The following is a 57,671-nucleotide window of genomic DNA, read 5'->3' as shown; positions in this document are numbered from 1 at the left end:
ATTTGATCACAATTTTCTTCCTTTAAATAATTTAATGCTGCTTCATCTTCGACTCCTTCAGCAATTACATTTAAACCAAGATTATGAGCTAAGTTAATAATCGAAGATACAATGGCACGGTCACCGCGATTTTTAGGTAACTCATTCACAAATGTTTGATCTATTTTTAAAGTTGAAATAGGAAAGTTTTTTAAATAACTTAAAGATGAATAACCCGTACCAAAGTCGTCAATGGCAATGCCACTGCCTAAGTTTTGTATATTTGTCAAAGTATTAATCGTGTCTTCTGTATGATCCAATAAACTGTTTTCTGTAATTTCAAGGTCGATCGAATGAGGGGATACAGAAGTTTCCGTTAATATTTGAGTTAAATCAGTAATAAAATATGGATGTTGAAATTGTTTAGTTGCGATATTAACACTAACCCTTAAATGAGGAAAGCCTTGCTGCTGCCATTTTTTCAACTGAGAACAAGCTTCTTTTAACACCCATTTCCCTAATGATACAATTAAACCTTTATCTTCAGCTACTTGAATAAACTCTATAGGGGAAATAAACCCTTTTTCAGGGTGTATCCAACGAATGAGTGCCTCTACTCCGACAATTTGGTTTGTTTTAAGGTCTACTTGTGGTTGATAATGAAGTTGTAATTCTCCCTCAGTGTTCAATGCTTTTCGAAGGTCATTTTCAATTTGCAACTTTTTAACTAACGAAGCGTTCATATCATGATTGTAAAATAAATATTTATTTCTACCTTTATTTTTTGCTTCAAACATAGCGATGTCTGCGCTTTTCACTAACTCTTCTGGCGTTTCCCCGCTTAATGGAAAAAGGCTAACTCCTATACTTATTTTCAAATGGATATCAGCTTGTTTATATAAAAACGGACTTTCAAATAAAGTGAATAAATAATCACAAACTTCTTGAGATCTTAATTCGTCAATATCATAGAAAACATAGACGAATTCATCGCCTCCTAGGTGGTATAACATATACTCGCTACTATAGCTTTTCAAATCGGCCCTTTGTAGACGATGTGCAGCCATAATTAAAATGTAATCGCCGACTGAGTGCCCTAAAGCATCGTTAATTAATTTAAAATGATCTAAATCAATAAATACTGTAGCGACATTTTTATTTGATTGTTTGGCGTCAACTATAAGCTCTGTTAAATCAATATCTAATTTTCTTCGGTTAGGTAAATCAGTCAACGAGTCGTGATAAGCCATGTGCTCCACAATTTTTTCTGACTTTTTCAACTCAGTAACATCACTAACCGAGCCTACAACTTCTTTCACCTCACCGTTACGATAAAACGGCGACAAAGTAATAAATAAATCCATTTTATAAAACTTAAGTTCAAATTTACTTGTTACCCCTGTAAAAGTTTTCTCAACAGGCTTAAGAAGTTTTTGCAATGTATTATTTGGAATGATTTCGTGAACAGATTTATGTAAATGCTCTTGTTCTAGTAAACCTATTTCTTTAGCTAGCTTTCCAGCAATTAATGTAAAAATAAAGTCATTTTCATCATTTCTTTTTAATTTAAAAACGAAATTATCTAGGTTTTTCATAACTTGAGCAAAGTCATTTTTTAATAACTGTCTAACTTGTTCCTCATAATGTTTCCCTTCTGTAATATCCGTTCGAATCGAAATAAATTTGTATGGTCGCTTTTTAGTATCTAAAATCGGAAAGATGACGGTCTTTACCCAGTAATAACTTCCGTCTTTTGCTCTGTTTTTCACTTCACCTTCCCAAACGTTGCCACTCATAATCGTCTTCCACATCTCAAGATAAAATTCAGGTGGGTGATGCCCAGACTTTAATAGATTATGATTTTTCCCAATCAACTCATCTTTACGGTATTTAGATATTTCACAAAATTTATCATTAACACTTAAGATCGTACCTCTTCTATCTGTTACAGCAACTATTGTTGATTGATCGAGGGCATAACTTAAATCTTTTAATTCATTTAAAATCTCCTCAATTTGTGGAGTAACTATTTCTTGGTTAGATAACTCCCTATTTAAGAGAGAAACTAAGTTTGTAGGTGTTGTATCTTTATATAGGTTTAAATCTTCTTTCATAAACTTCCCCCTCAAGGAGAAACTTCCTCCCCACTTTAATATTTTTATTTTACAACTAATTTGAGAATTCAGCAATTGTCTAAACCCGCTTTATACATACAAAACCTTCATGACGATATATCTTCACCTATCATCACCAGCTAAGATGCAAAATAATGCTCGGTCGCTTTTCTTGAGTAAGCCTCTAAAATCCGTTAGAAGTTTAAAGCGAAGCGAAAGAAAAGCGACCGACATTTCCCATTCTAGATGGTGAAATGTTACTGTCATGAATTTTTTTTATGAAAAAAGGTGGATACTTTCGTGAACGAGCGTCTGAGATTCAAAAGAAGGTCAAGGCGAAGTGAGGGAAAATGTCCACCTTTTCATATTAGCTGGTGACGAGTAAATAGTCATGAAGGTTTTGTATGGATAAAAATTGGAATTTTGATTCATACTTAATATATATGTGCACATTTTAACGGATAAAGATTGAAGGTGAATTTATGAAAAAATATATAATTTTATTAATGATGATGTTTTTTACAGTGGGTACTCATTCGGTATATAGTGATAGTGCTGAAACACTTCAAAACAAATATTTACCGCTGTTTGAGGAGATTGAACAAAAAGCAGTAAACGAACTCAATTTCTTAATCGATGAAGCTTATATTGAGTATGAACGCAAAAAAGAAAAGGGTGAACTTACGGTTCCCATTTTATTTGCTTATATTGAAAAAGGAAAACAATTAGAAGAGGAAATTGATAAAGATTTTCAGACCATTTTAGCGCATATGAAACGAGAGATTACCGAAAAAGGACTACCCGAAACGTTAGCAGCGCCTTTCGAAAAGCAATATTTAAAATCAAAACGAAAAAATAAGTTGCACATTTTAAAAAATATCACGTTGGAAGGGCATACGATCAGTTTTGAACGGTAACAAATAAAACTTGATAATTACACTTCGATAGCAAAAGCGCTGCAATACATGCAGCGCTTTTGCTTTACTTCATTGTCATTGTTTATTCATTGTCGTCTTCTGGAACATCACCAATTGTTACTGTTCCGAATGTATGTTGTCTCATATCTTGAACACCGTTAGCACTCATTGCCTTGTAAGGCATTGCTTCATCAATATCCCAATTTGTATCATGACACTGATGACAAGATTGGTCTGTTCCATTTCTTTCTAAGTCTGCACTAATTAAAGCTTCCCAGCTTCCGCCTTTTAACGTACTAGGGTCATGTAAGTCATGACAAGTTGAGCATGTGAAGTCTAAATTCATTTTCATTACATTAGCTTCTAATTCGTTGTACTGCATACGATGGCTTCTTGCAGAACCGTCAGCCCAGAAACGTTGGTCTCCGTCTGTGTCCCAATAGCCTTCAACATTACCATCTTCATCGTAACGTACAAAAACATTTTCAGCTCTAGCAATACTAGTCACATATTTGTGATCGTAAAGGTCGTCGCCCCATTTATAGAAAATAGAATCTTGGTGATTCATAGGCTCGCCAGTTGCCGGATCAATCTGTCCAGTGTTTCTTGCGTGACATGTACCACAGAAATCTAACTCTTGTTGAGCTGTAAGGTTAGCTGGATTTAAAATTGTATCTGCGCTAGGGCTGCTAACGTGCTCACTAGCTGGTCCGTGACATGCTTCACAACCGACACCTAACTCTCCAACAAAGTCTTCGAAATAGTAGTCGTCATCGCCACGACGATCTTGATTCGCTAACATCTCTTCGTAATCAAATCCTGTCGTGTGACAACCTAAACATCTGTCTTCGTACTGTTGTCCACCACCATAGCTATTTAACCTTGCTGGAGTTACTTCACCATCAGCTGCCACCCATTCTGGGTTTGCTTGGAACTGTACAAAGTTAAAGCCGTGTTCTGTTCTAATAAGACCTCTTTGTTTCCATTCTCCACCGACTACATAAACAAGCTCATCAAAAGAAGTTAAACGCTTGCCTTCATTGTCGCCACCAATTGTCGTGAATTCACTATTTTCCCAATCAGCAAGTTCCGCTTCCATCAACTCTCTTGTGTAATCTTTAATTGCATCAGGATTTTTCTCAACATTTTGAACCATTAATGGATGCGCTGTTTCAGACCAACCACTATGTTGAGCGTTGTGACAGCCTGCACAGCTATCTGATCCAACATACTCTGCATTACTAATATCAACTTGCTCAGGCTCTGGAGTCTCGTCTGAATCATCAGTGCCTTCTGAGTCAGTATCCGTAGTGTCTTCTGGCGTTGTTTCTACTGGATCTGTTTCATCCGTCGTTGCTTCTTCATTCGAACAGCCAACGATTGCAAATGCAGCAATCAGTAGCATCGCCATAAGCACTAGTAAATGTTTCTTACTCATTTTTTCCACCCCTTCATCTAATTTGAATTTCTTTCCCTGTGATCTTTATCACATCTTTATTTTCCCATGTTTTTTCATATTTTCGTATCAGTGTTAGCCTTAAATCTATTTCTTTTTATGTACATAATCCCCCTTACTTTTTGTCAGGATTTACCCTTACACCCCCTAAATAAATAGGGATATTTTATGAATACTCTATATTTTTTCACAAAATAGCAAACAAAAAAAGATTGATATTAAATATCAACCTTTTTTACAATTCAAGAAAAAAACATATAAAATATATTAAATTGTGTAATCTCAAATCAATTATTCATTAATCGAGATAAGACCTTGACTAACAGCATAGCGGACGAGCTCAGATCTTTTTTTCATATTTAATTTATCTGAAATTCTCGCTTTATGGGTTTCTACCGTCTTCACACTCACAAACAGTTCGTCCGCGATTTCTTGGTACGTAAACCCTAATGCGACATATTTTAAAACTTCCTTTTCTCTTGCACTTAACGGACATTCGTCTTTATCTTTCTTTTCTTCGGTAAAGCCTTTAAATAGAAAACTTGACATCGTTGGATATATATAAGTTTCACCTTGTAATACCGTTCTAACTGCAGAAATTAACTCTGTGTCTACAGCCTTTTTCAACACATACCCTGAGGCACCTGCTTTTAATGCTTTTTTTAAATAGTCTTCTTCTGAAAACATTGTTAACATTAGAATTTTAATGTGAGGAAACTTTTCTTTTATTTGCCTTGTCGCTTCAATGCCACCAATTCCCGGCATTGATATATCCATTAAAATTAGATCAGGATCCCATAAAGATGCATTTTCTACCGCTTCTTCACCACTAGAAACAATGCCGACAATCTCCCATTCATCTACTTTAGATAGTAATAGTTGAATACCAGAAAGGAGCACTCCGTGATCATCAGCTAACATTATTTTCGGTTTATCCATTCGTTTCATCTCCAATCACGATATCTTTGACATAAATGGTCGTCCCGATTCCTTCGTTCGATTCAATAATTAAGTTTCCACCTATTGATTCGATCCTTTCTTGCATTCCTTTTAAACCGAGATGGTCTTTCGTTAACTTCCCATTTAACACTTTTTTCGCATTAAAACCAACACCATCATCTTCAATAATGACAGAAACTATACCATTTACATGTTTTAATATAATACTTATATTTTCAGCTTTGGCATGCCGCGCTGCATTTGTTAATGCTTCTTGGATGACTCGGTAAATGGTTACTTCAATTATTGATAGTAGCCTTAATTGATGAAAACCTATCACTTGAATATCTACATCGATATCATATTTTTTCATATATTCTATGACATATTTTTTAATCGCTGGTAGGAGGCCAAGATCATCTAATACACTCGGACGTAATGACCAAGAAATATAGTGGATCTCATCTAACGTTTTTTGGGATACTTCCTTTATATCTACAATGTCTTGGGTCATTTTTTCAGAAACTGATTGTTCCTCTAATAAAGTTAGACCGACTATAATGGATGTAATTGATTGACTTGTCTCATCGTGAAGTTCTCTAGCAATACGCTTTCGTTCTTCTTCTTGAGCGGTAATCACTCTTTCTAGAAGCTTTATTCGTAATTCTTCTTTATACTTTACTTCTTTCCATAGTCTAGCATTTTCTGCAATAACGGAAAGCTGACGTGAGAAAGAATGAATAAACTTTTTCGTCGTCTCATCCGGTTTATTACCGAAACAAACGTTTATTTGACCGATTTCTGTTTTTGCCTTGATCGGCACGTAAAGTTGTTTATCATGAAGTACATTATTCTCTCGGAAAAACAAGCAGTTTTCACAAGCTTTGTTATCTCCAACTGCACAATTACTTCTTCCCTTAAATGTAGAAATTCTTTCATCAGCTAAATTCAACTCGATAAAACAACTGTTTAAATTCAGCTCTTCCATTAAGCGTATAGCCGTACTCTCGATGTGTTTATTGAAATTATGAAGGTCCACGGAACTAACAGCAAGCTGGTGCAACAAAGAAAGCTCACTATTTCGTAATTTTAAAACGTTAAGATATTTATTGTTTTCTTCGTTTTTATATTTTAATCTTTTAATCATCGTATCGAATTCACTAGCAAGCAATCCGATTTCATCTTTAGAATTAATTTCTACTTTACATTGTAAATCACCTGCACCGACTTTTTTCGTTACATTGATTAAATGGTTTAAATCTCGATACATTACTTTCGTTAAAAGAAAAGAAATCATGAAGCCGATGAATCCCACACTAATAGTAGATATAATAATGATGAACGTTATTTCATCAATGGTTTTATAAATTTGTTTTTCGTTTAACCCAACCCGCACAAAACCTACTTCACCTTCTAACATAGGCGAAATAACGTCATGGATCGTTCCTGCTTCAGATTGAAAAGTGACGAGTTGGTGAGAATATTTCTCAGGATTTCCATCTAATAAGTTTATGTTTATTAGCTTTTCAGAAACTTTAAAGTCTGACCCAAACGTATGAATCACGATGTTAAAATTTTCATCGGCAATAAAAATATATTCAATATCAGGATTATTGCTCATTGTATCTTGTATTAAATTATTGAGGCTAACGATATCTTTTAATAATGTATAGTCAGTTCCTCGGGCACTTAAATCACTAGCTATTGAAACAGCGCGACGATCTAAGTCCTCACTTAACTTTACAACAAGAATTTCACGTAAAATAATCGTGGATGTCAGTGCCATTAAAATAACAAGGCCAATCGTTATACCCAATACCTTCGTTTTCACACTTTTATTTTTTAAACTTGTAACGAACCACTTTATAAAACTCTTCATTTCGTTTCTCCTAGCTCAACTAACATTTCATTAATTGGTTCATATAAGTTAGGGGCAGGTTTTATAAAGTGATCAACATTTAATTTCTTAAGTGCTCTGTTACCGTAGTTACTCTCGTGCATAGACAACACTACATCGACGAGTCTTTCTTTTATTTCCTCATCCATATCTGGTCTAACGACCAAAGGAGAATTCCCTACATCAGGCCCTTTCCCGATGATTTTAATTTCATCTATTATCGGATCGTTTTCTTGTTTTAGTTGTTTATATACATCACTATGGGTAGAGCCACCGTCAACTAGACCATTAGCAACCGCTACTATCGTGTTATCATGGCTATACGTAAAATATGTTTTTTCAAAAAAGTTACCGACATCATACCCTGATTTTCTCAATTCATAATTCGGAAACAAAAACCCTGAATACGAGAGTGGATCAGAAAAAGCAAAGCTTTTATCTTTAAGGTCTAATAATGATTGGTAATCAGCATCTTTTTTTACGATTATATAAGATTTAAAGACTTCATCATCGTTACGTATAGGCTTTGCAACACTTTCAAAAATCCCTGCATCATTGCCGAGTACCGCTAAATAAGCACAGACGATACCTGCATCCACTTCTCCTCGTTCAAAAGCTCGCTTAATCTCTGAATATGTTTGCTTTTGAACAATTTCAACTGGCATACCGAGCTCTCTTTCGATATAGTTCAAAAATTTATTATACGTTCTGTGTGTTTCTCTTATCGATAAAATGGAAGCAATGGCTATTTTAAAAGTTTCTTCATCATCATCAATTAATAAAAGTTCTTCGGTATTAGTCGCAGCCGCAGCCACTTCCTTCGCTAGCGGAATACCACTTTTTTCTGTATCGGAACATGCCGTTGCTGTCAAAAGTAACATCATAGCAATAAATAGTATTTTCATATTACGAAAACGCATAGATAGCCCCCCTAATCTATATCTACTTCAAGTATATAGGAGTCATTAGGGGTTTCCCTGACAAAAATGCAACAGTTTTATGAAATATGAAAAAAGGGACTGTCCAAAAGAAAGTGTCAGACACCGTTGGGCACCAAATATAGACGGTTAATAAATTTGTACGTCTATATTTAATTAGCTCTACATGGTGTCTGACACTTATGGGACAGTCCTTTTTCTATATTATTTTCTTGTTGTGATTTCTTCTTTAATATTGAAGATAAACGATTCAAGACCCACTGCTTCTGATTTTTGTTCCCCATATTTACGAACATTCACAGAATTGTCCTCTTGCTCTTTATCACCTAACACGAGAATATATGGTGTTTTTTGCATTTGTGCCTCGCGAATTTTATAGCCCATTTTTTCGTTTCGAGTGTCAATATGAACACGAACATCCGCTTCTTGAAGCTTTGCTTTTACTTGCTTAGCATACTCAAGGTGGACGTCATTTACTGGGATAATCTCTACTTGTACAGGAGCTAACCAAGTTGGAAATGCTCCAGCAAAGTGCTCAACTAAAATTCCGAAGAAACGATCAATCGAGCCGTAAATCGCACGATGAATAACAACCGGTGGAACTTTATTGTTGTTTTCGTCAACGTATGTTAAATCGAACTTCTCAGGCATTTGGAAATCTACTTGGATCGTTGCACATTGATGACTACGCTTTAAGGCATCTTTAATGTGGAAGTCGATTTTCGGTCCGTAAAACGCGCCATCACCTTCATTTAATTGATAATCTAAATCAAGATCTACGAGTACGTTGCGCAGTGCTGTTTCTGCTTGATCCCAAAGCTTATCATCACCCATTGATTTTTCAGGACGCGTCGATAATTCAACAGAGTATTCGAAGCCGAATGTTGTATAAATCTTATCAATTAAGTGGAAAACTTCTTTAATTTCACTTTCAATTTGCTCCGGTGTCGCAAAGATGTGAGCATCATCCTGTGTAAACGTACGAACACGGATCATACCGTTTAAGGCACCACTTAATTCGTGACGGTGAACTTGTCCAAATTCAGCCATGCGTATTGGAAGGTCACGATAAGAATGTAGCTCATTTTTGAAAATCATCATATGACCTGGGCAGTTCATCGGTTTCATTGCAAATTTCGTATTATCTACTTCTGAGAAGTACATATTTTCGTGGTAATGATCCCAGTGACCTGATTGCTCCCAAAGACGTTGGTTCATCATAAACGGTGTACGAACTTCATCATAACCAGCTTTTCGTTGCAATTCTCTTGAGAAGTCTTCTAACTCGGTACGAACAATTTGCCCTTTCGGTAAGTAAAACGGCATCCCTGGTGATTCTTCAGAGAACATAAACAGTTGCAACTCTTTACCTAATTTGCGGTGGTCACGCTTTTGTGCTTCTTCGATAAAGTGTAAGTATTCATCTAGTTCCCCTTGTTTCGGGAAAGCTGTCCCATAGATTCTTTGCAACATTTGGTTATCGCTATCACCGCGCCAATATGCACCTGCAATGCTCATCAGTTTATATGCTTTAATTTTACTAGTTGACGGAAGATGTGGTCCACGGCAAAGATCAAAAAACTCACCTTGCTCGTAAATTGAAATTTCTTCACCTTCTGGAAGCTCACGAATTAATTCAATTTTTAAATGATCGCCAAGTTCTTCGTAAATACGTAATGCTTCTTCACGAACAACGACTTTGCGTTCGATTTTAAAATTTTCATTAATGATTTTTTTCATTTCTTTTTCAATCGCCGGTAAATCTTCTGGTGTTAAATTGTGCTCCATATCAATATCATAGTAGAAGCCATTTTCAATGACTGGTCCAATCCCTAGTTTCACATCAGGGTATAGTCGTTTAATCGCTTGTGCCATTAAGTGGGCAGTACTATGACGATAAACTTCTAACCCTTCTTTTGAATCAAGTGTAACAATTTCAACAGCTGAATCTTCTGTAATTGGTAAAAGTAGGTCAACAACTTTATCATCTACTTTACCTGCTACCGCTTTTTTCTTTAACCCTGGGCTAATTGAAGCAGCTATATCTTCAGTTGTAACTCCTTTATCGTACTCCCGTATCGCTCCATCTGGGAACGTAATTTTAATTTGTTCCATGTTTTAACACTCCTCTTTCTAAATTTGATTTCACTCATTGTGACCTACCTCATCACCATTTAAGGAAGATGGCGGACACTTTCCGACTTTCGACTTATTACCTACCAACAAACCACTAACCAATTAACAGCGAACACAAAAAAACACCCATCCCTACAAAGGGACGAGTGTGTGCTCGTGGTTCCACCCTCATTTCTACTATGGGTGTTCAAAAAATGCGGTAACGATAGACAGCGGTCTCTTCGTCAGCTTGCTACTCCGCTACTCACGTATTACTAAAATACGCTCCGTTGCTCGGAAAAGAAAAAACTTTTCCTTCGTGCGGTGCATATGCTTACGGAGTGCAAGCTTATGCTCGTAGCTACGCTTCCTCGACCTTCTCGCCTCTCGTTATCCTCTTTTTGAACTTCTATCCTAGTAGCTCATGAGAAATAACGGTTGTAGCCGTCAGTAGATACTATTAGTTCCCTACTGAAGTTCAGAGGTGGTAAGAATTATTTTCGTGTTAGGAAGCTCTCAGCACTACTTCCCTCTCTTTGAACCGTAAAATAAAACTCGTGTCCTCATCAAAACTTTTGTTGGATTTAATTATCATATGTACGTATTATATGAATTTCTTAACAGAAAATCAAGTGTATATTAAACCCAACATTTAAAATTTTATTTTACAGCTGTTTTATGGAAAGAATCTTTACTATAAAATTTGACTTTTTCCTGAAAAATATTTTGAATGGATTGAATGACTCCGTGATCGATTTCATCACTATATAAGTGTATCTCTTTAGGAGCAATACTAACAAGAGGGCTTATCACCATTTCTTGTATTGGGATACCCTTTTCAAAAACAATTTCCCTGTCTAAATAGCCCTCAAGCTTCTCATCGGTAATGAGGTGGAAATATTCATCATAAAAAGTAAAACGTTTATCGATGACGAGATGAACGCAATTTAGTTTAGGCGGGCGCTTTTTTATATAATAACGAAAGCTTTCAACTAAATTTTGATACTCTTGTTCAAGTTGATATTCATCAATGGACATTTCAACACAATCTATTAGTTTGTCTAAATAACTTTTTAAGCGAAACGTTAAAAATGACTCGTAACAGAACTTGCAGTCTCGCGATAAAAATTCCGAAAAAGCACCATAAATAATTTTTTCCGTTGCAAAGACTTTTGAAACATTAGGAAGATCTAACCGCTCACCAGCAAGAATCGATTTTGCTATCGCTAATATTTGTTCTTGCTCTTCCTGGTCATCATAAAAAAAGATGTTACTAACAATATCTAAAAGCCAGATTTTCTCCTTCGTTTCTATGACATGCCTTTTCAAAATTTCCGAAATCACGGGCTTTATCGTCTCTTCGAAATCAAAGTTTTCTTCTACTTTTATGATCAATCTGTCACTTGCTAACGAAAGTTCAACTACACCATTTTTAATAAAGGCATGTAGCCCCGACTTAAAATCTTTAAATAAATTATACCGATCGAGCTTATTTTGCAAATATATCTCTATCAATAGAAGCCCCTCCCACAACAATCTACGAACTAGTGTCCATTTTTCTTTACATGTATATGGGAGCTTATCTTAAAAAATGATTAAATGTTTGAAATTAAAGAAAAGTAAGTGAACCAGTATTGCGTAAGCATAAAAAAGAGTTGTGCAAAATGTGTTAGACACTTACTGCACAACTCTTCATATATATATTAATTTTGCATAACAAAATCTTTATCTGTCTTTTCCTCTTCATCAAAGACATGTAGAGTATTATACTTTGTATCGCGCTGTGCCGGAACTTTTCCTGCTTCGCGAATAAGGCGTAAAATTAAATTCGTGTTTACTTTATGAGTCGCACCTGCAGCAGAAACAACATTTTCTTCCATCATTGTACTTCCAAAGTCGTTACATCCGTATGAAAGTGATTTCTTACCAATTTCAGGTCCCATCGTTACCCATGAAGATTGGAAATTAGGGATGTTGTCTAAAAACAGTCTTGAGATCGCTAAATTCTTTAAATATTCTTCTGGAGTTACTTTTTCAGCTTTTAAGTTCGTGTTATCTGGCTGGAACGTCCATGGAATAAATGCTAAAAAGCAATTCGCATCATCTTGAGCATCACGAATTCGTTGAAGATGTAATGCACGCTCTTCATACGACTCGCCAAAGCCAATTACCATCGTTGCCGTCCCATGCATGCCTACTTTTTTCACCATCTTCATACATTCGATCCACTTTTCCCACGAGCCTTTTTGTTTACTTATTTTTTGCCTTGTGCGGTCATCTAAGATTTCAGCCCCGCCACCAGGAATTGAATCAAGTCCTGCTTCTTTTAATTGCAGTAACACTTCTTTTAAACTTAATCCTGAAACCTCAACTATTTTCCAAACTTCTGCAGGAGAAAAAGAGTGCATCGTTATATTTGGAAAACGCTCTTTAATTTTTCGTAATAAATTGGTGTAATAGCTAAGTGGAAGATCTGGATGAGTACCACCTTGCATTAAAATTTCCGTGCCGTTTACATCTTCAGTTTCTTGGATCTTCTCTAAAATCATTTCATCATCTAATACATATGAGCCTTCACTTCCTGGTGCTCTATAAAAAGCACAAAAGCGACAATACGTATCACAAACATTTGTGTAATTCACATTACGGCCAATGACAAAAGTAGTCACCGGTTCCGGATGCCACTTTTTCATAATTTGATTTGCAGCAGCACCAATTTTTTCAACTTCGTCGCTTTCATATAAGAATATAGCATCTTCAATCGTTAGGCGCTCACCGTTTAGCGCACGCTCAAGAATTCGATCAATTGTCATCGTATAACCCCCATCTCTCTTTTATAAAAAACATTATGACGGATTATCGTCACCACATGCTAGTTGCGATTTTATTATTTGCATTATAGTTTAATGAATTTCATAATTCATTATTTTCGCCACAAAGATCAATATACAGTTGCGTCAAAACCATTCGCAAACTATATATTGTGTGATGTGGCTTGATTTTGGTAATTATGAAATTCACTCAGTTCTATTAAAAATAAATATTCTACTACACAATTCTATTATTATCCTAACATATTTCGAAGATGAATGTATAATTTACAATTCAATTTAAAATTCACAATTTCACCATTCTTCTCCTACTCTTCGAATAAGTTAAAGTTAAATTATAAATAATTTTTAGTTAAGGATTCCTTGTTTATAAGTAACGATTCTTAATACTCATTTTTAATTTTACATTTTAAATTTTCATTTTACATCGAACCTCGTCGGTTTTCTCCTTCAATATAAACAGGTTCAGCGAAATGTCGGATGCGCTCCATAATCCGCTTCGATTTTAACTGCTCAACGCCACCTTTTTGTGAATAAGCTAAGTGCTCTTCTAACAGCTCAAAATCGTAGTTTGAAGTGTATAACGTCGGAAGTTTTTCTAGCATTCTATGTTGCAAAATAACTCCTAATATATCATCTCTTATCCAACTAGACATCGTTTCTGCACCGAGGTCGTCTAAAATTAGTACAGGTGCGTTTTTGACGATTTCAAGTTTTTCAATGTAAGAGCCATCGTGAATGCCACTTTTTAGTTCACGGAAAAAGTCAGGCGTATAAACTAGCATTGAGGCGATGTTCCGGTCAGCCAATAAATTAGCTACCGCGCCCATAATGTACGTCTTCCCTACCCCAAATTGTCCATGAAAATAAAGACCGTTTCCTGTTTCTCCAGGATTTGCTGTTGAGGCAAACTCAAAAGCTTTGGCGATCGCCGTAATTCTTGAACGATTATCTTTATGAAGAGTTTCAAACGATGCCGAAAGGATTTCTTTCGGGACATAAAGACTTTTAATAAGTTCAATCTGACGGCTTCGTTCATCATTTGCCGTTTTTTTGTGACATTTATTATAACGAATTAGAATTTTATTTCGTTCCGTGTATAACTGGGGCTCGTACCCTTTCATTAGATTCGGACATGACTGTAAGCTTGTACAACGTATACAATTGTTTCGTTCGTTGCGAAATTCAAATAAACGAGAAATGTTACGATCGAGCTCTGCATCTTCAATAGCTGGATTAGCTTGAATAAATTGTTGGATGGTTTTATCAGTAAGAACTTCCTCTTTAATTTTTTCGAATTGATTTAAAATATTATTAGAAGTTGGCATTCTTTTTAACGCTTCTTGAATAGATTCCACTGTTTAAACCTCCTTTTGTGATTTAAATTGCTTCATTTTTCCTTCAAGCTCTTCTTTAAGTTTAGACAGGTCATCATCTTGTTCGCCTTTTGTATCCTTTTTCTCCTCAGTTAACCATTTCGGTAGACGATCTTTTTTTACATACCGATTTGAAGATTGGCGCTTCACGGAATTCCCTTTTGCTTGTGCAGAATCTGATTTTTGATTCCATTGACTCCGATCTTTAAATTCTGCCTTCGCTAATTCCATTGCCTCTTTAACGTTTTTTACATTTTTACGCGCCCATTGCCCTGCGATTTTTTCTACTAACGGTTTAGGCAGCTTCATATTGCTCATTTTAAGGACAAAGTCAATCAAGACATTGGCTACGCCAGGGAGAAGCTTATAATCTAAAAGTAACGTTTCAACAATTTTCACGTCAGCTACCGGAACTTTTGCACCATCAGAACGACTTTCCAAAAGCGTTAAAGGAGAGGCAGTTTCGTAATGTAAAACCATTTCCTCTTCTTCATTTGTTGGAGCTCGTCCAACAATCGTGCGCAGATGTTCTGGGTGCGTTCTTAACCCTAACGCTGGTGGCTCACTAGTATGCGTAAACCGATACCAGTTTTTAACCTTTTCTCGTAATACATCTATATCAACAGTATCATCTTGTAACAACGAATCTTGAATTACTTTACTCATTTCAAGTGGATCCATTCGATAAACAAAGGCTAACCGAATGATGGTATCACGTACGTTATCTGTTAATAACTTTCTTGGGTTAATCATGCTTGATAAGTGAGCAGTTAACATTGAAAAATCAAAAGTTTCTTCAAATATTTTATAAGAATGGTCTTTATGAGTGACTATTTCTTGTCCTTCTTCAATTGCTAGGGTCGATGATAATTCTCCTTGATGAGACGAAATTTCAGAATGGTGTAAAGAAGTAAAAACGTCACTAAAAGAAACAGTAGTATCATCGAAGTTGTCTTTATTAAATTTATCTAATGTAAAACGATCTCTTAGTTGTAAATAACGATGTTTGCCGACACGGTTGTATAAGTAAACACTTAAAACGTCGTCCTTAAAAAATTCAAGAGGAGAAAATGGTTTTTGTATCTCGTATAAATAGGTGACCGTATCTTCTTCTTTCTTTTTATAAACCTTTAGAAGACCAATAGCTTCTAACTTTTTTCGCTCCTCGTAAATTTTATCTAAAGGAATTCCCATCATCGTCATTAACGTTTTGTGGGTCGTTTCTTCACATGTATATTGATCTCGCTCTAACTCACTAGCTAACGCAAAATAAAGGCTATGAGCGATTGCTCCTATTAAAGGCTGATATAATAATGTAATGAGTTTCCGATCAAATTCGTTAATCTCTGTACTCGTTCGAACGATGTATCGATCAACGGGTAACAAATGCATCCAATGTAAAGCCATTTTTTTCATCACCTATTTTAAAAATTTATTCATCTATTTTAACATTTTTTTTGATAATAATAGATAAAACAAACGGAATTTTTACAACCATAACTGTTTAATTTCGGTAGGAGTTTTGGTTTTAATTTTAGTTTTGAGTTTTGAGTTTTGAGTTTTGAGTTGCTTGCGAGTAGAGCTTCGAAGTATCTATTAAAATATTGTTACCTTTGCTTTTAAAGTGAATTCAATAAAGCTGAACTTTTATAAAAGAATAGGGAAATAACTCTTCAAACAAATAAAATAAGATGAAACCAATTACTTCGAAGCAAAACTTTCACCAACTCAAAACTCAACACTCTTCACTCTTCACTCTTCACTCTTCACTCTTCACTAAAATAAAAAAGAGCCAAAGAACAAGGTCTTAAGCTCGGTTTTATTTTACTTCTTCTTTTTGTAATAGATCTTTTAATTCGTCGATGAAAACGCTAATGTCTTTAAATTGACGATAGACAGATGCAAAGCGTACGTATGCAACATCATCACACGATGCTAAATATTGCATGACAGCCTCACCAACCTCTTCGCTTTTCACTTCAGCTGTTCCGACATTCCTTAAATCTCTCTCTACTTTATCTACAATTTCTTCAAGTTTTTGCAAAGGAACAGGCCGTTTTTCACAGGCACGAATGAGACCACGAAGAGTTTTATCCTTACTGAATTCTTCTCGATTTCCGTTTTTCTTTACTACAATTAGTGGTATTTCCTCTACAGTTTCAAAAGTAGTAAAGCGATAATTGCAAGATTCACATTCTCTTCTTCGCCTAATTGAACGCCCTTCATGACTCGGTCGTGAATCAAGAACTTTAGTGCCGTTATGATCACATGTTGGACAACGCATATCGTTTCATCTCCATCGTTTTGCTACTGTTTTAGTAACAACTATTTTAAGCCAAATTAAACTTGTCCTTTTAATGATATAAAAAATTTCTTTGATATACAAGAGTAAATACTAACTTAGTTGGTCCCCTAATCCAGAACCGACATATTCAAGATTTTTACCTATCTTTTGATAAAGTTCTTTTATGACTTTAGAGCTGTATCCAAAATCAGTTGGAAGTACCGTTTCAGTTGTTACTGAAAAATCAATGGCTGTTCTATTCGGAGAAACCATGATGACAGTAGCAACAATAAATAGTTTTTTCCTTCCCTTCCCATCAACAATAATTTCTCCTCGGTCAACAGAACTCGATTTGACATCGTAATTTTCACTTTGATGAAAGATCGTTAATAGTTCATTAAATGTCTTATCCTTCATCGCTTTATAATAATGTGTTTTCAAACCTCCATCGGAATGGTTCTCTCTTGTTTCTGTATGGTTGGAAATAAATTTATTTAATGTATCTTTGAAGCCCACAAAATTCACCCTTTAACTTTTTTATTTATGTACAGTATAGTAAAAGTACAAAAAAAAAGCTAATAAAGAATCTAAGAGGGTGGGACAAAAGTGTCTGACACCACGCGCATCCTACTAAATATAGACGTAAAGATTTATCATATGTCTATATTCGGTGTCTAGCGGTGTCTGACACTTTGTTTTGTCCCACCCTCTTTTTGTTTATATTCTACTATGATACACCAATACCAGCATGCTTTTTTATTTCAGTTGCAACGTAATTTACTAAGTCAACGACACGGCACGAATATCCCCATTCATTATCATACCACGCTAAAACTTTAATTTGTTTGTCGCTAATGACCATTGTCGATAAACCATCAATGACGGTTGAATTTTCATTACCATTAAAGTCAATTGAAACTAAAGGTTCAGTTGTATATCCTAAAATACCTTTTAGTGAACCATCTGCTGCTTCTTTAAAAGCTTTATTTATTTCTTCGACGGTTACTTCTTTTTCTACATTTACTACTAAATCTACTAACGAAACATTTGGTGTTGGAACTCGCAATGCTAATCCATTCATTTTACCTTCTAACTGAGGAAGCACTTTAGATAATGCTTTTGCTGCTCCTGTTGTTGTAGGAATAATCGATTGACCACATGCTCTCGCACGACGTAAATCTTTATGCGGATTATCGATATTTTTTTGGTCGTTCGTATATGAATGAACGGTTGTCATTAAACCAGATTCAATTTTAAAATTTTCATCAATGACTTTTGCAACTGGTGCTAAACAATTTGTTGTACAAGATGCATTGGAAAGAACGTGATGGTTCTCATGATCATAAGTTTCTTCGTTCACTCCGATCACAATTGTCGCATCTTCATTTTTTCCTGGAGCAGTAATAACTACTTTTTTTGCGCCTGCTTCTATATGGTATGATGCTGTTTCTTTAGATTTAAACTTTCCTGTAGCTTCCACAACGATGTCTACTTTTAGCTCTTTCCAAGGAAGTAACTTCGGATCACGTTCGCTAATTAATTGAATTATTTTGCCGTTTACAGATAAAGTGTTATCCCCTTCTACTTTTACTTCTCCCATAAATTGACCGTGAATACTATCATACTTAATCAAATGAGCGAGTGTTTCAGCAGGATAACTCGCATTCACTGCAACAACTTCTAATTTATTATCAAGAATCGCTTTTCTAAAAACCATTCTTCCTATTCTTCCAAACCCATTAATCGCAACTTTCACCTTCATAAATGACTCCCTCCACAACTAATATGTCATACTAAATAACCTTTTCTTAAAAATAGTATAACATATAATCTGGATTATTGAAGCTTAATTTTCATATTTTCGTAAAAAAGTTGCAAATTTAGGCGTATTAAATAGAGTGTAAGTTTCCTAAAAAATATCATGACGATAAACGTCACCATCTAGAATGAAAATTGGAGGTGGATTTTCTTTCACTTCACTGTAAACTTCTATCGAATTTTAGAGGCTCGTTCAGGAATTTACTCGTTCTTTTTTCATACAAAATACTCATGTCGGATATTCCGCCACCATTTAATATGGAACAGGCGACTGATTTCCTTCACTTCGCTTTGACCTTCTTGCGAATCTCAGAGGCTCGTTCACGAAATCAGTCGCCTTTTTTCATACAAAAATAAGCGCTAGGTAATTACTTAAGCGCTTATTTTGCTTATAATTTTTTCAAACATACGAGAGTTCAATTTTTATATTTTCCCTAGTTGAGTGAATTTCATAATTACCTAAAATGAGCCATATCAAACTATATGTAGTTACGAGTGGTTTAACGCAACTACATAGTTTGATATGGCGATAATAATAAATTATGAAATTCATTAATTTAAAGACAATTCCATTTATTTAATATCTTCAGTAATTGTTGTTTTGTTTCTTCTTTTAACCCATGGTTATGAATGACTTCATCGGCAAGTTCAATTTTTTCAACAAGAGGCATTTGTGAAGCAATGCGAGCTTTTGCTTCTTCGTCTGAAAACTGATCTCTTTTTATTAGCCGTTCTTTTTGTATCTCTTGATCAACGTAGACGAGAATGATTTTATCTACCATGTACGTTAATTTACTTTCAAACAAAAGTGGAATATCTAAAACCACTATCTTGTTGCCAACTTGCTTATATTGTTTAATTTCTGTTAACATTTTTTTACGAATAGCAGGATGAACAATCCCATTTAAAGAAAGTCGCTTTTCTTCATTGTTAAAAACGATTGCGCCTAGCTTGGGACGGTCTATGGATTCATCGTCGCTTAAAATTTCTGTTCCGAAATGATCAACAATTTTTTCGTATGCTTCCTCACCTTTTTGAACAACTTCTCTTGCAATAATATCTGCATCTACGACAGGTATTCCTACTTCTTTGATCATATTAGATACAGTACTTTTACCACTAGCAATTCCACCAGTTAATCCAATAATCATCATAGACTCCTTACATTTTTCCATCAATTTTGTTATGTATGGGGGAGTCTTGTAAGTGTCTGACACTTTGTTTTTGGGACAGCCCCCGTTCATAAACTTTCACGTTACTAAACACTTCTACAGTCGCCACACTCCTAAAATGATGAGAAGTAAGCCAGGGATAAATGAAAATTTCTGTAATACTCTAGAATCTGAAAAAACATAACCACTTCTCATTCCTAGAGTTACACATAACGCACACATGATCGCAACACTGATCGCCATCAATAATGGGGAAAAGCCAATTAACGCTGCTCCAATCCCTGCACCAAATGCGTCAAGTGAAAGAGCAATCCCGAGGAAAAATGCTTCTCTTCCTGTAATCGTCCCTGAATTATCAAAATCAGCAACCATAGGCTTTCGTAAAATTTTAATAACAACACCTAAAATTTTAATTTCAAAATTTAATATTACTGCATCTTCTTTATTTTTCACATCTCTCTTAGCAGGGCGGTAAATTTGATAAAGTGCCCAAGCACCGATCATAATTAATATTACACCACCAATTGACTCCGCAACTGAAGGGGATAAATAACTTACAATCCAATTGCCTATGGTCATGGCGATGAGTATTGAAACAGCTGAACACGAAGCAATAAATAATAAAGATTTAAGTGGTAGCTTCATTTTTCTTAAGCCATATGTTAACCCTACACCAAAGCTATCAAGACTTACTGCTAATGCTAATAAAAGTAAGGAAAGAATTTCAACCATTTTCAAAAGCTCCTTCCAACCACTGATACGATAGTATATGGTCAGAGCCCATCCAACGTACTTACTTTTTTTAGTTTTGAATTTTGAGTTTTGAGTTTTGAGTGAAGAGTGTTGAGTTGTTTCAGCAATGCTTCGAAGCGCTACCCAGACCTAACTCAAAACTCAACATTCAACACTCAAAACTTCTTCTGGCAATTCGGGCAGTAATGAGTTCCTCTTCCTCCTACCACTGTTTTTTCAATCGGTGTGCTACAAGTTTTACATGGTTCTCCTTTTCGACCATACACAAAGAGCTGTTGCTGGAACATCCCCATTTCACCTTGACCGTTAACGTAGGATTTAACAGAACTTCCTCCCAAATCAATCGCTTCTTTTAAGGTCGCTTTAATTTCACGATGAAGAGTTAATATCTCTTGTTCAGTTAAATCTTTACCAATTCTTTCAGGGTAAATATTGGCACGGAATAAGGCTTCGTCTACATATATATTGCCTAACCCAACTAGCTTAGACTGATCTAATAAGGTAACTTTCACTTTTCGATTCGTTCCTTGAAATAAACGTTTTAATTCTTTAGGACTAAACTGTTCATCAAAAGGTTCAATTCCTAGTTGAGCTAATGGAAGGTGCGCATCTTCTTCTCCCTTTAAAAAAAGGTGCATCGTTCCAAATTTCCTTACGTCCCGGTACCTCAATTCCGTTCCGTCGGTAAAAGAAAAAATTACGTGAGTATGTTTATCAATATCTTCACCTACTTCATACAAACCGTAACGACCTTCCATCCGTAAATGTGAAACGAGAACATAATCATTTAAAATAATTTTTAAAAATTTAGCTCTCCTTTCAACGTTTGTAACGGTTTGACCGATTAACAGATGACAAAACTCGAGGGTATCATCAGGACGCTTAATTATTTTTGCCCAATGAACTTTAACTTCCTTGATCGTTTTACCGACAACAAGCTGCTGTAACGTTCGTTTCACTGTCTCTACTTCCGGTAACTCAGGCATTTCTTTCACCCCTTTTCAGTTTTGAGTTTTGAGTTTTGAATGTTGAGTTTTGATTTGGTGTTGGCTTTGCTTCGTAGCAATGCTCTCAATAACTCAAAATTCTTCACTCAAAACTATAACTCTACACTCTTCACTCAACACTCAAAACTATAAACTATTTCGCATCGTACCATGAACTTCCGTATGAAAAATCGACTTTTAATGGTACTTTTAGTTCGATTGCCTCTTCCATGACTTCTGGAACGATTTGCTTTAATTTGTCTAGTTCTTCTTTAGGAGCCTCAAAAATGAGTTCATCGTGGACTTGCAGTAGAAGCTTCGCTTGCATGCCTTCTTTTTCAATTCTTTCACTCATATTCACCATTGCTTTTTTAATAATATCGGCGGCGGTCCCTTGAATTGGGGTATTCATCGCTGTACGTTCTGCGAAACTTCGTAAATTAAAGTTTCTACTCGTAATTTCCGGTAGGAAGCGACGACGGTTAAGTAACGTTGTCACATAGCCTTTTTCGCGTGCTTCCTGGACGATTTGATCCATATAGTCTTTGACTCCTGGGAAGCTCTCTAAATAGCGATCAATAAAGTTCCCTGCTTCTTTCCGAGTAATTCCTAAGTTTTGCGAAAGACCGTAGTCACTAATACCGTATACAATTCCGAAATTGACGGCTTTTGCACTGCGTCTCATCGTATCCGTCACTTCTTCTTTTTCAACGTGGAAAACGTCCATCGCTGTTTTCGTATGAACATCCATGTCTTTATTAAAAGCCTCAATTAAATTATCATCATTGGCGATGTGCGCAAGTACTCGTAACTCAATTTGTGAGTAGTCTGCAGCAAACATGATCCAATCTGGATTGGACGGTACGAAAGCTTTCCGTATTTTTCGCCCTTCTTCTAAGCGAATCGGAATGTTTTGTAAGTTCGGCTCTGTCGAACTTAAACGACCGGTTTGCGTTAACGCTTGATGAAAGATTGTATGAATTTTATTCGTATCGTCATGAACAACTTTTAGTAACCCTTCGATATAGGTTGAGCTGAGCTTTCCTAATTGACGATAATGTAAAATGCTCGGAATGATCTCGTGCTTATCTGCTAATTTTTCTAAAACGTCTGCAGAAGTTGACGCACCTGTTTTCGTCTTTTTAATCACTGGTAAGCCTAATTTTTCAAAAAGGACTTCTCCTAGTTGTTTTGGAGAATTAATATTAAACTTCATCCCGGCAAGTTCATGGATTTCTTGTTCTAATTTTGTTAGCTGAGCAGTTAGCTCATCACCCATCGCCTTCAGTTGTTTGACATCAACTTTAACTCCAGTCATCTCCATTTTTCCTAAAATAATTGAAAGTGGCATTTCTAAGTGATAAAAAAGCTCTGTTAGGTGGTTTTTTTCTAATTCATCGTTTATTTCTTCTCTTAAGGTGTACACCGTATTTGCTTTATTAACGAGATGTTCAGCTAACACTTCTTCGTTTGGCACTGCGCGTTTAGCACCTTTGCCGTAAATCGTTTCATCATTTGCGACAGTACGTTTTCCTTTTCGGTTGGCAATATCAGCAACTTCATGTGAAGAAGCAGAAGGGTCTATAATGTAAGAAGCAATCGAAAGGTCAAAATGGATTCCTTCTAATTCCATCCCCTTCCACCCTAAGGCCACAACTGCTCTTTTCGCATCAAAAATCGCCTTTTTCGCGTCTTTATCTTTTGCCCACTCCTTAAAAGCATCGCTCGATAACGCTACATCTGTTGGAATGAAAAAGCGTCCGTTTTTATTAACAATAGCAAGTCCAATAATATCTGCTTGATGATAGTTTTCTTCTAAAACCTCAACAACAATCGCCGACTCATTTGTGAGCATTTCATCGGTTACTTTTGTAGCAATCGTAAATTCTAGTTCTTCAATCTCTTCTTCTTCGACTTCACCAGCATCAAAGCGTTCAAGTAATGATTGAAATTCTAATTCTTTAAAAAGGGAAACCACTTTTTGCTCATCGTATTCACCAAAGATAAGTTCTTGTATCGTTATATCCACCGGAGCTTCACATAGAATAGTTGCAAGATCTTTACTCATTAACGCTTGCTCTTTATTTTCTGTTAGTTTTTCTTTTAACTTCTTTCCTGATACTTCATCGATACTGTTTAAAACTTTTTCAACGGTACCAAATTGTTTTAATAACTTAATTGCTGTTTTCTCACCGACTCCTGGAACTCCTGGTATATTATCTGAAGGGTCTCCCATCAACCCTTTCATATCGATAATTTGCTCAGGGGTTAGACCATACTTTTCATTCACAACAGTCTCATTATATGTATCAACATTTGTAATTCCTTTTCGAGTTAAAGCAACTGTCACATTTGGAGATACAAGTTGCAGTAAGTCTTTATCACCAGAATATACTTTTACTTCCCAGTCATCTTTGGCTGCTTGTTTCGCAAGTGTACCGATAATGTCATCAGCTTCGTAATTTTCTTTCTCATACCTTTTAATTTGAAAGGCATCTAAAAGGTCACGTATAAGTGGAAACTGTTCCGATAATTCTGGAGGAGTTTTTTGTCTTCCTCCTTTATATTCTTGATATGTGTTATGTCTGAACGTTGTTTTTCCTGCATCAAAAGCGACTAATAAATGTGTTGGCCTTTCTTCCTCAATCACTTTTAATAGCATCGTTGTAAACCCGTAAACGGCGTTTGTATAAACCCCTTTATCGTTATTTAGTAACGGCAATGCGAAAAAAGCTCGATAAGCAATACTGTTGCCGTCAATCATTACTAATTTATTTTTCAAAATGCAACACCTCAATCAGATCTATTTATTTTCTATATTTTATCATGTTTCATTATCATTAGAAAATGTAGGCTCCTAACTTTACTAGCAGACGCAAGCATACCTCCTTCTAAGTTGGAAAAGGCGGAGGATACTAATAAATAAACCGGAAGAAAAATATTCTTCCGGCTCATTTCTTCATTATTCAGTATATCCCATTAAAATACGAGCATATGGCGCATCAGCAGGGAGAACGATAACTGTTTGATCATCAATTGTTTTTTCATAGCTTTGTAGAGTTCTGTATAAGTTATAAAACTCTACATCTTTACCAAATGATTCATTGTACAGTTGCGCTGCTCCTGCTTCACCTTCACCGATGATTTCATTTGCATCAGCATTGGCCCTAGCAACGATTTCCTGAAATTCACGATCGGTGTTAGCACGGATACGATTTGCTTCTGCATCCCCTTGAGAAAGGTAATCAGCAGCTATAGAGTTACGCTCTGAAATCATCCGACGATAAACGGCTTGTTCGTTTTCTTCAGGTAAATCCGTTCGCTTCATTCTTACGTCAGTGACTGAAATTCCGTAATTATCGCGTGCTAACAATTCGTTCACTCGATTTAACACACGGTCATTAAAACTACCACGAGAAGATTTTTCATCATTAATAATTTCATCGTAATCTAGCTGACCTAATTCGGCACGAATTACAGAATAAATAAAATTCATCATAATCGCTTCAGCACGATCGATCGTTTGCGCATTAGAAATCATCTGCTGTGGACTATCAATCTTCCATACAGCGTAGTTATCAACGAGAATTCTCTTTTTATCACGTGTATTAATTTCCGTTGGATCAACATCTAAAATCATCTGCTTTTTCGTTAACGATGTCACACTTTGGATAAATGGAATTTTGTAATTTAAACCTGGCTCATCTATTACTCTAACAACTTCACCAAATTGCCTTACAACTTTGTATTCACCTTGTTGGACAATAAATAAATTATTTATCGTAAAAACAACTAACCCGATCAGAATGACAATAACGATTCCTAGCTTTGAGTATTGTTTCCATTCATCAGATGGCTTACGGTCACTGAAGTCGATAATTTTTTCATCACTCATTAATTTTCGCCCCCTTGTCTAGGTAACGTAGAAGTAGACGTAGTTGTGTTGCTACCACTTGTTGATCCTTCTAACGAACGAATCGGTAAATATTTCACAGTATCACTACCACTGTCCATAATATAAATTTCTGTATTTGGTAGTACTCGCTCTAAAGTTTCAATCACTAAACGACTTCTCGTTACATCTGGATTAATTAAATATTCATTGTAAAGGGCATTAAACCTCGCTACATCCCCACGAGCTCGCTCTAGGCGCTCAGCTCTTGTTCCTGCAGCACGAGAAATAATCGCATCTTGCTCCCCTTGAGCTTCGTTAATTTTTTGATTTCGATATTTGTTCGCTTCATTAATTTTTGTTAGGCGTTCCTCACGAGCATCCGTTACTTGCATAAATGCATGACGAACGTCTTCATTTGGTAATTCAACATCTTGAAGTTTTACGTCCATAACCGAAATTCCAATATCATATTTTTCAATCAATGCCACTAAATAATCCCATACTTGTGCTTCAATTTCTGGACGTTGATCCGTTAAGGCATCATCAATTCTTGAGCTTCCAATGACCCCACGAAGTGCTGCTGAAGTGGCACTAAATAAAATTTGCTCTGGATCATTAGAATTGAATAAAAACATTTCAGGGTTTGTGATCCTCCATTGGACAACTAAGTCCGCAAGTAAGATGTTTTCATCTCCAGTAATCATTTTCGCTTCATCTCGGTATTCAACAACTTCTCCGTCTCTTTCATCGTAGCCAACAGTCGTTGTAAACGTACCACGTGGTAAAATTTCTACACGTTGAATTGGCCAAGGTAATTTGAATTTCAACCCTGGTTCTGTCACATGTTCATCGACTTTACCGAACGTAATTAGTGCTGCTTGCTCACTCTCATCAACAATATACCAACCTGTCGTTAAAAATAGCGCTAATATCGAAATAACAATTAGCGAAACGAAGCCGAGGATAATCTGTTTTATTGTGACCATCATTGTTTCCCCACTTTCCTTTTGTAGTTTTCTATCATGTTAACAATTATACTACGTTTGAACTAAAATAAAAGTTTCATAACTTTCCAGATTTATTTTTCACATATAAATTGTCACCATCTAAGATGGAAAATTCGGGTGCTTTCCCTCACTTCACCTTGACCTTCTTAAGAATCTCAGACGTTCGTTCGCAAAACCACCCGAATTTTTTCATCCAAACTAGTTGTAGTTTTATCATTTTAATGTAAAAAACGTGTATCTTCCTTTCAAACTGACTGACCAACCAACTAACTAAACAACTAAGATATTATCCACTTACAATTGAGCCTTTTTGTTGAAACAAATTGCAAACAAAGTACCTTTTCCTACTTCACTATCAACAATAATTTCTCCCTGATGTGCTTCTACTATATGTTTTACAATTGCTAAACCTAGTCCCGTTCCACCTGAATTTCTACTTCTGGCACGGTCAACTCGGTAAAAACGTTCAAATACACGTGAAACTTCTTGTTTACTAATTCCAATACCAGTATCTTTCACTCCGAAAATGACTTTTTCATTTGTTTCAGTCACATTAATATTGATTCGGCCACCTTGAGGGGTGTACATAATCGCATTATTGATAAGGTTAATCATTACTTGTTTTATCCTTAGTGGATCACCTTCAATCGTGCTAGATCCTTCGGTTACTTTTGTTAATGAAATATCTTTTTGCTTAGCTTTACCTTTAAGCATGACAATTACATCATCTGTTAACATGCTTAAGTCCACTCGTTGCCAGTTTAGTTGAAATTCACTGTGTTCGATTTTTGAAAGATCTAATAAATCTTGAATTAAGTTTTGGAGTCGTTCAGACTCATCCCAAATGATGTTTAAAAATTGCTTTCTTAAAGCTTCATCCTCGGCAGCACCATCCAACAATGTTTCTGTAAAACCTTTGACTGAAGTGATCGGTGTTTTTAGTTCATGGGAAACGTTTGCTACAAAATCTTTACGCATTTGTTCCAACTTTTTCAGTTCTGTAATATCGTGAAAAACGAGAACAATTCCTTTTAAGCTCTCTTTTCCACCACTACTAATGATAGGTGCGCCATAAACATCAAAATGTCGCATCTCTAGCTGAATAGGTAATATAATGTGCTTCTTTTGTCCTTTTTCACTTAAAAATATTTCTTGAACAATTTTTATAATTTGTTTATGAGGAATCACTTTATGATAAACCTTCGTTAACCAGTGATCGATATCTTCATGAAATATCTTTTTACACGACTTATTAATAAGGCTAACTTCGCCTTTGTTATTAATTAAAATCAAGCCACTTCCCATATTTTCAATTAAGGTCTCAAGCCGCTCTTGTTGTGCTTCATACGTTCGTGTAATTTCTTCTAAATTTTGTGCAAGTATGTTAAGAGATCTACTTAATTGTCCTGTTTCATCATTTTTGACTTCAGATGCTCTTGCTTTAAAGTTACCTTTGGCGAGTTGGTTAGCAACTGCTGTAACCTTTTCAATAGGTCTTGTCATTTCATTTGTAATACGAAAGCTTAAAACGATAATCAAAAGAAACGCAGCTGTAATACTAACTAATAGTACAACCCAAATTTTCTTATTTACCTCATTTAACATGTGTATTGTTATTCCTAAACGAACATAACCAATGATTTGACGGTCATCGATTAAAGGAACAGCATAATAAAGAAGTTCTGCGCCTAAAGTTTCACTATAACGTATCGCCTGTCCTTCTCCTTCTTCCCTTACTTGGATTAACTCTGGTCTATGCAGGTGATTTTCCATTTCATTAAGCGGAGCTTCTGTTTCTGCGATCACCTCACCTGTATGTAAAATAACAGTAACTCTTGTTGCTAACTGCTCACCAACATCGTTAACAATTTTCGAAAGATCTTCATCGTGTAGTCCTGCTTCAAGAACACTTATCGCAACAATACGAGCCTCTTTAGATAGACGTTCACTTACATGATCAAAATAAAAGTCTTTAAAAATTTGTCCTAGTGATATGCCTAACCCTGCTAACACAAAAAAAACTGCGATTAATAAAGAAATCGTAAGCTTGTTTCGATATTTATACATTTAGTTGTGGCTCCTCGAGCTTATAGCCAAGCCCTCGAATCGTCTTTATGTAAATTGGTTTTTTCGTATTCGGTTCTATTTTCTCTCTTAAGTGACTAATATGAACATCAACGATCCTTGTATCACCTACAAACTCATAGTTCCAAACTGCATTAAGCAACTGATCTCTCGATAACACTCTTCCTTTGTGACTAGCTAAATATAGTAATAATTCAAATTCCTTAGGGGTTAGTTCTAATTTACTCCCTTTACAATATACTTCATAATTTTCAGGATAGACCTCAACTTCGCCAAACTTTATAATCGAGTCACTTTTTTCTATGTTATCCGCAGCAACTTCAGCTGATTTGTTAACTCGACGAAGAATTGCACGTATTCGAGCAACAACTTCTCTAGGGCTAAACGGTTTAGTCATGTAATCGTCCGCACCAAGTTCTAACCCTAATATTTTATCAAATTCATCGTCTTTCGCTGTTAACATAAGGATTGGTGTACTGTTCTTACTTTGTCTTAATTGTTTACAAACTTCTAACCCATCCATTTCCGGTAGCATTAGATCTAAAATAATGAGATCAAAGCTTTGTTCTTTTGCCAATTCAAACGCTGTTTTTCCATCCATCGCTGTAATGATCTCATATCCTGATTTTTCTAAGTTGAATTGTAACAAAGTAACAATTGATTCTTCGTCGTCTACAACTAATAGTCTTTGTCCCATCTAATATCCTCCTTAAAAACAGGCCTGTATAAATGTATATTATATACTAATCTTCAGTTTATATCTTACTAATATGGAAAAGGCGGATGATCTCCTTCTCTTCGCTTTGACCTTCTAACGAATCTCAAAGGCTCTTTCACGAAATCATCCGCCTTTTTTCATACAAAACTCTCATTGCCGCATGCCAGCCACCATCTAATATGAAAAGTCACCCGGGGTCCTAACCAACTAATCACTAACCAACAAACCAACTTTCACACAAAAAAGCTGACTTGTTAGTAACGTGTTTGCCTCTAGCTAAATTGAGCAATGTTATACACATGCTTCTAATTATAGCATTGATTAAGAGGGAAAGAGATACTATTAAGTCAGCCTCATTTTATGATATCAACTTTTTTAATGATTAAAAATTTTCGAATGTACCTGTTTTATATGCAATTGGCTTAAGCTCATGTGGTGGACAAATTCCAATTGTCCCTTCAACAACAACGTTATCAAATTCATCGGTCCCTTCAACCTTTAATTCTATATAATGTTTAGCTTCGTCAACAATTAACGTTTCCAAAAGTAATTTAATCGATCCGTAATGATATAGTGGCTTAGGGAATTGTAAATTTTGATTAACAATTGAACTTCCGGGTCCTGGTAAGTACTTTGAAATTGCTCCAGTAATAAAACCTGTAATCATAATATGAGGGACAATTGGCTTTTTAAACGGAGTTTGCGATGCATAATCATGTTGTATAAAAAGTGGATTAGCATCATCAGTGAGCCCTAAATATAATAAAATATCCTTATCTTCAACCTTCTTAGTTAACTCTAATTTTTCTCCTACTTTAATAGCATTAATATTTCTACCTAAACGTCGCTTTTTGTTTAGCATTTTAACCCCTCTTTCCTCATCTTGTGATGTATTAGTTTAGAAGTATGAGTTACTGAATTGCTGCTTTTTAAATAATAGAAAGCCTTTTACATATTAAACACTTTATACAACTTTATTAACTCATAACCCTAAACATTTTAAAGCGCTTACATTTTAGACTAAAAAACATTGCAGAACGCATTTTCAAGCTAAACTTTTATTAATTATAAATGTAAAACCCACTACTTATATTATAAGTAGAAATCCGGTTATTATGAAAACCGGATTTCTACTTTTTTATAAGTACTTTTTATTAAATCTAGTGACGACGTTATACTTTAATTATTGTAAAACTGTCATAACATTTTTTACGGAATCAACAGACTTTTGTAGAGATGCTTTCTCGTCATCTGTTAAGTCTAACTCAATCACTTTTTCAATTCCATCTCCACCGATGATGGTTGGAACACCTAAGTATAGGTTCTCAAAACCGTATTCCCCTTCTAAATAGGCGATTGTCGGGATAATACGCTTTTTATCTTTTAAGATCGCTTCTACCATCTGAACAATAGATGCTGCCGGAGCATAATACGCACTTCCGTTACCTAATAGATTTACGATTTCTCCGCCACCTTTACGAGTACGCTCAACAATTTGCTCTAAACGCTCAGCAGGAATAAGCTTCTCTAATGGAATTCCACCCGCGTATGAGTATCGTACTAGAGGGACCATATCATCACCGTGTCCACCTAATACGAAGCCTGTTACATCTTCCACAGATACGTTTAACTCTTGTGATACGAATGTACGGAAGCGAGCAGTATCTAAAACCCCTGATTGACCGATAACACGGTTTTTAGGGAAACCAGATTCTTTAAACACTGTATAAGTCATCGCATCTACAGGGTTTGTAAGTACAACAATATAACAATCTGGAGAATGTTTCACAATTTCTTTTGTAACAGCCTTCATAATTCCAGCGTTCGTATTAACTAAGTCATCACGACTCATACCAGGTTTTCTAGCAATACCAGCCGTAATAACAACGATATCAGAACCAGCTGTATCTTCATAATTTGAAGTACCTACTATGTTAGAGTCGAACCCTTGTACTGGACTAGCTTCTAACATATCTAAGGCTTTCCCTTTTGTCGGATTTTCCATTTGCGGAATATCTACTAATACAACATCACCTAATTCTTTTTGAGCTACCATAAGCGCAGTCGTTGCTCCAGTAAACCCGCCACCAATAACCGAAACCTTTCTTCGTTTAATTGCCATTTTACTCGCTCCCTATCGTAAATTTTAGTTTCATAAATGAATGTATATTTACGTTTTATAAACCAGTTACTTTTAAGTATAAAAGATAAGGGTGACTCAATAAGGGAAAGACTCGCCATATCTAATAATGACAGAGTCTATACCCTATTTGAATCAGCCTATATTATTTTAGATTTCAATTAAGTTTTTAGTCCATGTTTTTAATTAATGCATCACCAAAACCTGAACATTTAACTTCTGTCGCCCCATCCATTAAACGTGCAAAGTCATAAGTTACTACTTTACTTCCGATTGTTTTGTCCATAGAACTCATAATTAAGTCAGCTGCTTCATTCCAACCTAAATGACGAAGCATTAACTCACCTGAAAGTAATACAGATGAAGGGTTAACTTTATCTAGTCCAGCGTATTTCGGAGCAGTACCATGTGTAGCTTCGAAAATTGCGTGTCCCGTCTCATAGTTGATGTTTGCTCCAGGAGCAATTCCAATTCCTCCAACTTGTGCAGCTAACGCATCTGATGCATAGTCACCATTTAAGTTCATTGTTGCAACTACATCAAAGTCTTTTGGACGTGTAAGAATTTGTTGTAAGAAGATATCTGCAATAACATCTTTAACAATAATCTTACCAGCTGCTTCTGCATCTGCTTGCGCTTTATTAGCAGCATCTTTTCCATCTTTTTCAACAATCTCATCATACTGAGCCCAAGTAAATACTTTATCACCAAATTCTTTTTCTGCTAATTCATAGCCCCAGTTTTTGAACGCTCCTTCAGTAAATTTCATAATATTACCTTTATGAACAAGCGTTACACTTTTACGTCCTTCTTTAATTGCATACTCAATGGCAGCACGAACTAAACGAGAAGTTCCTTCTTGTGATACAGGCTTAATACCAATACCAGAAGTTTCTGGGAAACGAATTTTTGTAGCACCCATTTCATCACGTAAGAACGCAATCAACTTTTTAACTTCAGGAGTTCCTTCTTCATACTCAATACCTGCATAAATATCTTCAGAGTTTTCACGGAAAATTACCGTGTCAGTATCTTCAGGTCTTTTAACCGGTGATGGTACACCAGTGAAGTAGCGAACTGGACGTAAGCAAGTATATAAATCTAGCTCTTGACGTAATGCTACGTTAAGAGAACGGAACCCACCACCGATTGGAGTAGTTAATGGACCTTTAATTGCAATAATATACTCACGCACTGCTTCTAATGTTTCTTCTGGAAGCCATTGTCCTGTTTGATCAAACGCCTTTTCACCTGCTAATATTTCTTTCCACTCAATTTTCTTTTCACCATTATATGCTTTTTCTACTGCAGCATCAATTACACGAGAAGCAGCAGCCCAAATGTCTGGTCCAATACCATCACCCTCGATGAAAGGGATCACCGGATTGTTCGGTACGTTTAAAACTCCACCTTGAACAGTAATTTTTTCGCCATTTGCCATTACTATTACCTCCTAAAAAATTCTTTTTTTCTTGTTTTAATTTATATATGTAATGGGAGAAGTGAAAAACAAGCATGATCTTTGGCGGCTTAATATTTTTATCTACAAGCTCCCCCTCCAACATCTATATGCTTTTCACTCCATATAATCTTTTAGTAGATTAATCTCCCCAACACATGTGATTAACGCTGGTCCATTGGTACATAAACTTGTTTATCAGGTCCGATATATTCCGCACGCGGCCTAATTAATCGGTTGTTACTAAATTGCTCTAAAATATGTGCAATCCATCCTGACATTCTACTAATTGCAAATATTGGTGTAAACAAGTCATGCTTAATTCCTAAACTATGATAAACACTAGCAGAATAGAAATCTACGTTAGGTAGTAAACCTTTTTCACGAGTTACAATATCATCAATTTTTATAGACATTTCATACCATTTTGTTTCACCAGTAATAGATGTCAATTGTTTCGACATTTCTCTTAAGTGCTTAGCACGAGGATCTCCGTCTTTATATACACGGTGACCGAAGCCCATGATTTTCACTTTATTATTTAATGCATTTGTAATATAAGGCTCAACATTATCAACTTCTCCAATTTCCATTAACATCGCCATAACTCTTTCGTTAGCTCCACCGTGTAGAGGACCTTTTAAGGCGCCAATTGCAGCAGTAACACCAGAATACATATCAGATAAAGTTGCGACACAAACACGAGCTGTAAATGTCGACGCATTTAATTCGTGGTCAGCGTGTAAAACTAACGCTTTATTAAAAGCATTTACTGAAATATCATCTGGCTCTTCTCCATTAAGCATGTAAAGGAAATTTGCAGCAAAACCTAAATCTTTACGAGGTGCAACTGGTTCTTTTCCTTCGCGAATTCGTGAAAACGCTGTCACTATTGTTTGTACTTGAGCTTGCAATTTAAGAGCTTTGCGCTTATTCGCTTCTTCAGATTGATCATCAGCCTCAGAGTCGTATAATCCTAAGTTTGAGATAGCTGTGCGTAGAGCAGCCATTGGGTGAACCTTCTCAATATCATACATCTTCATCTGGTCGATGACACCTTGAGGAACTTCCGCATAACTTGCTAAATCTTCAGTTAACTGATTTAATTCAGCCTCATTAGGAAGACGACCGTTCCATAAAAGGAAAATTACTTCCTCAAAGCTTGCATGATCTGCTAAATCATCAATGTTAAAACCATGATAAGTTAACACACCATCGATAATTGAACTTACGCTCGACGTTGTTGCAACAACACCTTCAAGACCACGAGTAGTACTCATTTTTCAACCTCTCCTTTACAAATAGAATGATTTTTAAAACAAACTTGTCATGCTTGAACGAAGAAGACAGTTCAAAAAGTCCTTACAGTAGTTGGTTGCCGACGACGAAAGTTAAATCTATTAATCTTTAACCCAATAGTACGGATTATAACTATAGTAAAATATTTATTTGTTCCCATTTGAACATAATTGTTCGGAATCGTCAGCAATATTTAGTAGTAATCTTTAGGCCTTTTTGAACCTACTCTTTTTTCATAAAACTTTTATGATGTTTAAAGAGTTTTCTAACTAATTTCAATTATAAACATTTTTCACAGTTTTGTGAACTTTAAATTTAAAAATAAATTCCGACTATTTTAATTCTTATGAAAACTTTCACTAGAATTATACTTAAGAGCCTAATGTGCTAAAAAACTCAACTAGCTTCATCGCCATATAAGCAATACCAGCTCCAATCAATGGACCAACTGCTACACCATTAAAAATAGCTACAGCTAAAATCGTCCCAAAAACTAGTGCTGCGGTAATATGCGGATCAGATTGTAATAACTCTACCCCATTTGCTGCAACAATAGCAACAAATATACCCGCACCTAACGCAATCCAAGCATATGTAGATTTCATCGCTTCAGTTAATTCTTTAAAGCCAATCTGTCCGGTGACTATTGGTACTAATACTGCAATTGTAATGATTGTAACTCCAATATTTATTCCTTTTTGTTGAATTATAGGAAATGCCTTTTCTCCTAATCCAATCCATTTAATAGCTAGAAGAGCTACTACTGCTACAACTAAAGATTGATTTTTGGCAATGATACCAATTAAAAGCAAAATTAGCATAAATGCAGTTGCTTGCGTAATCAAAAGGGATGCATCCTTCCTTGGTAGGCCGTACCATTTTTATATTATCATATAATTTGTAATTTATCCAACTTTCAATATATAATCTTGTCATTTTTTTGAAAGAATAATTATTCTTTTCGAATGTAACACAACGATAACAGGTCTAAAAAATGGATACAAGCCATAACTATTTAATAGAGTTAATAAAGTAAAACCTACTCGACTGGACATTTTCATACAAACCATCATGACGTCCTACTCGTCACCATCTAACATGGAAAAGTCGGGCGATTTTCTTCACTTCGCTGTGACCTTCTAACGAATCTCAGAGGCTCGTTCAGGGAAATCGCCCTCCTTTTTACATACAAAACGCTCATGACGGTAACCGTCACCAACTAATATGGAAAAGAACGAGCAATTTCCTTCTCTTCGCTGTAAACTTCTAACGAATTTTAGAGGCTCGTTCACGAAATTACTCGTTCTTTTTTCATACAAAATTCATGACACAATCGACACGAGGTAACATGTAAAAACGAGTTGTACCTTTCCAACTTTCAGCTTTCCAACTAACCAACTAGCTACTAACCAACAAATATATCGAAAGGAGAAAAATATGTCTTCTAATTACTTTCAGATATTAATGAGACTCCTTATCGTTTTATTGATATTCACTTCTGTTATTTTAATAGTTTTTCTTTTATTTAAGACTGCCTATCCATTTGCCATTGGTCTAGCGATAGCATTTTTAATAAATCCTTTCGTGAATTTCTTGCAAGAAAGACTCAATATAGTACGGTGGCTTGCTGTATCACTTATTTTACTTCTTTTAATTGCTTTAATTATCGGTACAATTACAATTATTATTTCAGAAATCATCATGGGAACAAATTATTTATCACAATCAGTCCCTTTTCATTTACAAACCATTATATTTGAAATGAAGGAAATATTTACAGGGAAAGTTATTCCTATTTACGAACAAATATCAGCAATGTTCTATTCTTTAGATAACGAACATCAAGCGACAATATTAGCTTACATTGAAACAATTACTGTTCAATTAACAACAAATTTAAGTAACACAACCCACTCTATATTAACAGGTATATCTGACTTTTTATTAGGATTACCGAACTTAGCTACTGTTATTATTTTTTCTTTATTAGCGACTTTTTTTATTAGTAAAGATTGGTATAAACTCGTTTTTCTATTTAGAAAGTGGGTACCTAATCTCATCGCCGAAAAAACAAAAGAAGTAACTGTTAGCTTGAAAAAAGCGTTTGTAGGCTTTATTTTTGCCCAGTTAACACTCATTTCTATTACATGTTTTATCGTTTTAGCTGGATTAATCTTTTTAAGAGTTGACTATCCAATAACTATTGCTTTGCTTATCGCATTCGTTGACTTACTTCCATATTTAGGAACAGGGTTGATTTTTATTCCGTGGATCTTGTACACATTTTTCTCTGGACAACTGTCACTGACGATCGGACTTTCCGTTCTTTACGGAATCGTCGTAGTTCAAAGGCAAATTATGGAACCAAAAATATTATCGTCAAACATTGGTGTCGACCCACTTGCAACTCTACTTTCTTTGTTTGTTGGTTATAAATTATTCGGATTTTTAGGATTATTAATCGGTCCAGTAGTCCTAGTCTTTATTCACGCCATTCATAAAGCTCACGTATTTCGCGATTTAAAAAATTGGTTATTTCAAACTCACTAATTTTCATACAAAACGCCCATGACGATTTATTCTCACCATCTAATATGGAAAAGAACGAGCAATTTCCCTCTCTTCGCTGTAAACTTCTAGCGAATTTTAGAGGCTCGTTCAGGAATTTACTCGTTCTTTTTTCATACAAAACTCTCATGACGGCAAATCCGTCAACAAAGCTACTGACCTCAATTACATCATGAGATACATCTTCCCAACAAACCACTAATTATCTTTTTGAATCAAAAAATGCTGAATAAAATCACGCTCTTAGTCGTGTTTTAATCAGCATTTTTGATTTAGCGTCTGTTAATAAAAATAATAGAGCCACTTTGGACCATTTGATTAAATATTTTTTGTAAAAATGCTTTTGCGATCGCGCGTGTATTCGGTAAGAGTAAAAAGAAACCAATCGCATCGGTAATAAAGCCAGGTGTTAGCAAGACAACTCCACCAACTAAAATACATAGACCATCTAAAAGAACTCCACTAGGAATTTGTCCTTGCTGTAATTGGAGTTGCGCAAGACGTATCGTCTGCAATCCTTCTTTTTTCGCTAACCAAGCTCCTAGTACCCCTGTTACAATGACCAATAATATCGTCCAGAGAACCCCAATCGTACTACCGGAAAGAATTAAAACTCCAATTTCTAAAGCAGGGACAATAATTAGTAATAAGATCAATATTTTTAACATACTTCCCTCCATTTTTAACCAACTAATCATCTTTCTCATAAAAAATGAGAAGGAATAACTTAATACCCCTTCTCATCTTCTTACCTATTTTATTATAAAATACTTGCATGTCCTTTGTAAATATTCCCGCGTGTCGCATCTACAGTAATTACTTCACCATCTGAAAATTGGTCTGTAGCATTGTGCGCACCTACAATTACAGGAACTCCTAAATTCAATCCTACTACTGCTGCGTGGCTCGTCAAACCACCTTCTTCAGTAATTACTGCTGAAGCTTTTTCGAATGCTTCCATCATATCTTTATCAGTGCCGACAGTAACTAAAACCGCACCATCTTCCATTTTTGCTAAAGCATCACTAGCAGTTTTTGCAACAATCACCTTACCTGTTGCAGCTTTACGTCCAATCCCTTGTCCTTTTGCAACTACTTCACTAATTACGTGAACTTTCATTAAGTTAGTTGTGCCTGTTTCACCTACAGGTACCCCTGCTGTTATAACAATTAAATCTCCATGAGCGATAAATTCTGTTTTAACAGCTTCTTGCACAGCAATTTCTAACATTTCGTCAGTTGAATTAGCTTTTGTTCCTAATTGAGAATAAACTCCCCAAGCTAGGGAAAGTTTGCGACAAACTTCTTCTGAATGTGTAACAGCAACAATCGGTGATTTCGGACGATATTTAGAAATCATTCTTGCTGTATGTCCACTTTCAGTAGCGGTAACAAGTGCAGATGCTTCCAAGTTTAAAGCAGTGTGAGCTACAGATTGGCTAATTGCATCTGTAATTGTTTTTTGGCTTTCTCTTCCTCTTTTCTTAAGCAAATCTTCATATTTTAATGCAGATTCCGTGCGAATAGCAATATTATTCATTGTTTGGACAGACTCAACAGGATAATCCCCTGCAGCCGTTTCCCCTGATAACATAATCGCATCTGTTCCATCAAAGATAGCGTTAGCTACATCACTTGCTTCAGCACGTGTTGGACGAGGATTGCGTTGCATTGAATCTAACATTTGCGTTGCTGTAATAACTGGCTTCCCTAAAGCATTACATTTTTTAATTAACGATTTTTGAACTAATGGTACTTCTTCTGCTGGAATTTCAACTCCTAAGTCACCACGTGCCACCATTAATCCATCTGAAACTTCAAGAATTTCATCAATATTATCGACACCTTCTTGATTTTCGATTTTCGGAATAATATGAATATCAGGAGAACCATGATTTTCTAATAATTCACGAATTTCTAAAACGTCAGAAGCACGACGAACAAATGAAGCAGCGATGAAATCTACTCCTTGTTCGATACCAAAACGAATGTCATTTGCATCTTTTTCAGTGATACCAGGTAAATTTACACTTACGTTCGGTACGTTCACACCTTTTTTGTTTTTAATGGTTCCGCTATTTAATATTTTTGTTCTTAACTCATTATCACCAATTTCAATCACTTCTAATTCAATAAGACCGTCATCTAGTAAGATTTTAGACCCAACTTTAACATCATTAACTAACCCTGAGTATGTGATAGAGAATTTTTCAGCAGTTCCTACAACTTCGTCCATCGATATAGTAACTTCATTACCTGAAACCAACTCTGCTACACCATTCTCAAAATTATTTGTACGAATTTCCGGGCCTTTCGTATCAAGTAAAATCGCAACGTATTTTCCTGCTTTCGCAGCTGCTTCTCTAATGGACTTTATGCGTGCTCCGTGCTCTTCATAATCACCATGGGAAAAGTTTAGTCGAGCTACATTCATTCCTGCTTCGATTAAATTGTTTAATTTCTCAATACTTTCACTTGCTGGTCCAATAGTACATACTATTTTCGTTTTTCTCATTATATATATTCCTCCTAGTTCCATTCAACTTAATAAATGTTTTACTTTATCGAATAATAAATGTTTAATTATTGTTGCCAATCGTTATAAAGTATGTCATAATCGAAAAATAAAGTGTATATTTACTAAATAGATAGTTCTTTTGACAATTGATACATTCTTTGGTCAACCGCATGTTTTTTGGCTAAAGCATCGTCAATATCATGAGAAACGAGCTCATTGCTCTCAATTCCAACCATTTTACCTGCTTGACCTTCAAGTAGCAGTTCCACTGCTTTTGCGCCCAAACGGCTTGCTAACACACGATCTGCTGCTGTAGGAGAACCACCGCGTTGGATATGACCTAATACAGTAACTCGCGTCTCTAATTTCGTTTGTTCTTGAATTTCTTTTCCGATGTCGATACCACTACCAACACCTTCGGCTACGATAATGATACTATGCTTTTTCCCACGTGCATGTCCACGCTTTAGACGAGCTATAACATCATCCATTTCATAATTCTCTTCTGGAATTAAAATTGTTTCAGCACCGTCTGCTAACCCTGCCCAAAGTGCGAGATCACCGGCGTCACGTCCCATTACTTCAATTACATATGTACGTTCATGAGATGTTGCAGTGTCGCGAATTTTATCAATTGCTTCAATAATTGTGTTTAATGCTGTATCGAAACCAATTGTAAAGTCTGTTCCTGGGATATCATTGTCAATTGTTCCTGGAACCCCTACGCACGGAAAGCCGTGTTCTGTTAATTTTTTCGCTCCTTGGAACGAACCATCACCACCGATAACAACCAATCCTTCAATACCAAATTTATTTAACTGCTCGATTGCTTTCTTCTGCCCTTCTATAGTTTTAAACTCTTCACAACGTGCCGTGTAAAGCATCGTCCCACCACGGTGAATAATATCACCTACTGAGCCGATTTCAAGTTTCTCAATTTGACCTGAAATTAGACCTGCATATCCGTAATAAACTCCGAATATTTCCACATCGTGATAAATAGCTTTTCGAACAACCGCTCGAATTGCCGCATTCATTCCAGGAGAATCTCCTCCACTAGTTAATACGCCGATTCGTTTCATTTTTTAAGTTCACCTCATCACAAATTTAAACATATCCTAGTATTAGTTAATTTACTAATTATCATAAAACCATTCATTAGATTTCTAAACACTATTACTAGTATTTTCATCACTCGTATTAAAATACCACTTCTGTTTAAGAAAAACAATATAGTAAAATGGACAAACAAAAAGCCTTCTCTATATTTAGAGAAAGCAAATTCCTTATTTTATAGTGATGGTATCGTTTACAAGGCCATACTCACCAATTTTTTTAAATTTTTCGTAACGATGCTCGATTAGTTCATTTTCAGAAAATTCCGATAGATCAGCTAACGATTTTTCGAGCACTTTTTCAATCGCAACAGCTTGTTTTTCGATGTCACGATGTGCTCCTCCTCTTACTTCTGGAATAATCTCATCAATTACGTTAAGTTCTTTTAAATCAGGTGCAGTAATCCGCATTGTTTCAGCTGCTCGCTTTGCTAAGCTTGCATCTTTCCATAATAACGCAGCTGCTCCTTCTGGTGAAATCACTGAATATGTAGAATTTTCTAACATGTGAATATAATTTCCAACACCTAACGCTAATGCTCCGCCACTGCCACCTTCACCGATAACAATACAAATAATCGGAACAGTAATTCCAGCCATTTCTAATAAGTTTTTAGCAATCGCTTCACTCTGTCCTCTTTCTTCTGCTGCCTTTCCAGGATACGCCCCTTTTGTATCGATAAAGCAAATAATCGGTCTGTGAAACTTTTCTGCTTGTTTCATAAGGCGTAAAGCTTTACGATACCCTTCTGGATGCGGCATTCCAAAATTACGGCGAATATTCTCCTTCGTATCTTTACCACGCTGATGACCTATAACTGTGACAGCTGTACCTTGGAATTTTGCAATCCCCGCTACAATCGCCTCGTCATCACCATAGTACCTGTCACCATGTAATTCTATGAAGTCAGTAAACAAATGTGAAATATAGTCTAATGTTGTTGGCCTTTCACTATGGCGGGCAATTTGTACTCGATCCCACGGTTGTATGTTGCCGTATATATCATTTTCAAGCTGCTCTAAGCGCTCCTCTAACTTTGTAATTTCTCCAGTTAAGTCAATACCCTTTTCTTCTGTGAATTTTTTCAATTCCTCAATCTTTGTTTTTAATTCTATTATAGGTTTTTCAAAAGGTAATTCATTTGCCATCACTAGACACCTCCTTTTTATGACAAAACTTCACGATGAATATCTAAAATCGTGGTTAATGTATCTTTCATATCTAATCGTGAGATTACTTTATCTAATTGGCCATGTTTTAATAGAAATTCTGCTGTTTGGAAATCGTCTGGCAAGTCTTGGCGAATCGTTTGTTCAATAATCCTTCTACCAGCAAAGCCTATTAACGCACCAGGTTCAGCAAAATTATAATCACCTAAAGAAGCAAAACTTGCAGAAACCCCCCCAGTTGTTGGATGAGTCATTATCGAAATAAATAATCCTCCATGATTACTTAACTTCTTTAGTGCCGCACTTGTCTTTGCCATTTGCATTAAACTAAGTACCCCTTCTTGCATTCTCGCACCACCTGATGCTGAAAAAAGAATGAAAGGTGCTTTTAATTCAATTGCCTTCTCAATAGCTCTCGTAATTTTTTCACCTACAACTGACCCCATACTTCCCATTCTAAACCTAGCATCCATTACCGCAATCACAACTGGCATGTTTTCCATTTCAGCTTGTCCAGTGACAATCGCTTCGTTTAACCCTGTTTTCTCACGATCTTTATTGGTTTTTTCAACATACGTAGGGAATGATAACGGATCTTGCGAAATCATATTACTATTAAATTCCTTAAAACTTCCTTCATCAACTAAGGTATCTATTCTTTCATGAGCTGTCATACGATGATGATAACCACAAGAGTCACAAACATATAAATTTTTCTTTAGTTCTTTTGTATACATAATCGTTTTACAACTAGGACATTTCGTCATTAAACCTTCTGGAACGTCCATTTTTGCTTGATCCGATGGGATCGTAGCATATTTCTTTTTCTTAGAGAATAAATCCTTTAACATAGTAACACCTCTCTTGTGGACAATTTTGCATAAAGCATACCATATAAAATTCAACAGATTCAAGGAAAACTCTACAACGAATAGTTGCAAATTCCCTTTAAAAACGACTATTTTTGAGATGATTCTTCAATGCATTAATGGCACATTCTTCATTTCTATTTTGTAGAGCGACATATATTTTTTCATGTTCTGCAATTGATTGCTCTGGTCTACCTTCCCTTGACAAGGATTCCCTTAATGCAACCTTACTATACTCAACAAGTGAAATCCATATATTAAGAAGTAGCCGATTTTGACAAGCTTCAACAATCGTTTTATGAAAAGAATAATCTTCTTCTACCGGAAAGCACCCCTGTTGCCAACTAATCTTAGATTTTTCGATGAGTTCTGCGAGTCTTTTCAATTGCTCTTCATCAATTCTTTCACATGCAAGCCTTAAAGCTTCGACTTCAACAATCTTTCTCGTCTCAGCTAAATCACTTTTTGCCTTTTTTTCTCTTAAAAAAAAGCTCGCTAGCACTTCGACTAGACGATGCCCACCAACCGTTTTTATAAATGTCCCTTCACCGCGACGGGTTTCTATTAAATCTAGTAACTCTAAAGATCTTAATGCTTCTCTAACCGAGGAACGACCAACATTTAAGCGTTCTGATAATTCCCTTTCAGATGGAAGCTTGTCTCCAGCTTTTAAGTTATCTTCTTGAATGATGTGGTTTAATTCACGGATAATTTCAATATATACCTTATCCTGCTGTGATGACACAATAATCACCACCTTTTCTCTCTAAAATTAGATAGAGTTCAGAGTATAGAGTTTTTAACAATGCAGAAATATGTGGTAGGAACTCTCGACTCCGAACTCAGTATTTTTTTATGTTTAATTTTTTTTAATTGTATAGTTTGAAATTTGAGTTTTGAGTTGGTGTGGGTATTGCTTCGAAGTCAATCTATAGTATGTGAATTATTCACATTCAACTCTTAACTCTTAATTCTTAACTACTACTCAATATTAGTAAGTTTTCTTGTTTTTGCTTCTATGTCGTCAGGATTTACTTCGCGTCTAGCTACTCCTGTTTCCATTGCCGCTTTTGCTACTCCTTTAGCTACAGCTGGCGCAACTCGTGGATCGAACGGCGCAGGGACAACATAATCAGCATGAAGTTCATCATCTGATACTAAGCTGGCAATTGCTTCAACCGCTGCAATCTTCATCTCTTCGTTAATTGTTGTAGCGTGAACATCTAGAGCACCACGGAAAATACCAGGGAATGCTAAAACATTGTTAATTTGGTTCGGAAAGTCTGAACGTCCAGTACCAATTACACTAGCTCCTGCTTCTTTTGCATCTTCAGGCATAATCTCAGGAACCGGATTAGCCATAGGGAAAATAATCGGATCTGCATTCATCGTTTGAACCATTTCTTTCGTTAATGCACCTTCAACAGATACACCTACGAATACATCTGTTCCTTTAATCACATCTTCTAGGGAACCTTGTAGTTTTTCACGGTTCGTTACTTTAGCAATTTCATCTTTAATTGGGTTCATACCAACCGGACGACCTTCATAAATTGCACCTTTTGTATCACAAAGAATTACATCTTTTACACCCATACGTTGCATTAACTTAACACAAGCAATCCCAGCCGCACCAGCACCGTTTGCTACTACTTTAACTTCTGAAATTGATTTTCCTGTTAATTTTAATGCATTTAATAATCCAGCTGCAGTTACAATTGCAGTTCCATGTTGATCATCATGGAAAATAGGGATATTACATTCTTTCTTTAAGCGCTCTTCAATAACGAAACAATTTGGCGCAGCAATATCTTCTAGGTTAATTCCACCGAAAGTTGGCTCAAGAAGCTTTACAGTTTCAATAATTTTCTCAACATCAGTTGTTGCTAAACAAATTGGGAAAGAATCTACTCCAGCAAATGATTTAAATAATAGTGACTTTCCTTCCATAACTGGAAGCGCCGCTTCTGGTCCAATATTTCCTAAACCAAGTACAGCTGTACCATCAGAAACAACGGCAACCATGTTTCCTTTCATCGTGTACTCAAAAACATTGCTAACATCATCATGAATTTCTTTACACGGCTCTGCTACTCCTGGTGAGTAAGCTAAACTTAAATCTTGCGCATTGCGTACAGGAACTTTTGAAACAGTTTCTAACTTCCCTTTGTTTACTCGATGCATATGTAATGCTTCTTCTCTTAATGTTGCCATAATACTCCACTCTCCCCTAATAGTGATTAATAACCTGGTAAAAAAGTGGTCTGACCACTCTTTCTCTTTTATTATAACAGATGTTTCCTTCGTGTACAGTGTTAGTTAACTTTTTATTACAACATTTTGTTTTCCTAATATGTTACATAACGCCTCTAAGCATTGGTTTGACCCACTTACGCTAAAGTCATCAGATAACTCAATATACCTACGTTCAGCCTCATAAAATAGTATAACCTTTATCTGACCTGAATATTTTTTCAGAATATTTTTCAGTTGAGATAATTGTTCATTAGAAGCGTGACTTTGAGTAATTTTTAAATATAAGATTTGTTGCTTATCAGCTGGTTTTTTCTTAACTTCTTTAACATCCGTTAACTTTTCGGCGATCAGTTGTTTCCGGCCTTTTGATAATTCTAGTCTACCGACAAGAAAAATTAATGCACCTTCATTTATAGTTTGGTAATATTCACGATAAATTTTTGGAAAGACAGTAATATCGATCTCGCCACTTTCATCACTTATCTTTAAAAAAGCCATTTGTTCGCCCTTTTTCGTTTTTATGACTCTGACACTTTCAACTAGACCTCCGAGACGGACAGCACTTTTCTCTTCATCTAAAAGTGCACTTGACACTTTAGTTCTTTGGTGAGATTCAAGTACATCCAAATAACCTTCAATCGGATGGCTTGAAACATAAAACCCTAACACTTCCTTCTCGAAATATAGCTTTTCAGGTTCTTTAAACGGAGGAACTTGAACAAAACTTGGTTTTACAATTTCATCTTTGAAAAGAGCTGTTTGCCCATTTTCATCGATTTCTTTTACTTTTTCACCATACTCTAGCGCATAATCTAACGTAGCTAGTAAACCCGCCCTATGGTGTCCTAATTCATCAAAGCACCCTGCTGCTACTAATGCCTCTAGTGTTCGACGATTCATTTGTTTACTTTTCATACGCGCACAAAACTCAAAGATATCTTTAAAGGGGCCTTTCTTGTTTCTTTCTAAAACAATTTCTTCAATCACTTTTGCCCCGACATTTTTTAGTGACGCTAACCCAAAATTTATTTTCTTATTTTCGGCAATCGTAAAATAAGCTGCACTATTATTGATCGATGGCTTTAGCACATCGATACCTCTTTGCTTTGCATCAACCATGTATTGTTTAACTTTTTGCTGTCCACCGATTGCATTCGATAAAAGAGCAGCAAAGAAAGCAGTTGGATAATTCGCTTTTAAATAAGCAAGTTGATAAGCAATCACGCTATACGCGACTGAGTGACTGCGGTTAAATCCGTAATTGGCAAAACGAACGATTAAGTCATAAACGTCGGTAGCGACATTTTGAGCATAGCCACGTGCTAGACACCCGCTCACAAACTTCGAGCGCTCCCCTTCTAACGTATCTAACTTCTTCTTACTGACTGCTCTTCGTAATATATCTGCTTCTCCGAGTGAAAACCCCGCTAATTTAGAGGCAATTTGCATAATCTGTTCTTGGTATACGATCACTCCATACGTTTTTTCTAGAATCGGCTTTAAATCTTCATGAACATAAGAAACTTTTCTTTTTTTATGTTTTCCAGCAATGTATAAAGGGATGTTCTCCATCGGCCCTGGTCGATACAAGGCATTGACTGCAACAATATCTTCAAACTCAGTCGGCTTCAAGTCGGAAAGAACTCGTTTCATTCCTGGGGATTCAAGCTGAAACACTCCTGTCGTATCACCTTTGCTTAACAATTGAAATGTTTTTTCATCGTTAAAGGGAATTCGATTCAGATCAATTCTCTTATCTTCGTCTTGAACAATGTGATTAATAATTTCTTCAATAAACGATAGATTCCTTAAACCAAGGAAATCCATCTTTAATAAACCGAGTTCTTCTAACGTGTTCATCGGATATTGGGTTAACAATACATCGTAATGCCCCTCTTGTAATGGAACATTGTTCGTTAAAGGTTGTTCGCTAATAACAATACCAGCCGCGTGGGTGGAGGCGTGACGGGGAATTCCTTCTACTCTTTTGGCAAGTTGAAACCAATTTTTCACTTCTTCATCAGCTTTAATTTGTGATTTTAACGAAGGAGTTTCTCGAACAACTTCCTCAATTGTAATATTAGGTCTCGAGGTAATTTGCTTAGCAACTACATCAATCTTTTTTAAAGGAATACCAATGACTTTGCCCACGTCTCTTAAGGCTGCCTTTGCCGCTAATGTTCCGAACGTAATAATTTGGGCGACATGATTTTTCCCGTATTTTTCAAAAACATATTGAATCACTTCTTCACGTCTTGTATCCGGAAAATCGATATCAATATCTGGCATCGTAATACGTTCAGGGTTTAAAAACCTTTCAAATAATAAGTCATACTTTATCGGATCAACATTTGTAATATTTAATACGTATGCGACAAGCGACCCAGCCGCCGAACCACGACCAGGACCTGTAACCATTTGGTGATCATGGGCAAATTTCATAAAGTCCCAGACAATTAAGAAATAGTCGTTAAAGTTCATCTTGTCAATAACTTCAAGCTCATAGCGTAGCCTTGCTTCAATATCATTAGAGATATGGTTATACCGTTGTTTTAACCCTTGATAACATATTTTTTCTAATGTTTGTTTCGCATGTTCATCCTCTGGCAATGGATATTTAGGTAATGTTTGCCCCCCGAAACTTATTTCAACGTTACAACTATTTGCAATAAATTCAGCATTCGCTATGCTTTGTGGTACATGTTTGAACAATTCGTACATGTCTTCTTTTGACTTTAAGTAATATTCTTCAGTACTAAAAGCACTTTTTAGCTCTTTTAATGTTGTACCTTCGTCAATAGCTAATAAACATTTATGTGCAATTGCATCTTTTTTGTCGACATACATCACTTGATTCGTAGCCACTAATTTAAGCTCTTGTTTTTTTGATAGCTGAAGTAATTGTAAATTTAGTTCCTTTTCTTCCGCTAAAAAATGATCTTGAATTCCCACATAAAAGTTAGAAGGAAAGGACAGTTCATATTCTTTTACTTTTTTTATCGCTAACTGTGTTGAACCTTCGGCTAACAGTTGTTGAATTTCTCCTTTATATGGCGAACTAATGGCAATGAGATCTTCACAATAGGCGAATAAATGCTTTTTCTGAACTTGTTTCGTATTAGTCGTTGGTAAGATTTGAGCGACACTACTTAGTTTCAGTAAGTTTTGATATCCTTTTAATGTTTTAGCTAATAATATCAACCTTGTTTCTCTACCGTCATCCCCTACTACTGAAAGTTCAAGACCAATAATCGGTTTGATACCAGCGTTTTTACACGCTTTATAAAAAGGTATAACTCCATACATTACATTTTGGTCCGTAATGGCTAGGGCAGAAAATTGTAGTTCTTTAGCTCTTTGGACAAGTGTATCAATTTTTGCTGCACTTTTTAAAAGGCTATATTCCGTATTGATATGTAAATGAGCAAACCCCACTACAGTTCCCCCCTCTTTTTCAGAACATACGATCCTTATCTATTGTTTATTTTACATGAAAAGCGAGTTAATTTAAAACATAAGAATATCACAGTGCTTTGTCCCATAAATATTAGTATTGGAATTTTATATTCAAATTTATAATTTATAGTTGTCTCTTTAAGAGATACTACGAAGCTTCTTTTTTTTACAATTTCACATTTTTAATTTTATATTAATTAGAGGAGAGACATATATGGATAAAGAATTTATCGCAACGTTAGTTATGAATTTCTTTGTTGCTTTCGGAGTCGTTATTGGTGGTGCGATCATTGGTGGTATTGGAGCTTTTCTTATTGGTAAGCCACCTCTTTCTACAATAAGTGACCTTGCAGCAGGTTTAAAAATATGGGCATTAGTCGCAGCCATTGGCGGAACTTTTGATGCGATTTATAGTATCGAACGCGGGATTTATGATGGTTCCCATATCGATATTGCGAAAACATTATTTATGATTTTCGTTGCATTATCAGGAGCCCACTCAGGCGGTGTGCTAATCCAATGGATGACTCAGGAGGCCTAATTTGCAATGATGAGAATTCCACCTTACTATAAAAAACCAGGATGGCAACGATTTTTCTCTGGGATGATTATCGGGATGTTAATCGGTTGGTTCTTTTTCATCTACCAATTTGGAATTGTGCAAGAAAAATTAGTTAATGAAATTAAAAAACAAGAAATAACAATAAACGATCAAAAAGATACAATCGAAATTTTAAGAAGTGATCAAGATGAACTAAACAAAGAAAACCAAAGAAAGCTAACGATTCAAGAAATAAAGGTATATTTTAAAAATGATAAAGAATTAAAACTAAGTGAATTGTCGATCCACGAACTTCGTAGCAAAGTTGAAAACGAGCTTAAAGCAATAAAAAATAAAAACATTGAAACTGTTGCTAATACGAAAGAGCTCTTATATCAAACGTTAGAAAATACTACATACGAAGTTAACGACAAGAAATATCAAGTAACAGTAAAGGATGTCTGGGCATATACAACATTAGAAGTATTCGTAGAAATCCGTCTCGCTAATTGAGTGAAACTCATTAAATTAACAAATATTAAAATCTAACAAATTTCCGAAAAATTGTAATGAACAAGCTACCTTTTTTACGAATTACTATATAATGATAAAGAAGCAAAATACTATATTGATAAAGGAGGAGTTTTTAAGATGATTATTAGCCGTAGAAAACTCGCGAGACTAAAAGTAGAGCGAATTAAAGCAGGATACTCCGCCTTTACTGATTCCCAAGAAGTTGCCTCATACATTAAAAAAGAATTAGCGAAAAGCGGGATCCCAGTGTTTGAGGATGCGACAAATTTAGGTTATTGGTTTATCCCACAAAAAAAAGTAATGTAGGGACTATCCCATAAGTGTCTGACACCATGTAGAACAAACTTTCTAAATATAAACATATTACATTTATAATTCGTCTATATTTGCCGACTAACGGTGTCTGACACTGCTATTGGGATAGCCCTTTACATTACTTTTTAAGTACTTTCATTTATACCTTATGATTTTTGCATATTTGCTGTAGCTCATTTAAAACAAGCTTCGCCTCTTCCCAGGAATGAACCGATGCCCCGGCAGCTAACGGGTGTCCCCCACCATTAAAATTTTGTGCTAAGCCATTAATGGTTGGCCCTTTCGAACGAAGGCGAACACGAATTAACTGGTCGGGTTCTTCTACGAAAAACACCCATGCTTTTAACCCTTCTACATCAGAAAACGTATTAACTAACTTAGAGGCTTCGCTCGTCGTTATTCCGTACTCTTGAAGTAAGTCGTTTGATAAGTTAATCGTACCTACGCCGTTCTCAAGATATTTAAAATTATTTAAAATATAGCCTTCGAGTCTAGCCATATTTAAGCTTTTATTTTCCATTTTTTCATATAACTCAACAGGAGAGAATGGTTGTTTCATTAATTCGGCAGCATAGCGAAATGTTCGCTCGGTCGTATTTGGATACCTAAACCTACCTGTATCTCCAACAATACCGACAAATAAACTACGAGCTACCTCTTTAGTCATTTGCATACCTTTCAATTCTTGCCACGTTTCAAATAGCTCATAAATCATTTCACTAACAGAGCTCGCACTAGTATCCACCCAAATAACATCCCCGTACGGATCTTCATTCGGATGATGATCGATCTTTATTATTTTGTCACCTTTTACATACCTTTCATCACTTATTCGTTCCGTATTTGCAGTGTCACAAATAATAATTAACGCTCCACTAAATTGTTCGTCTTTTATTTCATCCATTTTATTAATAAATTGAAGTGATGCCTCTTCATCGCCAACTGTATATACGTTTTTCTCAGGATAATGTTCTTTTATTAGTTGGGCCAAACCAGCTTGAGCCCCTAATGCATCTGGGTCTGGACGAACGTGTCGGTGAATAATAATTTGATCATAACTTTCAATCGTTTCAATTATTTTTTGTTTCATTTTTTCATGCTCCTTTAATGACAAATTCTTTTACATTTTTCTTATGTATCGTTTGCGTCTTATTAGCTTTTCTCATCATTTCACGTTACAATAACGATGTAAAATTTTTTTAGGGGTGTTAATGTTGATAACAACTAGTATAATTATCATTTCTGTCGTATTTTATATATTTTTCAAAGTAAAATATTTTCGTACTAAAGCTCCGATTGAGAAGAAATGGATTTCAACTAAAGGAAATATCGCTATCGGTGTGTTTTTAGTAGCTTTTGGTTTAAATCAACTTAGATTTCCAACGAATGTTTCTGTTGCTGTTGGATTCACTTTTATTTTCCTTGGTGGCGCTAATATTTACTTCGGCTATAAAGCATATAAATATTACTTACCATTAGCAATTGAAGAAGCTAAAGCTTAGAAACGACATCTCACCAAGCCCTAATTAATAAGTAATCATTGTTAAAATACGCCTTTGTCCATGACTAGTGACAAAGGCGTTCTTCGTTTATCATCATTTCGGTCTATAATAAAATTAACGATCTATAATTTGTGCCATTAATAATGCTTTCCCTACTATATTACCATCATGAAAGATTTCCACATCTACTTTACCAAATTTACGACCAATTTCTAATACTCTTGGATGGATTTCGATCATGCTCTCTATTTGAACTGGCTTAATAAAATAAAGCGTAATATTTTCAACGACGAGGTCACCTTTTTTATGAAGGCGTAAAACGCGACTTCCGGCCTCGGTTACAAGAGTGGTAAATACACCATATGAAACCGTTCCTAAATGGTTCGTCATTTGTGGTGTAACTTCACAACGATAACAAGTTTCATTCCCCACCGAAGCATCTTCAAACCGACTCGTTACTAGATCTTCAATCGTTTCTCCAATATGTGGTTGCCTTTGGTTCGTCTGCAATGCTTTTAGAACATCTTGCCTACTGAGGACCCCGACAAGTTTTTTATAATGATCAACGACAGGAAGCTGCTCAATTCCTTCCCACACCATTAAATGCGCCGCAGACGCAACAGAAGTTTGTACGTTTACGGAAATTGGACTTTTAGTCATTACTTTTTCAATTTCAACCTCTCGCTCAATTCCCATGATATCTTTAGAAGTAATCATTCCTTGAAGTTTCATATTTCCATCAATTACTGGATAACGGCTGTGACCCGTCTTTTCATTTAACATAAACCACTCTTCTACTTGGTCAGTTGTTTTTAAATAGTATGTTTTTTCAAGTTTGATAAAAATATCTTCAACTAATATAATTTCCTTTTTAATTAATTGATCATATATGGCCCGGTTGATCATCGTTGCTACTGTAAATGTATCGTACGTTGTTGATATTATTGGTAATTCTATTTGGTCTGCTAAGCGCTTAACTTCATCTGAGGAATCGAAGCCCCCTGTAATTAAAACGGCTGCGCCATTTTCAAGTGCGAGTTTATGCACTTGTTCTCGGTTACCTACAATTAATAAGTTCCCTGGTTCAACGTAACGCATCATTGCTTCAGCTTTCATCGCACCAATGACAAATTTACTTAACGTTTTGTATAAACCATCTCTTCCCCCTAGAACTTGTCCATCAACAATATTGACAACCTCAGCAAACGTCAACTTCTCAATGTTTTCTTTTTGTTTTTTTTCAATTCTAATTGTCCCAACTCGCTCAATCGTGCTAACTAGCCCTTGATTTTCGGCATCTTTTATCGCTCTATAAGCCGTTCCTTCACTAACAGTTAATGCTTTGGCAATTTGTCTTACTGAAATTTTATGACCTACCTCTAGGGACTGAATATGTTGCAATATTTGTTCGTGCTTTGTCATCAAGCTCTCCCCACTCTCTCTGTGTTCATTAAGAACCGTCTCTGTACTAATACAATTATAGCGATGTCAGAGCTTGACTTCAAGGCAATTAACCATATTGTCGTACTTTTTGTTTCTTTTGTTGTTTAAAAATTTGTTTAGTTGTTGTAGCACGACGGTTGACTCTTTTTCCATAAAGTAATGCGATTAAATTACCACTAATAGCAGCAAGAGCAAACAAAACCCAAGTGATCGAAAAAATAACCGTTTTTAAATCTCCTTGAAAATTTAAATAAGGGACACCATAAAAAACAATTGCAATCCCAAGTAATAAGCATAAAAATAAACGTTTCCTTCGCATATATACTCCTCCTAGATAGGTTGTCTTACTAGATTATATGCACTGTTTTTTGAAAGATGAATTTGTTTTTGTGAATTAAATTTAAAGCGCTGGGAAAGTTATCGTTGCGAAACGGAAAAATATTTAACAAAAAAAGAACTCAAAGAATAGTTAGTTTCTAACCCGTTCTTATGAGTTCTTTTTAATTCTTATATTTTAAAGATTAAATGTCACACCTGAACTTAATACTTTCCCTTCAATTCCAGATTCAAGCATGGCAACAAATGCTTTCGGATCTTGCTCGATGACTGGGAAGGTATTGTAATGGATTGGTACTACCTTTCTAGCTTTTAACCATGAAGCAGCCACGGCAGCGTCTTCGGGACCCATTGTAAAATTATCTCCGATTGGTAGGAAGGCAACATCCACATTGTTTCGTTCACCAATGACTTTCATATCTGAAAACAGCGCTGTATCCCCTGCATGGTATATCGTTTTTTCTTCTGCTGTAAATAAAATTCCTGCCGGCATGCCTGTATAGACGATTTTTTGATTTTCTTCTTCGACATAAGCGGAGCCATGGAAGGCTTGAGTTAATTTGACAGTTCCAAAATCAAACTGATGCGCACCACCAATATGCATCGGATGAACATTTACTCCTTTCCAGCCTAAAAATGTAGCAAGTTCAAACGGGGCGACAACGGTAGCATCATTTTTTTTAGCTAGTTGAACCGTATCTCCAACATGATCGTTATGACCATGAGTAAGAAGAATCACATCAACCTTAAGTTCCTCAGCATTTAACGTTGTTTGTCCATTACCTGTAATAAACGGGTCAATGATAATTTTTTTGCCATTTGCCTCAATTAGTACTACAGAATGTCCATGATATGTTAGTTTCATCCTATCACTCCTCTAATTTAATTCACTTTCCTTTATACACAATCAATTACGATTTAAAACTGTAAAATTCCTTCTTATTTTTCGCCTTTTTTCATACAAATGTTCATAACGATCTTATCGTTACCATCTAATATGTAAAAGAACGAGCAATTTCCTTCTCTTCACTGTAAACTTCTAGCGAATTTTAGAGGCTCGTTCAGGAAATTACTCGTTATTTTTTCATACAAATGGTTCATGACAATCTCTCGTCAAGCCATTTTCTTATAATTCACGACTTATTTAATTAACAATTTCCTTTAAAAATGATAAAGTCTATATATGAATGAATTTCATAATCACCAAAAATGAGCCACACTATGCAGTATATAGTTTGCGAATGGTTTTGACGCAACTATCTATTGCAGGGTGTGGCGGAAATAATCCATTATGAAATTCATTGATAATAATGAATTTCATAATTCAATATTCTCTCCATTAAGTAATTATATGTAGTTGCGTTAAAACGTTGGCAACTACACATAATTTGATATGGTTTAATTTAGGTAATTATGAAATTCACTCACATACATAAAAAACTAAACTAGGAAGTGATCTCATGAATCAACGTTTAACGCAATTGAGTAATTGGCTTAGTGAACAAAATATCGATTTCGCTTTTGTACAAACAAAGGCAAATGTATTTTATTTATCTGGATTTTACTCTGAGCCACATGAACGGTTAATCGGTATTTTCGTATTTCCTAACGGTGAACCTGTTATGGTATGTCCAAATATGGAAAAACCACAAGCAAAAGCTGCCGGATGGGAATATGACATTGTTAGTTACAGCGATTCAGATAATTATTGGGAGCTAATAAAAAATTATTTAAATAAAAAGGGGCAAGGAGGACAAAAGATCGCAATCGAAGAAGAACACATTTCGTATTTACGTGCAAATGCGTTAAACAAAATTTATAACGAAGCAAAATTTGTTTCAGTCGAAGAAAAACTAAATTCATTACGCTTAATTAAAGATGACCAAGAATTAGCGTTATTAAAACAGGCAGCAGAACTAGCAGACTTTGGAGTTGAAGTTGGTGTAAATGCCATTAAATCAGGTAAAACTGAGATGGATATATTAGCGCTCATCGAATACGAATTAAAACGCAAAGGTATTAGAGAGATGTCTTTTTCAACAATGGTACTAACAGGAGCTAAGACAGCTGACCCACACGGGAACCCAGGCATTACCGAAATTAACCGAGGCGATTTTGTTTTATTTGACCTTGGAGTTGTATTAGACGGCTATTGTTCTGACATTACTAGAACTGTTGCATTTCAAGAAATTAACGATGAACAACGCCGTATTTATGAAACTGTATTATCTGCACAAAACGCCGCATTTTCAATTTGTAAAGTAGGTACGAGAGTTGGAGATATTGATAAAGCCGCAAGAAACTATATTACTGAAGCGGGGTACGGAGATTACTTCCCACACCGCATTGGACACGGCCTCGGAATCGATGTTCATGAATTTCCTTCAATGAGTGAAAATAACGATGATTTATTGCAAGAAGGGGCTGTATTTACAGTAGAACCAGGTATTTACGTACCTAACGTTGGCGGAGTACGTATCGAAGATGATATCGTCATTACAAAAGATGGATTTGAAAGCTTAACGAAGTATCCGAAGGGGTTAACTATAGTTTAGAGTTTTGAGTTTTGAGTTTTGAGTTTTGAGTTTTGAAAGTGATGCTTCGAAGCAATACTTTCATCTAACTCTCCACTCAAAACTCTTCACTCATAACTAATTAGTTTTATCCCACACCCACGTATAAAGTTTACTTTCTCCGTTCATCCAACGAATTTCGAGTCGTTCTAGGGTTGGGTAGCGTTCTTTCTGTAGGACGTCAACCATTTCTTCTACTTTCGCTTTTTCAGACAAATTAAGGAGTTTAACGATTGATTGCATCTCTACTTTTGCCTCATCTGTTTTTATGACTTGTTCTCCCTTTTCATATTCATATTTTCCAGGGCTTGTGTACTCCCATTCGTGTTCAATACCATTTTCAACAATTGTAATCTTTAAAAAGAAACTTTCCATTAAATTTAGCGCACTAACTTGCATTGGCAAAACGAATAACCAACTTAATAACAAAGCAGTAGCTATTGTCATTTTCTTTTTCATAAATATCACCTCATTATTACTATTAGTAAAAAATGGATAAAATATACAAAGAAAAGCGGAGAGGACTTGATCAGCTTTGAGCGTCACTAAGAAGTTATCTGTTCACTAATTTGTTTCACTGCAACCATTGCTTGACCGACAGAAGCAGATATACTTGAATATGTCGGTCGTGTACAAACGTCGCCTACCGCAAAGATGCTCGGTACGGATGTCTCACCTAATTGATTTACGATAATATAGCCAGTTTCATCTGTTTCTACTTGGTTTTTTAGTAAAGCAATATTAGGCTCTACTCCTATTCGAACGAGTATCGCATCTATTTCAATATTTCGTTTTTCTTCAAGTTGAATAACATCGAGCGATTGTACACTCTGTTCGCCGTTAATAGCTAAAACTGTCGTATCAGTTAACAATTTGATATTTTTATTCATATACACTCGTTTTTGATATGCTTCCCGTGCACGAAAATATGTGGAACGATGGATTAAGTAAATATTTGCCCCTGCTTCTGCTAAAAGAAAAGCCCCTTCAAATGCACGATCGCCTCCGCCTACAATTGCAACATCTTTCCCTTTCAATCTATGTTGATCACGGGTTGCAGAGAAAACTTCGCCTCTTTCGATCATTTCTTTTTCACCTGGAACATTTAAAGATTTCGGCTTCGATCCTGTAGCAAAAATTAAATATTCGTAATGAAGCTCTTTTTTGCTCCTATTTTCTTTATAAATTAATTTTTGTTGTAGCGAATCAATAAATAAAATTAAACAACCTAACTTTACGTTACATTCCATTGTTTTTATTTGCTGCTCTAATAACTGCTGCATTTGTCGACCGTCATCGGCTAAAACGCCAGGGTAATCAATAATTCTATTATGAATTTGAAATAGCTGACCACCCAATTGCTGTTTCGATTCAAAGAGAACATGGTTTAAATCAAGACGTTTACACCAAAGGGCAGCAGATATCCCCGCCGGACCACCACCGATAATTACAACATCTACTTTTTCCAATTATATCTGCTCCCCTTTCTAAACTAATAGAATTTTTGAAACGAGCTAAGGACTTCTCTATACTTTCAAAAATACTTCAGCGGCAATGTGAATGTATCTCAAAACTAAATTAATAATTTAAAATTCAAAATTTAGAATTGTTTAAGCCTCTCAGAGAAGTTTTCACAAATATATATTCTAACTTATAAGATAAATTTTATATTGATTAATAAGTTCGTCGTTATTATTATTTTACCCTTTATGTATATGTAATTACTATTATTAATACTTAAGTTATTTTCATAATTACAAGCATGTAAAAGTCGGGCGATTTCCTTTTTTTATACAAAACCCTCATGGCGATTACCCGGGCACCATCTAAAATGAAAAGGTGGACACTTTCCCTCACTTCGCTGTGACCTTCTATCGAATCTCGGAGGCTCGTTCACGAAAGCATCCACCTTCTTTTCCTACAAAAAATGACTGCACTCCCATCGCATCTTTACCATAGAAATGTTCAATATTTTTTCCAACTTTCTCATACAAAATCATTAAAAAACCTTGGCATGAAAAGTACCAAGGTAAGGGGATTTCCGTTTAATTATTATCTTTATTATCAGTATCATTCTTCTTATGACTATCTGTTGTTCCGTCATAATAAGAATCCAACAATTGCTGTCTAACAATTGCTTCTCCTTCCTCATCAAAGATCATATTTCCAGGCTGTTGATCCTTCATCAATTTTCACCCCCTTTTTCAACTCTATTATTCATCAAACATTCATGGTTTATGAGGTAAACATTAATTTTACAGTAAACGTTTCATGTTATACTTAAAGTGTTAATGGGT

Annotated in this window: 48 protein-coding genes (1 of these 48 only partly in view); 7 read left to right on the top strand and 41 right to left on the bottom strand. The window is 35.6% G+C overall.

Annotated elements, in window-relative coordinates; genetic code table 11:
- On the bottom strand, positions 1–2,093 hold the 5' portion of the coding sequence (locus BKP35_RS12915; protein ID WP_084031643.1) for a sensor domain-containing protein. It extends 82 nt beyond the left edge of the window; the window shows 2,093 of its 2,175 coding nt (coding positions 1–2,093); it begins with the start codon at positions 2,091–2,093; the stop codon falls past the left edge of the window.
- 482 nt (positions 2,094–2,575) lie between these two features.
- Between BKP35_RS12915 and BKP35_RS12910 the strand changes: the two genes are divergently transcribed.
- Complete coding sequence (locus BKP35_RS12910; RefSeq protein ID WP_071313769.1) at positions 2,576–3,010, top strand: hypothetical protein; 435 nt, start codon at positions 2,576–2,578, stop codon at positions 3,008–3,010.
- A gap of 82 nt (positions 3,011–3,092) precedes the next feature.
- Here the strand turns inward: BKP35_RS12910 and BKP35_RS12905 are convergent, their stop codons facing one another.
- The 25 genes from BKP35_RS12905 to BKP35_RS12785 all read right to left on the bottom strand — a co-directional run bounded on the left by BKP35_RS12905 (position 3,093) and on the right by BKP35_RS12785 (position 35,023).
- Complete coding sequence (locus tag BKP35_RS12905; RefSeq protein ID WP_071313768.1) at positions 3,093–4,448, bottom strand: multiheme c-type cytochrome; 1,356 nt, start codon at positions 4,446–4,448, stop codon at positions 3,093–3,095.
- A gap of 309 nt (positions 4,449–4,757) precedes the next feature.
- A complete protein-coding gene (locus tag BKP35_RS12900; RefSeq protein WP_084031642.1) occupies positions 4,758–5,405 on the bottom strand; it encodes a response regulator in 648 nt (215 codons plus the stop codon).
- A complete protein-coding gene (locus BKP35_RS12895; RefSeq protein ID WP_071313766.1) occupies positions 5,398–7,284 on the bottom strand; it encodes a histidine kinase in 1,887 nt (628 codons plus the stop codon). Before BKP35_RS12895 ends, BKP35_RS12900 begins: the two co-directional genes overlap by 8 nt.
- The gene (locus BKP35_RS12890) at positions 7,281–8,222 is read right to left on the bottom strand and encodes a substrate-binding domain-containing protein (protein WP_071313765.1); all 942 of its coding nucleotides are present in this window, start codon (positions 8,220–8,222) and stop codon (positions 7,281–7,283) included. The genes BKP35_RS12895 and BKP35_RS12890 overlap by 4 nt, the downstream gene beginning before the upstream one ends.
- 222 nt (positions 8,223–8,444) lie before the next feature.
- Positions 8,445–10,355, bottom strand: a complete 1,911-nt coding sequence (thrS, locus tag BKP35_RS12885; RefSeq protein ID WP_071313764.1) for a threonine--tRNA ligase — start codon at positions 10,353–10,355, stop codon at positions 8,445–8,447.
- 660 nt (positions 10,356–11,015) lie between these two features.
- Positions 11,016–11,870: a putative sporulation protein YtxC gene (ytxC, locus tag BKP35_RS12880; RefSeq protein WP_071313763.1), complete on the bottom strand. Its 855-nt coding sequence runs from the start codon at positions 11,868–11,870 to the stop codon at positions 11,016–11,018.
- A 188-nt stretch (positions 11,871–12,058) separates the two neighbouring features.
- Entirely contained in the window at positions 12,059–13,168 is a 1,110-nt protein-coding gene (gene mqnC / locus BKP35_RS12875) for a cyclic dehypoxanthinyl futalosine synthase (RefSeq protein ID WP_071313762.1), read from the bottom strand.
- A gap of 440 nt (positions 13,169–13,608) precedes the next feature.
- A complete protein-coding gene (gene dnaI, locus BKP35_RS12870) occupies positions 13,609–14,544 on the bottom strand; it encodes a primosomal protein DnaI (protein WP_071313761.1) in 936 nt (311 codons plus the stop codon).
- Between the two features lie 3 nt (positions 14,545–14,547).
- Positions 14,548–15,969 (bottom strand): replication initiation and membrane attachment family protein, encoded by a 1,422-nt coding sequence (locus tag BKP35_RS12865; RefSeq protein ID WP_169819220.1) that lies wholly within the window; start codon positions 15,967–15,969, stop codon positions 14,548–14,550.
- Positions 15,970–16,381: 412 nt separating this feature from the next.
- Positions 16,382–16,846 (bottom strand): transcriptional regulator NrdR, encoded by a 465-nt coding sequence (gene nrdR, locus BKP35_RS12860; protein ID WP_071313759.1) that lies wholly within the window; start codon positions 16,844–16,846, stop codon positions 16,382–16,384.
- Positions 16,847–16,957: 111 nt separating this feature from the next.
- Positions 16,958–17,362 carry a hypothetical protein gene (locus BKP35_RS12855; protein WP_071313758.1) on the bottom strand — a complete coding sequence of 135 codons (405 nt, stop codon included), beginning with the start codon at positions 17,360–17,362 and terminating at the stop codon, positions 16,958–16,960.
- Positions 17,363–17,573: 211 nt separating this feature from the next.
- Positions 17,574–18,608 carry a glyceraldehyde-3-phosphate dehydrogenase gene (locus BKP35_RS12850; RefSeq protein ID WP_071313757.1) on the bottom strand — a complete coding sequence of 345 codons (1,035 nt, stop codon included), beginning with the start codon at positions 18,606–18,608 and terminating at the stop codon, positions 17,574–17,576.
- Positions 18,609–19,221: 613 nt separating this feature from the next.
- Positions 19,222–19,818 (bottom strand): dephospho-CoA kinase, encoded by a 597-nt coding sequence (gene coaE / locus BKP35_RS12845; RefSeq protein WP_071313756.1) that lies wholly within the window; start codon positions 19,816–19,818, stop codon positions 19,222–19,224.
- Between the two features lie 114 nt (positions 19,819–19,932).
- A complete protein-coding gene (ytaF, locus tag BKP35_RS12840; protein WP_071313755.1) occupies positions 19,933–20,568 on the bottom strand; it encodes a sporulation membrane protein YtaF in 636 nt (211 codons plus the stop codon).
- Between the two features lie 176 nt (positions 20,569–20,744).
- The gene (mutM, locus tag BKP35_RS12835; protein WP_071313754.1) at positions 20,745–21,575 is read right to left on the bottom strand and encodes a DNA-formamidopyrimidine glycosylase; all 831 of its coding nucleotides are present in this window, start codon (positions 21,573–21,575) and stop codon (positions 20,745–20,747) included.
- Between the two features lie 154 nt (positions 21,576–21,729).
- Positions 21,730–24,357: a DNA polymerase I gene (gene polA / locus BKP35_RS12830; RefSeq protein WP_281244236.1), complete on the bottom strand. Its 2,628-nt coding sequence runs from the start codon at positions 24,355–24,357 to the stop codon at positions 21,730–21,732.
- A gap of 180 nt (positions 24,358–24,537) precedes the next feature.
- Positions 24,538–25,470, bottom strand: a complete 933-nt coding sequence (gene hflC, locus BKP35_RS12825; RefSeq protein WP_071313753.1) for a protease modulator HflC — start codon at positions 25,468–25,470, stop codon at positions 24,538–24,540.
- Positions 25,470–26,456, bottom strand: a complete 987-nt coding sequence (gene hflK, locus BKP35_RS12820; RefSeq protein WP_071313804.1) for an FtsH protease activity modulator HflK — start codon at positions 26,454–26,456, stop codon at positions 25,470–25,472. Before hflK ends, hflC begins: the two co-directional genes overlap by 1 nt.
- A 315-nt stretch (positions 26,457–26,771) precedes the next feature.
- Complete coding sequence (gene pnpS, locus BKP35_RS12815; RefSeq protein ID WP_071313752.1) at positions 26,772–28,544, bottom strand: two-component system histidine kinase PnpS; 1,773 nt, start codon at positions 28,542–28,544, stop codon at positions 26,772–26,774.
- A complete protein-coding gene (locus BKP35_RS12810; protein ID WP_071313751.1) occupies positions 28,537–29,259 on the bottom strand; it encodes a response regulator transcription factor in 723 nt (240 codons plus the stop codon). Before BKP35_RS12810 ends, pnpS begins: the two co-directional genes overlap by 8 nt.
- A gap of 403 nt (positions 29,260–29,662) precedes the next feature.
- A complete protein-coding gene (locus BKP35_RS12805) occupies positions 29,663–30,142 on the bottom strand; it encodes a MaoC/PaaZ C-terminal domain-containing protein (RefSeq protein WP_071313750.1) in 480 nt (159 codons plus the stop codon).
- Positions 30,143–30,463: 321 nt separating this feature from the next.
- Positions 30,464–31,402, bottom strand: a complete 939-nt coding sequence (mdh, locus tag BKP35_RS12800) for a malate dehydrogenase (RefSeq protein WP_071313749.1) — start codon at positions 31,400–31,402, stop codon at positions 30,464–30,466.
- A 187-nt stretch (positions 31,403–31,589) separates the two neighbouring features.
- Positions 31,590–32,861, bottom strand: a complete 1,272-nt coding sequence (gene icd / locus BKP35_RS12795; RefSeq protein ID WP_071313748.1) for an NADP-dependent isocitrate dehydrogenase — start codon at positions 32,859–32,861, stop codon at positions 31,590–31,592.
- A gap of 182 nt (positions 32,862–33,043) precedes the next feature.
- Complete coding sequence (citZ, locus tag BKP35_RS12790) at positions 33,044–34,159, bottom strand: citrate synthase (protein WP_071313747.1); 1,116 nt, start codon at positions 34,157–34,159, stop codon at positions 33,044–33,046.
- A gap of 390 nt (positions 34,160–34,549) precedes the next feature.
- Positions 34,550–35,023, bottom strand: a complete 474-nt coding sequence (locus tag BKP35_RS12785) for a DUF441 domain-containing protein (protein WP_071313746.1) — start codon at positions 35,021–35,023, stop codon at positions 34,550–34,552.
- Between the two features lie 592 nt (positions 35,024–35,615).
- On the opposite strand from BKP35_RS12785, the gene ytvI reads away from it, so the two are divergent.
- Positions 35,616–36,728, top strand: a complete 1,113-nt coding sequence (ytvI, locus tag BKP35_RS12780) for a sporulation integral membrane protein YtvI (protein ID WP_071313745.1) — start codon at positions 35,616–35,618, stop codon at positions 36,726–36,728.
- Between the two features lie 290 nt (positions 36,729–37,018).
- On the opposite strand, the gene BKP35_RS12775 is transcribed toward ytvI, so the two are convergent.
- The 8 genes from BKP35_RS12775 to BKP35_RS12740 all read right to left on the bottom strand — a co-directional run bounded on the left by BKP35_RS12775 (position 37,019) and on the right by BKP35_RS12740 (position 48,109).
- On the bottom strand, positions 37,019–37,414 hold the full coding sequence (locus tag BKP35_RS12775; RefSeq protein WP_071313744.1) for an FxsA family protein: 396 nt from the start codon (positions 37,412–37,414) through the stop codon (positions 37,019–37,021).
- Positions 37,415–37,506: 92 nt separating this feature from the next.
- Entirely contained in the window at positions 37,507–39,261 is a 1,755-nt protein-coding gene (gene pyk / locus BKP35_RS12770; protein WP_071313743.1) for a pyruvate kinase, read from the bottom strand.
- A 125-nt stretch (positions 39,262–39,386) separates the two neighbouring features.
- Complete coding sequence (pfkA, locus tag BKP35_RS12765; RefSeq protein ID WP_071313742.1) at positions 39,387–40,346, bottom strand: 6-phosphofructokinase; 960 nt, start codon at positions 40,344–40,346, stop codon at positions 39,387–39,389.
- A gap of 204 nt (positions 40,347–40,550) precedes the next feature.
- Positions 40,551–41,528 carry an acetyl-CoA carboxylase carboxyl transferase subunit alpha gene (accA, locus tag BKP35_RS12760; RefSeq protein ID WP_071313741.1) on the bottom strand — a complete coding sequence of 326 codons (978 nt, stop codon included), beginning with the start codon at positions 41,526–41,528 and terminating at the stop codon, positions 40,551–40,553.
- A gap of 17 nt (positions 41,529–41,545) precedes the next feature.
- A complete protein-coding gene (accD, locus tag BKP35_RS12755; protein ID WP_071313740.1) occupies positions 41,546–42,400 on the bottom strand; it encodes an acetyl-CoA carboxylase, carboxyltransferase subunit beta in 855 nt (284 codons plus the stop codon).
- A gap of 97 nt (positions 42,401–42,497) precedes the next feature.
- A complete protein-coding gene (locus BKP35_RS12750; RefSeq protein ID WP_084031640.1) occupies positions 42,498–43,163 on the bottom strand; it encodes a FadR/GntR family transcriptional regulator in 666 nt (221 codons plus the stop codon).
- 236 nt (positions 43,164–43,399) lie between these two features.
- Positions 43,400–44,632, bottom strand: coding sequence for an NADP-dependent malic enzyme (gene ystJ, locus BKP35_RS12745; protein WP_071313739.1), 1,233 nt, complete (start codon positions 44,630–44,632; stop codon positions 43,400–43,402).
- A gap of 105 nt (positions 44,633–44,737) precedes the next feature.
- The gene (locus BKP35_RS12740; protein WP_071313738.1) at positions 44,738–48,109 is read right to left on the bottom strand and encodes a DNA polymerase III subunit alpha; all 3,372 of its coding nucleotides are present in this window, start codon (positions 48,107–48,109) and stop codon (positions 44,738–44,740) included.
- Positions 48,110–48,344: 235 nt separating this feature from the next.
- Here BKP35_RS12740 and ytrH point away from each other — a divergent pair, with 235 nt between their 5' ends.
- From ytrH to BKP35_RS12725, 3 genes are all read left to right on the top strand, one after another.
- The gene (gene ytrH / locus BKP35_RS12735; RefSeq protein ID WP_071313737.1) at positions 48,345–48,671 is read left to right on the top strand and encodes a sporulation membrane protein YtrH; all 327 of its coding nucleotides are present in this window, start codon (positions 48,345–48,347) and stop codon (positions 48,669–48,671) included.
- 6 nt (positions 48,672–48,677) lie between these two features.
- Positions 48,678–49,184, top strand: a complete 507-nt coding sequence (ytrI, locus tag BKP35_RS12730) for a sporulation membrane protein YtrI (protein WP_245741964.1) — start codon at positions 48,678–48,680, stop codon at positions 49,182–49,184.
- A gap of 138 nt (positions 49,185–49,322) precedes the next feature.
- Entirely contained in the window at positions 49,323–49,511 is a 189-nt protein-coding gene (locus tag BKP35_RS12725) for a YtzJ family protein (RefSeq protein WP_071313736.1), read from the top strand.
- A 148-nt stretch (positions 49,512–49,659) separates the two neighbouring features.
- Here BKP35_RS12725 and BKP35_RS12720 read toward each other — a convergent pair whose 3' ends face one another.
- A complete protein-coding gene (locus tag BKP35_RS12720; protein ID WP_071313735.1) occupies positions 49,660–50,610 on the bottom strand; it encodes a DHH family phosphoesterase in 951 nt (316 codons plus the stop codon).
- A 121-nt stretch (positions 50,611–50,731) separates the two neighbouring features.
- Between BKP35_RS12720 and BKP35_RS12715 the strand changes: the two genes are divergently transcribed.
- A complete protein-coding gene (locus BKP35_RS12715; protein ID WP_071313734.1) occupies positions 50,732–51,022 on the top strand; it encodes a YtpI family protein in 291 nt (96 codons plus the stop codon).
- Positions 51,023–51,136: 114 nt separating this feature from the next.
- On the opposite strand, the gene BKP35_RS12710 is transcribed toward BKP35_RS12715, so the two are convergent.
- From BKP35_RS12710 to BKP35_RS12700, 3 genes are all read right to left on the bottom strand, one after another.
- Positions 51,137–52,444 (bottom strand): CBS domain-containing protein, encoded by a 1,308-nt coding sequence (locus BKP35_RS12710; RefSeq protein WP_071313733.1) that lies wholly within the window; start codon positions 52,442–52,444, stop codon positions 51,137–51,139.
- Positions 52,445–52,532: 88 nt separating this feature from the next.
- Entirely contained in the window at positions 52,533–52,784 is a 252-nt protein-coding gene (locus tag BKP35_RS12705; protein WP_071313732.1) for a hypothetical protein, read from the bottom strand.
- A gap of 195 nt (positions 52,785–52,979) precedes the next feature.
- Entirely contained in the window at positions 52,980–53,666 is a 687-nt protein-coding gene (locus BKP35_RS12700; RefSeq protein ID WP_071313731.1) for a metal-dependent hydrolase, read from the bottom strand.
- 595 nt (positions 53,667–54,261) lie between these two features.
- Here BKP35_RS12700 and BKP35_RS12695 point away from each other — a divergent pair.
- Positions 54,262–55,356: a M24 family metallopeptidase gene (locus BKP35_RS12695; protein WP_071313730.1), complete on the top strand. Its 1,095-nt coding sequence runs from the start codon at positions 54,262–54,264 to the stop codon at positions 55,354–55,356.
- Positions 55,357–55,452: 96 nt separating this feature from the next.
- On the opposite strand, the gene BKP35_RS12690 is transcribed toward BKP35_RS12695, so the two are convergent.
- The 3 genes from BKP35_RS12690 to BKP35_RS19610 all read right to left on the bottom strand — a co-directional run bounded on the left by BKP35_RS12690 (position 55,453) and on the right by BKP35_RS19610 (position 57,560).
- Entirely contained in the window at positions 55,453–55,833 is a 381-nt protein-coding gene (locus tag BKP35_RS12690) for a hypothetical protein (protein ID WP_071313729.1), read from the bottom strand.
- A gap of 86 nt (positions 55,834–55,919) precedes the next feature.
- On the bottom strand, positions 55,920–56,843 hold the full coding sequence (locus tag BKP35_RS12685) for an NAD(P)/FAD-dependent oxidoreductase (protein WP_071313728.1): 924 nt from the start codon (positions 56,841–56,843) through the stop codon (positions 55,920–55,922).
- A gap of 576 nt (positions 56,844–57,419) precedes the next feature.
- Positions 57,420–57,560 carry a hypothetical protein gene (locus tag BKP35_RS19610; protein ID WP_169819219.1) on the bottom strand — a complete coding sequence of 47 codons (141 nt, stop codon included), beginning with the start codon at positions 57,558–57,560 and terminating at the stop codon, positions 57,420–57,422.
- Between the last annotated feature and the right edge of the window lie 111 nt (positions 57,561–57,671).

The organism is Anaerobacillus arseniciselenatis (assembly GCF_001865995.1).
In the GTDB taxonomy this organism is placed as follows: domain Bacteria; phylum Bacillota; class Bacilli; order Bacillales; family Anaerobacillaceae; genus Anaerobacillus; species Anaerobacillus arseniciselenatis.
Note: the sequence above shows the minus strand (reverse complement) of the source record. Positions and strands in the feature narration are given on the sequence as shown.

What these genes read in the sequence shown, in the direction of transcription:
- BKP35_RS12910 (WP_071313769.1), top strand. Translation starts at nt 2,576, where the DNA reads ATGAAAAAATATATAATTTTATTAATGATGATGTTTTTTACAGTGGGT.
- BKP35_RS12905 (WP_071313768.1), bottom strand. Translation starts at nt 4,448, where the DNA reads ATGAGTAAGAAACATTTACTAGTGCTTATGGCGATGCTACTGATTGCT.
- BKP35_RS12900 (WP_084031642.1), bottom strand. Translation starts at nt 5,405, where the DNA reads ATGGATAAACCGAAAATAATGTTAGCTGATGATCACGGAGTGCTCCTT.
- BKP35_RS12895 (WP_071313766.1), bottom strand. Translation starts at nt 7,284, where the DNA reads ATGAAGAGTTTTATAAAGTGGTTCGTTACAAGTTTAAAAAATAAAAGT.
- BKP35_RS12890 (WP_071313765.1), bottom strand. Translation starts at nt 8,222, where the DNA reads ATGCGTTTTCGTAATATGAAAATACTATTTATTGCTATGATGTTACTT.
- thrS (WP_071313764.1), bottom strand. Translation starts at nt 10,355, where the DNA reads ATGGAACAAATTAAAATTACGTTCCCAGATGGAGCGATACGGGAGTAC.
- mqnC (WP_071313762.1), bottom strand. Translation starts at nt 13,168, where the DNA reads ATGACAATTGATCGAATTCTTGAGCGTGCGCTAAACGGTGAGCGCCTA.
- BKP35_RS12865 (WP_169819220.1), bottom strand. Translation starts at nt 15,969, where the DNA reads ATGGCTTTACATTGGATGCATTTGTTACCCGTTGATCGATACATCGTT.
- nrdR (WP_071313759.1), bottom strand. Translation starts at nt 16,846, where the DNA reads ATGCGTTGTCCAACATGTGATCATAACGGCACTAAAGTTCTTGATTCA.
- BKP35_RS12850 (WP_071313757.1), bottom strand. Translation starts at nt 18,608, where the DNA reads ATGAAGGTGAAAGTTGCGATTAATGGGTTTGGAAGAATAGGAAGAATG.
- coaE (WP_071313756.1), bottom strand. Translation starts at nt 19,818, where the DNA reads ATGATGATTATTGGATTAACTGGTGGAATTGCTAGTGGTAAAAGTACT.
- ytaF (WP_071313755.1), bottom strand. Translation starts at nt 20,568, where the DNA reads ATGGTTGAAATTCTTTCCTTACTTTTATTAGCATTAGCAGTAAGTCTT.
- mutM (WP_071313754.1), bottom strand. Translation starts at nt 21,575, where the DNA reads ATGCCTGAGTTACCGGAAGTAGAGACAGTGAAACGAACGTTACAGCAG.
- hflC (WP_071313753.1), bottom strand. Translation starts at nt 25,470, where the DNA reads ATGAGTGATGAAAAAATTATCGACTTCAGTGACCGTAAGCCATCTGAT.
- hflK (WP_071313804.1), bottom strand. Translation starts at nt 26,456, where the DNA reads ATGGTCACAATAAAACAGATTATCCTCGGCTTCGTTTCGCTAATTGTT.
- pnpS (WP_071313752.1), bottom strand. Translation starts at nt 28,544, where the DNA reads ATGTATAAATATCGAAACAAGCTTACGATTTCTTTATTAATCGCAGTT.
- BKP35_RS12810 (WP_071313751.1), bottom strand. Translation starts at nt 29,259, where the DNA reads ATGGGACAAAGACTATTAGTTGTAGACGACGAAGAATCAATTGTTACT.
- BKP35_RS12805 (WP_071313750.1), bottom strand. Translation starts at nt 30,142, where the DNA reads ATGCTAAACAAAAAGCGACGTTTAGGTAGAAATATTAATGCTATTAAA.
- mdh (WP_071313749.1), bottom strand. Translation starts at nt 31,402, where the DNA reads ATGGCAATTAAACGAAGAAAGGTTTCGGTTATTGGTGGCGGGTTTACT.
- icd (WP_071313748.1), bottom strand. Translation starts at nt 32,861, where the DNA reads ATGGCAAATGGCGAAAAAATTACTGTTCAAGGTGGAGTTTTAAACGTA.
- citZ (WP_071313747.1), bottom strand. Translation starts at nt 34,159, where the DNA reads ATGAGTACTACTCGTGGTCTTGAAGGTGTTGTTGCAACAACGTCGAGC.
- ytvI (WP_071313745.1), top strand. Translation starts at nt 35,616, where the DNA reads ATGTCTTCTAATTACTTTCAGATATTAATGAGACTCCTTATCGTTTTA.
- BKP35_RS12775 (WP_071313744.1), bottom strand. Translation starts at nt 37,414, where the DNA reads ATGTTAAAAATATTGATCTTATTACTAATTATTGTCCCTGCTTTAGAA.
- pyk (WP_071313743.1), bottom strand. Translation starts at nt 39,261, where the DNA reads ATGAGAAAAACGAAAATAGTATGTACTATTGGACCAGCAAGTGAAAGT.
- pfkA (WP_071313742.1), bottom strand. Translation starts at nt 40,346, where the DNA reads ATGAAACGAATCGGCGTATTAACTAGTGGAGGAGATTCTCCTGGAATG.
- accA (WP_071313741.1), bottom strand. Translation starts at nt 41,528, where the DNA reads ATGGCAAATGAATTACCTTTTGAAAAACCTATAATAGAATTAAAAACA.
- accD (WP_071313740.1), bottom strand. Translation starts at nt 42,400, where the DNA reads ATGTTAAAGGATTTATTCTCTAAGAAAAAGAAATATGCTACGATCCCA.
- ystJ (WP_071313739.1), bottom strand. Translation starts at nt 44,632, where the DNA reads ATGGCAACATTAAGAGAAGAAGCATTACATATGCATCGAGTAAACAAA.
- ytrH (WP_071313737.1), top strand. Translation starts at nt 48,345, where the DNA reads ATGGATAAAGAATTTATCGCAACGTTAGTTATGAATTTCTTTGTTGCT.
- ytrI (WP_245741964.1), top strand. Translation starts at nt 48,678, where the DNA reads ATGATGAGAATTCCACCTTACTATAAAAAACCAGGATGGCAACGATTT.
- BKP35_RS12725 (WP_071313736.1), top strand. Translation starts at nt 49,323, where the DNA reads ATGATTATTAGCCGTAGAAAACTCGCGAGACTAAAAGTAGAGCGAATT.
- BKP35_RS12720 (WP_071313735.1), bottom strand. Translation starts at nt 50,610, where the DNA reads ATGAAACAAAAAATAATTGAAACGATTGAAAGTTATGATCAAATTATT.
- BKP35_RS12715 (WP_071313734.1), top strand. Translation starts at nt 50,732, where the DNA reads ATGTTGATAACAACTAGTATAATTATCATTTCTGTCGTATTTTATATA.
- BKP35_RS12710 (WP_071313733.1), bottom strand. Translation starts at nt 52,444, where the DNA reads ATGACAAAGCACGAACAAATATTGCAACATATTCAGTCCCTAGAGGTA.
- BKP35_RS12705 (WP_071313732.1), bottom strand. Translation starts at nt 52,784, where the DNA reads ATGCGAAGGAAACGTTTATTTTTATGCTTATTACTTGGGATTGCAATT.
- BKP35_RS12700 (WP_071313731.1), bottom strand. Translation starts at nt 53,666, where the DNA reads ATGAAACTAACATATCATGGACATTCTGTAGTACTAATTGAGGCAAAT.
- BKP35_RS12695 (WP_071313730.1), top strand. Translation starts at nt 54,262, where the DNA reads ATGAATCAACGTTTAACGCAATTGAGTAATTGGCTTAGTGAACAAAAT.
- BKP35_RS12690 (WP_071313729.1), bottom strand. Translation starts at nt 55,833, where the DNA reads ATGAAAAAGAAAATGACAATAGCTACTGCTTTGTTATTAAGTTGGTTA.
- BKP35_RS19610 (WP_169819219.1), bottom strand. Translation starts at nt 57,560, where the DNA reads ATGAAGGATCAACAGCCTGGAAATATGATCTTTGATGAGGAAGGAGAA.